The sequence below is a fragment of the Enterococcus sp. B2E4 genome (genome assembly GCF_030499455.1).
GTDB classification, from domain to species: Bacteria; Bacillota; Bacilli; order Lactobacillales; family Enterococcaceae; genus Enterococcus_D; species Enterococcus_D casseliflavus.
Map to the genome: position 1 here is coordinate 1 of NZ_JAUKPK010000021.1, position 57,671 is coordinate 57,671.

Below are 57,671 nucleotides of genomic sequence, written 5' to 3' on the forward strand. Positions count from 1 at the left end.
AATCAATTCTGATTCATCAGTCCCATAAATTATAGAGCCAAAAAGATAAGCCGCTATCGTCTATGCGCAAAAGACGATAACGGCTTATTTTTTTACGTATGCTGTTTGACTTCAGTTAACGGTTTGACGCGACCACCAATTTTATCTGCAAATGCTTCGGACTGCTTCCGATCTTCAAAGACCCATAACTTGTCTGGAATTTTTTCACGAGTGCGACGACCATCTTTGCCAATGTAACCATGCAAAACTTTAATCACGTACATCGCCATCATCCTTCCCTGAAATTACTTTTGATTATACGAAAGCCGTTTCAAAAAGCAAGGATTTTGACTTAAATGAGTGATCAGAATTGATTATTCCCCTGACAGGGCAGCATAATCAGCAAATCGTTGATGGATTTCAGGAAAACTACGCTTCAGCTGCACGATGCGCTTGGTCTCTTTTGCTAAAAAACAATGCTTTGAAGTCCCCGTCGTTGCCAACTGACCATCGCTCGTTTTGTAGATCTCATAGCGAAAATCCAAACGCGTGCCCGTATATTTATCGACCAAAACATCGATTCGCACCTCATCTTCGTAACGAATCATCGTTTTGTATTGCGCACTGACTTCCAGCACGGGAACGATCAAGCCCGCTTCTTCGATGGTATGATACGGTAAATCCAAAAACGCGAGTAACTCCACGCGGGCCTCTTCAAACCAGCGGATATAATTGGCGTGATGGATGATCGCCATTTGATCGGTCTCATAGTAGTGTGGTTGACGGATATAGCCTGAATATAAAGACATAAAAACAGCTCCTTTCATAGAAACAAAACCTTCGTTATTCAGCATAACGCAAAAAGGAAGAAAAGCAAACAGAAGGAGAGCTTCTTTGTGTTGACCACTAGAGAAAATGCTACTAGAGAGCAGTGGAGTGAAAAAGACAGTGAAACACCTTGACTTTTTCATAGCTTTCTTGTAGTTTATAGATAATATCAAAAATCAGTGAAGGATCGAGTACTTTATTCTATTCCTTAAAAGAGAAAACTGCCCCGGCTGAAAGCAGTTTAGGACGTGTAAAGGAAAGACAATCTGGAGATGAACAGAAGAAAAGCTGTTCCGTGACCGAGCGTTAATCGAGCGAAGGAGAAGAACATTTCTCGAATTTAGGTGGTACCGCGTGTAATCAAAACTCGCCCTTGTATAAAAAACAAGGGCGAGTTTTTTGCTGTGAATCACTGCGACTGGTCCGCAAAGCGGAACAGAGCAGATGATGAACAGTACTAGGCGACCGTAGGGAGCGTAGTAACCAAACTAGGAATCACGTTGATTGACGCAGGAAGTGAGACATGAAAGCTGTACCTGGCATTTTTGCTTTGTTCAATTGCAGTCGAAGCCAACGAAACCATGACCAGCAACCAACGGCAAAGAGCGCAATAACCCAAAAGTCAAACACGAGAACAACCCACCCACATCAATGAGCAACAAGCAATAGGTGAATAAGCAAACAAGCAATGAAAGCAAAGAACATGGGCAACCATGAAACAAATAGGAGGATGCATACGATGAGTTACCAACGTCCAAAAGGAACCAACGATATTTTGCCAGGAGAATCCGAAAAATGGCAATTTGTGGAAGAAACAGCACGCTTAGTGTTTCGCGATTATCAATTCAACGAAATTCGGACACCGATTTTTGAGCACTTTGAAGTGATCGCCCGCAGTGTCGGGGACACAACGGATATCGTTTCAAAAGAAATGTATGATTTCTACGATAAAGGAGAGCGTCATGTGACGTTGCGTCCAGAAGGCACCGCACCGATCGCTCGTTCTTATGTCGAAAACAAACTATTCGGACCAGAACATACGAAGCCTTATAAAGTGTTTTACATGGGACCAATGTTCCGTTATGAACGTCCGCAAAAAGGCCGTTTGCGTCAATTCCACCAAATCGGTGTCGAAGTTTTCGGTTCAGCAAATCCAGCGACCGATGTTGAGACAATGGCGATGGCAATGGATTTTTATCGTCAATTAGGACTGAGTCAATTGCGCTTGGTCATCAATTCATTAGGCGATAAAGAAACACGCCAAAACTATCGGCAAGCGTTGATCGATTATCTAGCGCCCCATGAAGCGGAGCTTAGTGAGGATTCAAAACGCCGCTTGCATGAAAATCCTTTGCGGGTCCTTGACAGCAAGGACAAGCGAGACCAAAAATTCGTGGCGGATGCACCATCGATCCTAGACTACTTAACACCAGATGCCAAGGCACATTTTGAAACCGTAACGGGTATGCTGGATGCGTTGGAGATCCCTTATGAGATCGATTCAAATATGGTGCGCGGTCTGGATTATTATACCCACACGATTTTTGAGATCATGAGTGAGGCACCAAAAATGGGGGCGCAAGCCACCATCTGTGCCGGCGGTCGTTACAATCATTTAGTGGAAGAGCTAGGCGGACCAGAAACACCTGGTTTTGGTTTTGCTTTAGGGATCGAACGTTTATTGATCACTATGGAAGCCGAAGAAGTTGTGATTCCTGCTTTGAATGAGTTAGATGCGTATGTGGTTGGTTTGGGACAAGAAACCAATTTAGAAGCGTTGAAAGTCGTGCAAGCGATTCGTAATTTCGGTTTTTCTGCCGATCGTGATTTCATGGATCGTAAAGCCAAAGCCCAGTTTAAATCTGCTGATAAACAAGGAGCACGGTTGGTTCTGACTCTAGGCGAAACAGAATTAGCAGAACAAGTGATCAATATCAAATCCATGGCAAGCCGTGAAGAAAAACAATTTCCGTTAGCGGATCTTTATGCCCGCTTCGATGAGATCTACGATGAAATGACAACCAAAATGTTTGAGTGAGGAGAAAAAGAATGACAAAACGTACAGTATATTGCGGGTTAGTAAATGAGACCCATTTAAACCAGACAGTGACTCTAAAAGGCTGGGTGCAAAAGCGCCGTGACTTAGGGGGCGTGATCTTTATTGACTTGCGCGACCGAGAAGGGATCGTGCAAATCGTCTTCAATCCTGAGGTTTCGAAAGAAGCCTGGGAAATCGCGGACAAATGCCGCAGTGAATATGTGTTAGAAGTAACAGGTCAAGTCATCAATCGTGCACCAGAAGCCATCAATCCGAAAATGGTGACAGGTGCCTATGAAGTGATGATCAGCGAAATCACGATTTTAAACACTGCAAAAACACCAGCCTTCTTGATTGAAGATGATCAAACCGTTGGCGATGAGATTCGCATGAAATATCGTTATTTAGACTTGCGTCGTCCAAAAATGACGAACAACATCGTGATGCGGGCGAAAACGACGCAAGCGATCCGCAATTTCTTAGATACGAACGACTTCTTGGATATCGAAACACCTTATCTAGGAAAATCAACACCAGAGGGTGCGCGGGATTATTTGGTTCCTTCACGGATCTATCCAGGTCATTTCTATGCGTTGCCGCAATCACCACAAATTTTTAAACAGTTATTGATGGGTGCTGGCTTCGATCGCTACTATCAAATCGTACGTTGCTTCCGTGACGAAGATTTGCGGGGCGACCGTCAACCAGAATTTACCCAAGTCGATATCGAAACCTCTTTCTTGACGGCAGAAGAAATCCAAACCTATACAGAAGAGCTGTTGGCAAAAGTGATGCGAGAAGTCAAAGGCATCGAAGTTACCTTGCCATTCCCACGGATGACCTATGATGAGGCAATGGGACGCTACGGCAGTGACAAACCAGATACACGGTTTGACATGGAGCTTATCGACTTATCTGAAGTTGTGAAAGACGTTGATTTTAAAGTCTTCCAAATGGCTCTTGAAAAAGGCGGCGTTGTGAAAGTCTTGAACGCCAAAGGGGCTGCAGACAAATACTCCAGAAAAGATATGGACAATCTAGGCCATTACGCTGGTCAATTTGGTGCCAAAGGATTGGCATGGGTCAAAGTTGAAGAAGATGGATTGAAAGGGCCAATCGCTAAATTCTTGACAGAAGCGACCGACGCGATCATTGCAGCAGCCAATGCGGAAGTTGGCGATATTCTGATGTTTGGTGCCGATTCCTTTGCGATCGTTTCAGCAACATTGGGGGCGATCCGTAATAAATTAGGAAAAGAATTAGGCTTGATCGACGAGAGCAAATTCAACTTTCTATGGGTCACTGATTGGCCGCAATTTGAATACGATGAAGAAGCAGGCCGCTACGTTTCTGCTCACCATCCATTCACATTGCCAAAAGAAAGCGATCTGCCGATGTTAACGACAGACCCTTCAAAAGTCTATGCGCAAGCCTACGATATTGTGCTAAACGGTTATGAGCTAGGTGGCGGATCATTGCGTATCCATACACGGGAAGTGCAAGAGCAAATGTTTGAAGCGCTAGGCTTCTCACGTCGCGAGATGCAAAATCAATTTGGCTTCTTATTGGATGCTTTGGATTATGGGTTCCCACCACATGGCGGCATCGCCCTTGGGTTAGACCGGTTAGTGATGCTCTTGGCTGGTGAAGAAAACATTCGCGAAGTCATTGCTTTCCCTAAAAATGGGAAAGCAGCTGATCCAATGTCTCAAGCGCCAAGTACCGTTTCGCCAATGCAATTGTTTGACTTGAACATCGATGTAACAACGGTTGAAGAAAACGAATAAGCGTTAAACCATGATGAAATGAGTGATGAAATAGAAATTGGTGAATGAATGAAAAAAGTTCATGAGAATTCACCCATTTCTTTCATTGCTCGTTTCTTTTTTTATGAGCTGAAGTATAATAAAGGCAAATCAAAAAAGTGAGGCTATGAAATGCAATGACTCCTCTGTTTAAATGGCTCCCTCATCCAGAATACGCCAACAAACTTTCGTTTTCGATCGTATATGCGCTGCTGGCATCGATTGCGGTCAATTTCTTCTATCAACCAGGTAATATTTATTCCAGCGGCATTACGGGTGTCGCTCAGATCATCACCACGATCTCAAGAGAAGGGCTCGGATTTTATATCCCCTTATCCCTTGCGCTATTATTGTTGAATGTGCCATTATTTTTCCTAGGTTGGTTTAAGATCGGCCACAAGTTTACGATTTTTACTGGAATTACTGTTTTACTCACCTCCTTATTCGTGCAAATTTTACCCGAAGAAACCGTTACGACGGACCCGATGATCTGTGCGATTTTCGGTGGTGCCATCAATGGAGTGGGGATCGGCTATGCCTTGAAGAATGGTCTTTCTTCTGGAGGACTGGATTTTGTCAGCATTGCCATCCGCAAACGGACAGGGAAGACGATCGGCTCAATATCGATTTTATTTAACATTGTTATTTTGTTTGCCGCCGGGATCTTGTTTGGCTGGCAATATGCGTTGTATAGTGCGATCGCGATTTTTGTCAGTGGAAAAGTGACGGATGCGGTCTTTACGAAGCAAAAGAAAATGCAGGTGACGATCATCACCCGCAACCCAGAAGAAGTCATTCAAACGATCCAAAAACATATGCGGCGAGGGATTACCATCATCAATGAAGCCGAAGGGGCGTACAAGCATGACAAACAAACGGTTTTGCTGACGGTAGTGACACGCTTTGAACTGCCGATGCTGCGCAGTGCCATGAAAGAAGCCGATCCAAAAGCCTTTGTCAGTATTGCAGAAAATGTCCAGATTTTGGGTCGCTTTTATGAAGAAGAACTGTGAAAAAGGAGTTGAAAAAAGTATTTCTTTATAGAAGTACTTTTTTTTCGCCAAAAATTAATTTTTTTGAAATATAGCAGATGTTGCTAGCTTTATATGGGGGATTTCTGGTAAATTATGAGAGTATGGAATCAATAGCGTTCATGCTGAAATTGTTTTTTTATGAAACAATTGGATCAATTAGAGAAAAGTGGTTGAAAAATGAATAAACGTTTAAGCACAAGCCGCTATATTACCGGGTTTGACGGCATTCGAACCTTGGCAGTCATCGGCGTTATTTTATATCATTTACTACCTACTCATATGCGAGGCGGGTATTTAGGAGTTCCAGTATTCTTTGTCGTATCAGGTTATTTAATCACTGACTTGCTGAGGCAAGAGTGGGATCAAAACGGCAAAATCAAAGTCAAAGATTTTTATGTTCGGCGGATGAAACGGCTCTATCCAGGAATGGTGGTGATGCTGCTTATCTCAGCAGCGTATATCACTTTGTTCCAGCGAAACCTGCTGAATAATTTGCGCGGGGTTTTTGTTAGCTCGCTGCTGTATTATAACAACTGGTGGCAGATCAATCATGGGTTATCCTATTTTGATCGGTTTGGTAATGAATCTCCCTTTACCCATCTGTGGTCATTGGCTGTGGAGGGACAGAACTATCTGATTTGGCCTTTAGTGTTTATTTTGTTGATGAAAATCGGCAAGCAGAGGCATCGCGCCTTTAAATTTACTGCCGCAGTCACGATTTTGTCGGCAATTCTGTTAGCAGTCCTTTACACACCTGGCGCTGATCCGACACGGGTCTATTATGGAACGGATACGCGGCTCTTTTCGATCTGGATGGGGAGTGCCTTAGCATTCATTTGGCCAAGTACCCACTTGAAGAAAGAGATACCGCAAAAAGCCAAACGAGTCTTAAATATCTCTGGTTTTGCTTCCTTGGCTGGTCTGATTGCAGCGTTCTTTTTCTTAGATGATCATTTGACCTTTGTCTATTATGGCGGCATGTTCTTGATCAGTATCCTATGTACGATTCTTGTGGCAGTCACCGCTCATCCCGGAGCCAGTTTGAATCGTGTATTGAGTAATCCGATTTTCAGCTATATCGGCAAGCGCAGTTATGGGATCTATTTGTATCAATTTCCAGTGATGATATTTTACGAAGCAAAAGTGGGGAATATCGGGGAGAATGTGCTGATGCACACGTTAGTGGAACTATTCTTGATCTTGTTTATCAGTGAATTGTCCTATCGGTTTATCGAAAACCCAATGCGTAAATTCCAGTACAAAGATACATTCAGAACGGTCCGCGGTTGGTTCAGTAAACCAATTTTTAGTTGGAAAAAACCGTGGTTAGTGCCCAGCTTGCTCATTACCCTCGTTGCTTTGTTTGGCGTCGTGACCGCACCGACAAATTATGTCGATGCCCAGCAGCAGCAGTTGAAAGACAACATTGCGGCCAATAAAAAAGTGGCTGAGCAATCGCAGAAGAATGCGAACGCTGAAGGCAATGAAGCGGACGATGAGGCGAACACGAGTGAAGATGAAAAAAATATCATGGAAAAATATGATCTCACAGCAGCCCAAGTGAAAAAAGCAGAATCTCTTGAAATCACGGCTTTTGGTGATTCCGTGATGCTGGATGCAACGGCTGACTTGAAAGAAGTCTTTACCCAAGCGGTAGTTAATGGAGATGTTGGGCGCCAGCTGTATGCGAGCCCTGAATTGATCAAAGACTTGAAAGAAAAAAATCTTTTGCGGGATACCGTCCTTGTGGGGCTTGGAACGAATGGTTCCTTTACAGAAGCCCAATTTGATAGCTTTATGAATGAGATCGGTGATCGCAAAGTCTACTGGATCAATGTGCGGGTGCCGACACAGCGTTGGCAAAATGAAGTCAATCGGATGTTGGAGCGCATGGCGGAAAAATACGACAATATGACCTTGATCGATTGGTATGATTTGAGTAATGACCAAGAGTCATGGTTCTATGAAGATCGGGTCCATCCAAATCCAGATGGCATGGATCAATACGTGAAGCTAGTTGTCCAAACGATTTTACAAGAGGAATAAGCAAGAAAAAGACAAACCTTACGCAATCATAAGGTTTGTCTTTTGTCTTAAACGGTGCTTTGAAAGAGCATCGTTTTTTAATCTTTTTCTATCACCGTTAACAGTGAGTCAAACAAAATCGCACTAGAAGCTGATCCGGGATCGATATGACCGATGGCACGTTCACCAACATAAGAGGCACGGCCTTTTTTAGCAACAAGTTCTTTGGTATGTTCTTTCGCTGCTTCGATCGTGTCCTTGGTCAAATCCCCTTTTTTCAAGGCTTCTGCGACAGGTTGCCAGACATCGACCATCGTTTTGTCTTCAAACTCAGCTTTTCCCCGCATTTTGATGCCGGTCAAGCCTTCTTCAACGATCGTACCTAATTGTTCAAAGGAGTCGATTGTTTCTAGTTCCTTCGTTGCTTTGGTCATATTCATAAACGCCGAACCATAAAGGGGACCCGAAGCGCCGCCGACTTTTGAGATCATTGCCATCGAGAAGACTTTAAAGGTATCACTGATCGTCGTTGGCTGTTGTTTGGCATAGGCTTCTTGATAAGCAGCTACGCCGCGTGCCATATTGTTGCCATGGTCCCCGTCGCCGATCGGTGTATCTAAATCGCTTAAATAGGCCTTGTTTGCTTCGATTTCTTTCGTGAAGGTATCTAACCATGCTTGCACCGTTTCTGTTGTCAATTGCATCTCTATTCGCTCCTTTACCAGGCTATTGTTGTGACGTCTTCATTTAACGCATCGGTGTGATCCGTTTCGCTGAAATCGATCATGGTCAGTGAAAGTCCCTGCATATCGATGGAAGTCATGAAATTGCCGACTTTATGGAAGGAGACAGGGATGTCTTTTTCTGCGAGTAATTTCGCGACATCATTGGCAAAAACGAACAACTCCATTTGCGGCGTACCACCCATACCGTTGATCAAGACACCGACTTTTTCTGGGGTCTTTTCATAATCCGCTAAGATTTTTTCCACCAACTCTTGTGCTAGTTCACGTGAGGGTTTCAGTTTTTCTCGACGGTAACCAGGTTCGCCGTGGATGCCCACGCCATACTCGATCTCATCATCGGCTAAGTCAAAACCTGGTTTCCCAACTTCAGGAACTGTTGCCGCTTTTAATGCGACCCCAATGGTTTTGATCGATGCAACCAAGGCATCGCCCAATGTTTTTAATTCGCTTAAGCTGGCACCATTACGAGCAGCTGCGCCTAAAATCTTGTGGACTAAGACCGTACCGGCAACTCCTCGTTTGCCAGCAGTATAGGTGCTATTTTCAACAGCGATATCATCATCCACGACCACGATCTCCGTCGTGATCTCTTCCATTTCTGCCATATCTTTGGCCATCTCAAAGTTCAAGATATCGCCAGTATAGTTTTTGACGATCAGCAAGACGCCTTGTCCTTGATCAGAATCTTGGATAGCCGTCAAAATCTGGTCGGGGGTCGGGGAGGTGAAGACATCGCCTAAAACGGCGGCGCTAAGCATCCCATCACCGACAAAGCCAGCATGGGCCGGCTCATGTCCACTCCCACCGCCAGAAACAAGACCGACTTGTTCTTTTTGATTATTTTTAGCGATCACCCGTGAGTCGGCGACTTGATGGACCAGTTCAGGATAACTGCCTACGATACCGGCCAACATTTCTTCTACGATCATTGAGGGATCATTAATGATTTTTTTCATGCTTCATGCCATCCTTTCTCGGCTGCTTTTTTTGCTTCTGCAACGATTTGCGCCAAATCATCACTGAAACCAGCGGTGATCGCTGCAGCAAATGCACCTTCCACCAGCGGCGCGTCGATCAGGTGATAGCGTTCTTGTTGCTGAGGTTCCAGCATGTCGTATGCAAGTTCGGCATTCAAAACGGCACTGCCTAGATCGGCAAAGACTAAGATCAGTTCAGCGTCTGCGGATTCGTTGACGGCATCCACGATTTTCGTGGCGTCAGAACCCAGCTCTCCTTCTGCTGTCCCGCCTAAAGAATAGATCGTGACTGACTCGCCATCAGCCATTTCTTCGATCATCTGTTTTAATCCTTCGGTGAGTTGCTGACTGTGAGAAACGAGTAAAATACTTTTTTTCATCCAATTTCACCAACACTTTCTGATTAAATTTGGCTGTTTGACAAGGGGGTTGCCTTTTCCAAAGAAACACCGTCCTTGTTGAAACCGCCTACAGGTTCAGTATACCAAATTTCTTTCTTCTTGTATGGTTGCACCTATGGAGAGGACAAAAAAACAGCATCGTCTTTCTGGATAAAGAAAGACGATGCGGCAGAATTGGTTAGGATTGTTTAACAAGCATTTTGGCTGAAAAGCGCTTCGTTAGGAAAGAAAGCCCCACGTACAGGCAGATGTTCAATGCCATCATGCCAAGGAAGTAAGGCAATGTTACGGCGGTCAAGAAACCGACTTCCAGCAATCCGTGGAAAAGCATTGCTGCGACATAGATCCCCACGGTAGTGGTAATCGCTAAGAACAATCGCAATGGATTTAATGGCAAGCAAGCGCGAATCACAGCGATACAGCTGATCCCGATCAACAAATAGTACAACAAGGTCGTCGTATCAAATTGCGACCAACCGTAGTCGGTTTGTAAAAAGCGGATCGCAAAGTAATTGACTAACACCAACAAGGCATTTGGCAACGCATTGAGCAAGACTGTCGGCAAGTAACGACCTTTGATCGGTGCTTTGTTTTCTTCAAAGGAAAGGAAGAAAGATGGATAACCTTCAATTGCTAAGTCGATCAATGTAATTTGGATCGGCAAGAACGGAAAGGCGCTGGATGTCAGGATACAAACCAAAGAGAGCAAGAAGCTGTAAATCGTCTTGATAAAGAAGATTCCCGACGCTTTGGTCACGTTATTGACGACGCGGCGTCCTTCAAATAAAACATCTGGCAACGTAGTAAAGTCAGAATCCAATAAGACAAAGTTAGCGATTTGACGAGCCGCACTGTCGCCAGCAGCCATTGCAATGCTGACGTCGGCTTCCCGCAGTGCCAACACATCGTTGACGCCATCACCCGTCATGGCAACGGTCCGTTGATTGGCTTTTAATTCTTGAACGAGTAGTTTCTTTTGTTCAGGAGTCACACGACCAAAGACCGTATAGCGTGTCGCAGCTTCTCGGACTTCTGCTTCGGTCGTTAAGGTAGAAAGATCGATGGCTTGATCGGCATTCGCAAGACCTGCACGATGGGCGATCGCAGCGACAGCTATTGGATTATCGCCAGAGATCACCTTTAGATCGATGCCTTGATCGGCTAAGTAAGCCAAGGTTTCTTCAGCGTTTTGGCGGATGATATCAGATAAAATCAAGATAGCCACCGCTTGTGCATTGGTTGGGTCAAAGGATGCTGGCGCTTTTGGATCGGTCTCTACGGCTAAAATCAACACCCGCAGACCTGCTTCTTGCGCTTCTTTGACTTGCGGCAAGGCAGCAGAGCCAGCGACTTTTTCAGGTGCGCCAAGATAGACATTTCCTAGATGTTCAAAAGCTACAGCACCCCATTTGCGCTGTGAAGAAAAGGCAGCGACTTCGATCGGCTGATGATCCGTTAGCTCAGGGCAGCCTTGACGCAATGCTTGCATCGTCAAATTGTTATCTGTGCTGGCTGCCAAATAATTCCCTAAGAGCATGTTAGGGTCGCTGCCAGCTTGGAGAGGAACGATCGATTCGAGAACCATATGGCCTTCCGTCAACGTCCCCGTCTTATCCAGACAAAGGGTATCGACATGCGCCAAGGTTTCAACGGCATACATGTCTTGGACCAAAATCCGTTTTTTGGCCAATTTAATGACACCTGTCGTCAAGGCGATACTGATCAGCAGGACAAGTCCTTTTGGTAACATTCCTAATAAGGCAGCGGCAGAAACGACGACGGATTCCTTGATCCCAGCATCTCGCATCATAAAGGCTTGGAAGAACAAAATCACCCCTAAAGGAACGATCACATAGCTAGTGAATTTGGATACACTACGGATCGAAGCAAGCAGCTCAGAGCGGATCGGTTTGTGGACCTTCGCCTCATTGCTTAGTTTCGCTGCGTAGTTTTCTGCACCGACATGAATGACTTTTCCTGTCACTTCACCGCTGACGATGAAACTTCCTGAGAGTAAGGAAGCACCTGCTTCTTTGACAACCAGATCGGCTTCACCAGTCAGCATCGCTTCATTGACTTCGACTAGTCCAGAAAGCACCGTCATATCAGCGGGGATTTGGTCCCCAGCACCAAGAATGACTGAGTCTTCTAAGACCAATTCTTTGGCTGAAATCTCATGGGTTTGACCATCTCGAATCACTCGTACCGTTTGCGGTGAAACAAGTGAGAGTTTTTTTACTAAATTACGTGCGTGCAATTCTTGGCTGATCCCAATGGTGATATTCACAAAAATAATCGCTAAGTAGAACATGTTGGAATAGGCGCCTACGGCAAATAAAAAAACGCCAATCAATAGGTTGAGAAAATTGAATAACGTCAGTAAATTGTCCTTGATGATCGCAGCAGTTGATTTACTGGTTTTTGTTTCATAATCATTGTGCAGCCCCTCTTGGGTTTTCTTGGCGACTTCTGCTGCAGTCAAGCCGGTGGGTAATTGAGTCATAAGCATCTCCATTTCATTTGTTCATTTCTTTCTGATTCCTTTATCTAGTCTAGCATTCGAAAAAGGCAATGCAATCGTTGCGAGGAAAATAATGATAAAATTAATTAAAATCTTAAACAATCAACACGTGTTCTTTTAAAGAAAGAAAAAAACTGGGGGAACAAACCGCACCATCGACTTTTTTCTGGTGCTTACGTATAATAGGGGAAGAGAAAAAGCCGAGAAGCAGATGCTTAGCGGACAAAAGAGGGTAGCGAGCATGTCTTTAAAAGAAAAAATTATTGCAGAAAGCAAGCGGCTTGGCATCGACAAGATCGGATTTGCTTCAGCGGAGCCGTTTTTGGCATTGGAGCCTTCCTTGCGGGAACAAAAAGCCAAAGGCCATACCTCTGGTTTTGAGCATCCCGTGATCGAAGAGCGTATCTATCCTGAACGGACATTTGAAAATCCGCAAACGATCATTGCGATCGCTTTAGCTTATCCGACAAAAATCAAAGAGAAAGTCCCGCGGGATGAAAAACGTGGCATGTTTGCCCGTGCCTCGTGGGGCATCGATTACCATGATATTTTGCGAGAACGGTTGGATCGCTTGATCGCCTTTATCAAAGAACAAGCGCAAACGATGGAAGAACAAGTCGAATGGCGTTTCGCACCGCAAGTCGATACAGGGGAATTGGTGGATGTGGCGGCAGCGCAGCGGGCGGGTCTTGGCTTTATCGGTCGTAATGGCTTGCTGATCACAGAAGAATTTGGTTCGTTTGTTTATCTCGGGGAGATCGTCACCAATATCTCTCTTGAACCAGATGAAGAAGTCCCGTTTGGTTGTGGGGATTGCATGCGTTGTGTGACGGCTTGCCCCACTAAAGCGTTATTGGGCGATGGTCGGATGAATGCCCAGCGTTGTTTGTCCTATCAAACCCAGACGAAGGGCATGATGCCAGAAGAGTACCGCAAAAAGATGCATAACGTGATTTACGGTTGCGATATTTGTCAGTTGGTCTGCCCTTATAATCGGGGGAAGGACTTCCATTTTCATCAAGAGATGGAGCCTGAAGTCGATACCGTTTATCCAAAACTGCAACCGATGCTATCTTTATCAAACAAAGCCTTCAAAGAACAATTTGGCCATCTATCTGGCTCTTGGCGGGGGAAAAAACCGCTGCAGCGTAATGCCATCATCGCCTTAGCCAATGTGGGAGACCGCAGTGCCTTGCCAGCGATTTGGCGCTGTGCGACAGAAGACGTGCGGCCAGTGATTCGAGGAACGGCTTATTGGGCCATTGGACAGTTGGGCGTCAAAGAACCAGAGATGTGGTTAGAGCGACTGCAACGATGTGCAGAGTTAGAACCCGAAGAAGAAGCACAGCAAGAATTGCAACCTGCTATCGAACGATTGCAAGCGGTCATTACCAAAAAGCAGGAAAAAGAGCTATAAAAAAAGCAAAACGTGCCTGTGGCCGTTTTGCTTTTTTGTTTAATCTAGTACGTCATCACTTTCAACGATTTCTTCTGAATCCAGTTCAAAATCAGGTGCTGGATGCACACGCTCAGGCAGCTCCATTTCTAACTCGCCTTCTTCGGTGTATTGGTTGTCGGTATCGGCAACGTCAACTAAAATTTCTTCAGGAAGCTCTTGTTCCAACCGATAGCCTTCTGCATGACGTGCATCGAGTAATTCCAAAAGATGTTGCCACTCGTCTTTCGAGATCACTACAACGTCAATGCCATCTTTGTTTTGTACCTCTACAACAGAGGATAGATCGGTGCCGACCGTTTTAATGATCGATTCCAACGACCATTTACTCGTTTCTAAGTCAATTTTTTGTGCCATAAGAATTACCCCTTTTTTGAGAAAAATATTGTCCTACCTTAATTGTAACGGGAAAGTTGCAGAAAACAAAATAGCTTGATTGGGAATCGTCCCTGATATGCGCAAGAACATTTGCACAGCGGCTTTAACCAAGGTAAGATAAGAGCAAGAAGGGAAGGAATAAAAATGACAGAAAAACAGACATTTCATGTGAATGGGTATTTAGCACTGGTTGTGCTGATCGGGTTATTAGTTGGCGGCGGTTATTTGTTTTATCATGGGTTCGTAAATGAGAGCGTTCTCGAAATCGTTCTCAGCATTCTTTTATGGATCGTTTCGTTTCTTTTCCTTAGTTCGTTAACGATCGTACAGCCCAACCAAGCCAAAGCGATCCTCTTTTTTGGGCAGTACTTAGGAACCATTAAAGACAACGGCTTGTTCGTGACAACCCCATTAACCCAAAAAATCAATGTTTCATTGAAAGTCCGCAACTTTAACAGTTCGCTGTTGAAGGTCAATGATTCAGATGGAAACCCGATCGAGATCTCGGCGGTGGTGGTTTTTAAAGTCGTAGATACGGCGAAAGCATTGTTTGATGTCGATTATTACCAAGATTTCATTGAGATCCAAAGTGAAACAGCGATTCGTCATATTGCGACGCAATACCCGTATGACACGTTCAATGACGATGATCTGACGTTGCGAGGCAATACCAATGAAGTTTCGGAAGAACTGGCAAAAGAATTGCAAGAACGATTGGCTGTTGCCGGGGTCGAAGTCTTGGAGACCCGCTTAAATCACCTCGCGTATGCGACTGAGATCGCTAGTGCGATGTTGCAGCGCCAACAAGCTAAAGCAATTTTATCAGCACGGCAAATCATTGTTGAAGGGGCCGTCTCCATGACACAAATGGCGTTAGAACAAATCGAAGACGGACAGGACATCAATTTCACAGATGACCGCAAAGTCCAACTGATCAATAATTTATTGGTGTCGATCATTACCGATAAAGGCACGCAGCCGGTGATCAATACGGGCGATGTCAAAGAGAAAGGAGTGTAGCATTTGAAGAAACTTTACATCAAACAGAAGGTTTTCAGCATCGGCGAAAAATTTACCGTGACCGATGACTTACAAAACCCTCGCTATTATGTCGAAGGCAGTTTTTTTAAGATCCCGAAAAGTTTTACGATCTTCAATGAGCAGCAGCGACCGATCGCGGAGATCACCAAAAAAGTGTTCAGTTTATTACCAAAATTTTTTGTGGAAGTCCACGGCCAAGAAGCGATCGTTTTAGAAAAACATTTCACATTTTTTAAAGCCCGCTATTCCATCAGTGCAGAAGGCATCGATGTGGACGGCAATTGGTGGGATATGGATTTTGTGGTCAACCGCAACGGTAAGCGAATCGCAGAGATCCACAAAAAATGGATCTCTTGGGGCGATACCTATGAAGTTGTGATCTATGAAGAAGATCTAGATGACCTGATCATTGCATTAGTGGTAGCCATCGATCGCGTCAAAGCAGATGATGCCGCAGCGTCAAGTTCAACAAGTAGTTAGAAAAAAAGGAGCGATGTGCATGTTATACGGTTCGATTGAAGCAGGCGGCACAAAATTTGTGTGCGCCATTGGCGATGAAGAAATGACAATCAAGGAAAGAGTGAGCTTTCCGACAACGACACCTGAAGAAACAATGCCTTTAGTCATTGGTTTCTTCAAACAATACCAAGCAGATTTAGCAGGGATTGGGATTGGCTCATTTGGGCCTATCGATATCCATCGCGATTCTGCCACTTATGGGTACATTACCTCGACCCCGAAATTGGCATGGCAAAATTTTGATTTCATCGGTACCATGAAAAAAGAATTTCCGATCCCGATTTCTTGGACAACAGATGTCAATGCGGCTGCCTATGGTGAGTATGTCTTCGGCAGTGGCAAAGGATTGAGTAGTGTCGTTTATTACACGATCGGTACAGGTGTTGGCGGCGGTGCCTTACAAGAAGGGCGCTTTATCGAAGGCTTTAGTCATCCAGAAATGGGGCATATGCTGGTCGTCCCTCATCCAAAAGATGACTTTGCAGGCAGCTGTCCATTTCATGGCAACTGTTTAGAAGGGATGGCTGCTGGACCCGCCATCGAAAAACGCTTAGGGAAAAAAGGGCAAGAGGTTGCAGAAGATGATCCTTATTGGGAAATCGAAGCCTCCTATATTGCTCAATGCGCCTACAATACAACCTTGATGTTTTCTCCAGATGTGATCATTTTTGGTGGTGGTGTGATGAAACAACGCCATATGCTGCAAAACGTCCACGACGCATTTGCAAAATTGGTCAATGGGTATGTCGAAACACCTGAGTTAAGCAAATATATCGTGACCCCAGCATTAGAAGACAACGCTGGAACCCTCGGTTGTTTGGCGTTGGCTCGAGAAGCGGTCTTACATTCATAAATAAAAAAAGATCATACTCTTCGGGTATGATCTTTTTTTACAGCGTATCAGTGGCGCTTTTGGCGACTTTTTGTATACTTAAGCTGAGGTGGAAAAGAATGAAATTAGCTGTTCGAAAAAGAAAAATCGGAAATATTCCGGTCTTAGAAGTTGTACCAGAAGAAATGATTTATGAGCCGCTGCCATTGATTATTTACTACCATGGCTGGCAGACGAGTAAAGAATTAGTGTTGACACAAGGCAGAAAGTTGGCTAGAGAAGGTTTTCGGGTGGTATTGCCAGATGCAGCCAATCATGGGGAGCGCAAGACCCAGCTATCTGAGATTCCTTCTTTAACTTTTTGGCAAAGTATCCAAACCAATCTATTTGAGTTTTCTTACTTAGTCGATTTTTTTGAAAATCTTGGTTTGGTCAACGGTCAGATCGCAGTTGGCGGTGTCTCTATGGGAGGAATGACCACGTGCGGTTTATTGTGCCAGCATCCAGAAATTACAGCGGCAGCTTGTATCATGGGTTCTCCTTCCATGTTGAAATACCGTGACCGCATCCAAATGCACGCTGGCGCTGCTGGGTTCTTTGTACCCGAGGATTATGGTCAGCTTTTAAGCTGGATGGATGCTTACGACCTGTCTTCTCAACCAGAGAAATTAGGACAGCGTCCTCTTTTGTTTTGGCATGGTACCCAAGACGAGAAAATTCCTTATGGTGATGTGGAAGCCTTTGTGGCAGAAAATCCAGAAGCAAATTTGCAGTTTATCTCGCGAGAAGAACGCCATCTGGTACGTGGAGAAACGATGGATCAAGTCACAGCTTTTTTCGTGGCAGAGCTCAATCAAACCAATCCATGACACTGTTTGCGCAAGGAAAAAGATTGTGTGAAAAGGTACAAGCATAAAACTCGTTTTTTGTCACGTGATAACCTATACTGTAGGGTGCAAAAAAAGGAGGAATTGGTTTGACATACCGCGTTTTATTATTTTATAAATACACAACAATTGAAGATCCGGAAAGCTTCGCCAAGGAGCATTTAGCATTTGGAAAAGAAATTGGCATCAAGGGCCGTATTTTAGTAGCCAATGAAGGGATCAATGGCACACTTTCTGGAACGGTTGAAGCAACGGATCGCTATATGGAAAAAATGGAAGCTGATCCCCGTTTTAAAGGGATTTTTTATAAGATTGACGAAGTAGAAGAACATGCCTTTAAAAAGCTATTCGTTCGTCCGCGTAAAGAATTGGTTTCATTGAACCTTGAAGACGACATCGATCCATTAGAAATGACTGGAAAATATTTAGATCCTAAAGCGTTCAAAGAAGCGTTGTTAGATGAAGATACCGTGGTGATCGATGCCCGTAACGATTATGAATATGATTTAGGCCATTTCCGAGGAGCCGTTCGTCCCGATATCCGCAGCTTCCGTGAGTTGCCGCAATGGATCATCGATAATAAAGAAAAATTCATGGATAAAAAAGTCGTTACTTATTGTACTGGTGGTATCCGTTGTGAAAAATTCTCAGGCTGGCTGCTGCGAGAAGGCTTTGAAGATGTGGCCCAACTCCATGGCGGTATCTTTGCTTATGGGAATGACCCAGAAGTTCAAGGTGAGCTTTGGGATGGGAAAATGTACGTCTTTGATGAACGCATCAGTGTGGAAATCAATCACGTAGATAAAAAAGTCATCGGCCGCGACTGGTTTGATGGGACACCTTGCGAGCGCTATGTAAACTGTGCCAACCCAGAATGCAATCGCCAATTCTTAACTTCTGAGGAAAATCAGGCTGCCCATTTAGGTGCCTGCAGCTATGATTGTGCTATCCACGAACACAACCGTTACGTGGAGCAACATGGGATCACAGAAACAGAAAAAGCTGAACGGTTAAAAAACTTTGCAACAAAAAATGAAACAGTCACTGCATAAACCGACAACTGTTTCACAGGAAATGAAGGATTAAAAGAGTCGCACGTGAGTCCGAAAACTGGCTTAGCTCAGTCAGTTTTTCCACCTTCCGTGCGGCTTTTTTGAATGGACAGAGTTGGAAACGATTGTTTTTTAATTATCTGAAAAATCTAACTATTCCAATTGTTCTTTTTTCTTTCCTATCGAGAAAAAACGCAAGGCTCTCGCATATTTCACGATTTTAGAGTAAACTATACCTAATTGTGGAAGAGGAAAGAGGAATTCAGATGAAAATTGTTATTGCTGGTGCAGGTGCTATGGGCAGCCGTTTTGCTATTATGCTAAAAAGAGGCGGAAATGACGTCACGTTAATCGACGGCTGGCCTGCGCATATCGAAGCGATCCGTGAACACGGATTACGAGCGAACTTAAACGGTGAAGAGATCGCAGTCCCTTTTTCGATCTATTCGCAAAATGAGATCCCAACGACTGTACAAGCAGACTTGATCCTGGTCTTTACTAAAGCGATGCAACTGGATCAAATGATGCAAACGATCAAACCGATGATCGGAGAGCAAACGAAAGTCTTATGCTTATTAAACGGGATCGGTCATGAGGACACGATTGAAAAATATGTCAGCACGGATAAAATCTTTTTAGGAAATACCATTTGGACGGCGGACTTGATTGGTCCTGGTAATGTTCGCTTGTTTGGGGATGGTTCTGTAGAACTGCAAAACATCGAACCGGGGAAAGAAGAAGATGCCCGTCAATTGGCGGCAGTCTTGGCTGATGCTGGGTTGAATGCGTCTTATTCTGAGAACATCCGTTACTCCATCTATCGCAAAGCCTGTGTCAACGGCACCCTAAATGGCTTGTGTTCGATTTTAAATGTGAATATTGCCCAATTCGGACAAACCTCAACGGCGCGTGCGATGGTCCAAACGATCGTGGAAGAATTTGCGGCAGTTGCTGCCCATGAATCTGTTGAACTGGATGTATCCGAAGTAGTCCACCATATTGAAGAAACCTATGATCCAGAAGGCATCGGAATGCACTATCCATCCATGTATCAAGATTTGATCAATAATCATCGCAAAACCGAGATCGATTATATCAATGGCGCAATCTCGCGAAAAGGCCGCAAGTACCAAGTGCCAACGCCTTATTGCGACTTTTTGACTCAAATGATCCATGCTAAGGAAGATATTTTAGCAGCGGAGTAACCTAAGTAAATCTATTCTAAACATGCAAAAACGGCGTATCCTTTTAGGGTTCGCCGTTTTTTTTGTCCATTTATTGAAAATGTGTTGCTGTAGAGTGCATTCAAAGGTGACGCTATTGAGCAGGCAGATCCGCCATAAACCGTTCGCTACCTTGAAAGACCGCTAATTGATTGACACCAAAGGAACGCAATAGATCGCTCATCGCTGCAAAATCTAACCGATAGTCACTGGCTTTATGGGCATCAGAGCCGAGGGTGAACAATTTACCACCGACACTTTGATACAGCGGGATTGCATATTGATAAAGGTGGGCATTTTGATAGGGGCCAAAGCTCTTCGCGTTGATTTCCATCGCTAAGTCACGGGCAACGATTTTTTTGAAGATCGTCGTTAACTCTGTTTCAAAATGGGCGGCCAATTCCTCAGCTGTAAATTGGAAACGACGCAAGCCATAATCAAAGTGGGTCACGATGTGCCCGTCAGAAAACGAGTCCAACACGTGGGCCATTTGGTCAAAGTATTGTTTGGCGACTGTAAATTTGTCCTTGTTCAACACGGCATCGTCCATATAATCAAAGGTACCGTTTTGATGGATACTGATCAATTTCAAGTCATAGGGATGGCTTTCAAGATAGCGCAAGATTTCTTGTTCTTGACCAGGCACGACACCAATCTCGATGCCTTTTAAGAGTTTCGTCGCTGTGGTCTCTTGCAGCTTCTGGTGGGTATTTACTAGTAATTCATAGTCAGGAATATCATCACGGAATCCCGAATAGGGGTTCTTCAAATCGAAATGATCTGTCGCAACGAAGTAGGCAGGCTGGTAAGCAAGATAATTCTCAAACTGTTCATCTGAATCAAAAGACAAAAATGTATGCAGATGTTGATCATAATAATTCATAAACAAGACTCCTTTTCTTGAATACGATACCACAAAAAAGCAGAAGAAACTATAATTGGCTGAGAAAAGGTTTTCTCTTGGACAATTTTTCGCTTATAATAAATAAGAATAGAGCGAAGGAGTCGGTCAGCCATGAGTATGTACCTTGAAATTCCTGAATTTGAAAGTGAATTTCGTTTTCGAACGTTTCTAAATGATGGTTTGACCATCGTTTACCCCCATGTCCATAAAGAAATCGAGATCATTTACGCTAAGCGCGGCACGGTCAATATTGGTGTTGACGATACGATCATTGAGTTGGAGGAAGGGGATCTGTATCTTTTTTCCAGCGGGCAACCTCACTATTTTCTAGCATCGCCTGAGAGTGAACGCTATGTCTATCAATTTGATATGAAGCTTTTTGAAGAGCCGCTTTTGCGAGAAAATGAAGTATCCTTGATGACACTCTTTGAAGAAGGGGAGCCCCACAGCAAAAATTGGCCAACGAGTTTTACGGAAAAAATAACAGGTCTCTTGATCGAGTTGTATCAGTTGGAAGAGGAAAATGTCGTTGGGAAGCGTTATTTGACTCTCGGGCTGCTTTACCAGTTGATTGGGGAGTGCTATCAAGGTTTGCCAAAGCGCAAACAAGCCGTCAATCCGCTAAAACGAACGGCCGCACAATACAAAGAAACCTTGCAGCGTCTGAATGATGTCTTTGAGTACATCGAATCTCATTACCAAGAAGTCTTGACGATGGAGGACACCGCAAGACATGTAGGGTTTAGTCCACATTATTTCACGCGTTTCTTTAAAACCAATACTGGCAAGACCTTCATGCAGTTTTTGACGGAATATCGCATCAATCAAGCCAAATTTATCTTGGCCAATGAAAAGATCCCCATGGCAGAAGTCGCTGAAAAAGCAGGTTTTGCCAGTGTCAAAACATTTCACCATGTCTTTAAGGAAGCCGTTGGTCAATCACCGTTGCAGTACCAGAAACAACTGAATCAAAATTGATAGAAACAGCCGATGAGCCTGTGCTTGTCGACTGTTTTTTTGTCAATTTGGCACTATTTTTTTCTCGATAGTGTTTTTTTAAGCGCTTTGCATAAATTGTGGAGTGGTTCTTTTTGTTAAAGTTTCATAAGATAATTTTCGGGAATTTTTTCAATGGAAACTGGGAAGAACTGCTTTCGATGTTTCGCTATAATGAGGGGGTAGAAAATAATAAGCGTTTTCAGGAGGAAAGATATGACAGTTAAAGTTGGAATCATTGGGTGCGGTGGGATCGCAAACGGCAAACACATGCCTGCCTTGTCTCAAGTAGAAGAAGTAGAAATGGTTGCCTTTTGTGATCTGCTGGTTGAACGTGCAGTTGAAGCGAAATCAGCATTTGGGACCGAAGATGCCCAAGTATTCAGCGATTATCAAGAAATGTTGGCACAAGCTGATCTAGATGTGATCCATGTGTGTACACCAAACGCCTCACATGCTGAGTTGACGATTGCCGCACTAGAAGCGGATTGTCATGTCATGTGTGAAAAACCAATGGCAAAAACAGCGGCAGAAGCCAAAGCAATGATCGAAGCAGCTAACCGAACAGGGAAAAAACTCACGATCGGCTACCAAAACCGTTTTAGAAAAGATTCTCGATATCTTCATGAAGTGTGCGCCGAAGGACAATTAGGAAACATTTATTTTGGGAAAGCTCATGCGATCCGTCGTCGGGCTGTGCCAACTTGGGGTGTTTTCCTTGATGAAGAAGCGCAAGGCGGCGGTCCGTTGATCGATATTGGTACCCACGCATTGGATCTGACCTTATGGATGATGAACAATTACAAACCAAAATTTGTTGTCGGAAAAGCGTATCATGAGTTGTCGCAAACCAAAAATGCCGCAAATGCTTGGGGTCCTTGGGATCCAGAGAAATTCTCAGTAGAAGATTCGGCCTTTGGTTTCGTGGTCATGGAAGATGGCGCAACGATTTTCTTAGAAGCTAGCTGGGCGCTCAACAGCTTGGATGTGAAAGAAGCCAAAACGACACTGATGGGCAGCAAAGCGGGTGCGGATATGAACAACGGTTTGACCATCAACGGAGAAGACCACAGCTTGCTGTATGAAAAAAATATCGAACTTGAAACAGGCGGCGTTGATTTTTATGAAGGAAACGGCGAAACGCCAGAAATTTTAGAAGCACAATCGTGGATCCATGCGATCATCAACGATACCGAACCAGTGGTCAAACCTGAAGAAGCAATGGTCGTGACGGAGATTTTAGAAGCAATCTACAAATCATCGCAAACCGGTGAGCCAGTCTACCTATAAGAACCGCTGGAAGAAAAGGAGCGAGCATAAATGACAAAACCGAAAATCGCTTTACAGCTTTGGAGTATTCAAGAGGACTGCAAGACAGACCTTTTTGAAGCGTTGAAAACAGTAAAACAAAACGGCTATGACGGTGTTGAATTTGCCGGTTATCATGGACACAGTGCTGCTCAGATCAAAGAAATGCTGGAGCAGTTGGATTTGGCGGTCGCGGCTTCCCATATCCCGTTTGAAGCATTGCGAGATCGTTTTGAAGAAACCGTCGCTTTTGAAAAAACGATTGGCAATCAACGGATCGTCATTCCGTATGCCAGTTTTGATTCTTTGGAAAAATGGCAAGCCTTTGCTGCGGAGCTGACCCAGATCACCCAAAAGTTGCAAGCAGAAGGGCTGACTTGCTACTACCACAACCATGCCCATGAATTTACTGAAGTTGCTGGAGAATCCATGATCGATGAACTGATCAAAGACAATCCGCAACTGCGTTTGGAAGCCGACCTTTACTGGTTAGCCTTTGCAAACGTGGCTGTTTTACCTTGGCTAAAGGAACGCGAAACGAAGGTCGGCTTGGTTCATATCAAAGATATGCAAGAGCAGCCGCAGGAAAGCACCGAGATCGGCAATGGGATTTTACCAATCAAGTCGTATGTAGAAACAGCTAAAGCATTAGAACTACCATGGTTGATCGTCGAGCAGGAAGCGTTTCAAAAATTCGCTCCTTTAGAAGCCAGCGGGATTGATTATCTGCAATTAAAAAACATCGTAGAGGAGGTCTACCAATGATCCATGTTACGGTGTGGAACGAGTTTCGTCATGAAAAAACGAATGAGACCGTCCAAAAAATGTATCCAGAAGGAATCCATGGTCAAATTGCCAAGTTTTTAGAAGAGGATGATTTCCAAGTGCGAACGGCGACCCTTGATGAACCAGAACACGGGTTGACGGAGCAAGTATTGGCTGACACGGATGTGTTGGTTTGGTGGGGCCATATGGCGCACGAAGAAGTCGATGATGCTATCGTTGCTCGTGTGCAGCAGCGTGTATGGGAAGGAATGGGACTGATCGTCTTGCATTCTGGTCATTTTTCGAAAATCTTTAAAACCTTGATGGGAACGTCGTGCGATTTGAAATGGCGAGTAGACGATCAGCATGCGCGGATCTGGAATGTCAATCCAAGCCACCCAATTGTTGAAGGAGTCGGCGAATGGATCGAACTAGAGCAAGAGGAAATGTATGGCGAGCACTTTGATATTCCAGCGCCGGATGAATTGATCTTTGTCAGCTGGTTCCCTGGTGGTGAAGTTTTCCGTAGCGGCTGTACATTCCGCCGTGGGAATGGCAAGATCTTCTATTTCCAGCCTGGTCATGAGACATTCCCAAGCTATTACAATCCCAAAGTGCAAAAAGTGATCCAAAATGCGGCTCGCTGGTGTGCACCAACAGAAAATCGTTACCCAACATATGGGCATTTTCAAGCAATTGAGGAGGAAAGAAAATGAAATTAGGTGTTTTTACCCCGTTATTCAATCAACTTAGCTTTGAAGAAATGATCGATGAAGTAGCGAAAAAAGGGCTGCAAACCGTCGAGATCGGTACCGGTGGTTCTCCAGGCAATGCCCACTTAGACATTGACCGTTTACTAGCAAGTGAAGCAGAGCGAAAAGAATACTTAGCGAAATTAGCTGATAAAGGATTGGAAATCTCAGCTTTGAGCTGTCACAACAACCCAATCTCTCCATTAAAAGCAGAAGCGCAAGAAGCCGATGAACTTTTGCGCAAAACCATCAAATTAGCCAGCTTAATGAATGTACCTGTTGTGAATGGATTTTCAGGCGTTTCAGGCGGAAATGCAACAGATACACAAGTCAACTGGCCAGTATTGCCATGGCCAACGGAATACGATGACAATTATAATTATCAATGGGAACAAAAACTGATTCCTTATTGGAAAGGCATCAACACGGAAGCGGAAGCGGCTGGTGTTAAAATTGGGATCGAACTTCATGGTGGCTTTTTGGCACATACCCCTTATACGATGTTGAAACTGCGGGATGCTGCGGGTAAAGCCATCGGCTGTAACTTGGATCCAAGTCATTTATGGTGGCAAGGGATCGACCCAGTGGCAGCGGTCAAAATCTTAGGGGAAGCCGATGCGATCCATCACTTCCATGCCAAAGATACGTATTTGGACCAAGACAATATCAACATGCATGGCTTGACGGACATGCAGCCATATAGCAATGTCAAAACCCGAGCTTGGACCTTCCGTTCAGTCGGTTGCGGCCACAGCTTACAAGTCTGGTCAGATATTATTTCTGCGCTTAGAATTTATGGGTATGATTATGTCTTGAGTATTGAACATGAAGATCCAATCATGTCCATTGATGAAGGACTGACTCGTGCCATCAGTAACTTGAAGACGATTATGATCCGTGAAGAAGCTTCATCCATGTGGTGGGCATAAGAAGAAAACCGAGGAGTGTCAGACATGAGTGCAATCAATTTTGCAGTAATCGGATATGGCGGCATGGGTGCGTACCATGTCCACAATATCTTACCAAATGAAAACGAACGAATCCACATCGTAGGAACTTACGATGTCAATGAAGAACGTCAAGCGATCTCCCAAGAAAAAGGCCATAAGATCTTTAAAAGCTATGATGAAGTCTTAGCCGATGAGACGATCGAAGCAGTATTGATCGCCACACCTAATGACTTGCACAAAGAGTTATCGATCGCTGCGTTGAAAGCCGGCAAACATGTTGTTTGCGAGAAGCCTGTTGCGCTGAATACTGCGGAACTAGATGAGATCGTGGCGGTTGCCCAAGAAACTGGCAATACCTTTATGGTTCACCAAAACCGCCGTTGGGATCCTGATTTTCTACTTGTACGCGAACTGTACCGTAATGGACAGATCGGTGATTTGTTCCAATTAGAGTCACGGGTCCAAGGGGCAAACGGCATCCCAGGAGACTGGCGCCATGTGAAAAAACAAGGTGGGGGAATGCTTTTAGACTGGGGCGTTCACTTGCTGGATCAAATGCTATGGCTGATCGACAGTCCAGTGAAAGATGTTAAAGCGGATCTTAGCTTTGTGTTGGGAGAAGAAGTCGATGATGGGTTCTTCGCTTTGATTACCTTTGAAAATGGGGTCAAAGCAATCGTGGAAGTTGGAACCTCCAATTACACGCAATTGCCTCGCTGGTACATCAAAGGAACAGAAGGAACAGCCACCATCACCGATTGGGATTTAAATGGGGAAATGGTGCAAGCAACAGGTCGCGAAGATGTGGCAGCACCAAAACCAGTCCAAGCAGGCGTCGGCTTGACGAAAACGATGGCACCCCCATCGGAATTGGCAGCCAAAGAAATTCCTTTCCCGAAAGCCGAAGCGGATTTTGAACCTTTCTACAAGAATTTTTACAACGTTGTACGCAACGGTGCCGAACCTATCGTTAAAAACGAAGAAGTCCGAGCAGTGATGCAGTTGATCGAACGCATTTTTGCCACAGCGTAAGAGATAGAGGAAGCAGCTCTTTATCCATGTAACCGAACGAGTGCGAGAAGCAAAAACTGGGAGAGAATGATGTTCATTCTGTCCCAGTTTTTTTATTTCTTGACATCATAAGTGACCCATAATCATGTGAAGGGGAAACAATTTTCAAAAGAAGCTTTGGTTAAGGTACTTGATGTTCAGTTAAAGAATACTGTTTTGAATGGTTTGGGTTAGTAGGATCACTCGAGGTACCTCGATCTATACGCTTATTGGTTAGATAAGCGAGGCGATAGCTAGGCAAGTTGTCGCTAACCCACACGCTTGGAAGTTGCAACAAGCGCACAATAGTCACTCTTACCGCAAATAGGGGTGGCTATTGTGCTACATATGTTTGAACTTCTCACGTTTTGCGTGGTTTTTTATCCTTGAAAATTCCCAACTCCTACCGCCATAGCCTAAAATTCCATGTATAATAAAGAAAACGACCGTTTTATTTGGCGAAGGGAAATGAAAAAGCAAAAGAGGTGCGAACTATGAGGATGAATCAAGAAAAGCTGACTTCATCAAATGGGAAGGATCAGCTTTTTGTCAAAACGTGGCTGCCAGAAGAACAGCCGAAAGCAGTCGTGCAAATCGTTCACGGAATGATCGAACACATTGAACGTTACCACGAGTTTGCGGAATGTTTGACTGCGCAAGGCTATGCGGTGGTCGGCCATGATCACTTAGGGCATGGGCAATCCGTGAAAGAAACACAGGCCTATGGGCATTTTGGTGAAAAAGAGGGCGCCAACTATTTAGTGGCAGATGTGGGAGTGGTCCATCAGTACGCAGCTGCTTGCTACCCAGACCGACCATACTTTATCTTAGGGCACAGTATGGGGTCGCTGGTGTTGCGGAATTATTTGTTTAGTCAGCCACATCCATTGTCAGGAGCGATCATCATGGGCACCACGATGGAAAAAGCCGTGCTGATGCAAGGAGGCAAACTTGTCACGAACTTGTTGCGCCCGTTTGCCGCTCAGCAATGGCCTTATCACGTAATGGAACAGCTGGTTTTTGGCCAGCACAACCGGCGTTTTCGTCCCAATCGGACCGCTAAGGATTGGTTGACCAGTGATCCGCAACAAGTGGATCGCTACTTGAAGGACCCTTACACACAATTTCATTTTTCCTTAGCGGCTTACAAGGATCTCTTTACATTGACGCAAGCTGCCAGTGATCCGGATCAACTGCGCAGGATTGACCCAGAATTGCCGCTGCTCTTGATTTCAGGTGCAGACGATCCTGTGGGGCACTATGGCAAAAGCGTCCGCCAATTGGCTCAGCAGCTGAAGCAAAATGCTGACGTGACGATGTATTTGCTTGAACAGGGCCGGCATGAGATTTTGAATGAGCGCAACCGCGAGATCGTTTACAATGAAATTTCTCGCTGGCTGTTTGAAAAAATGCCGAAATGACGAACGTTAAGAAATTGGTAGTCTTTTCTGAAAATTCAAAATTATTTTCTCTTTTAAGGCTTTTTTCATTTTCGGCTATCTGTTATAATGATTTTCACATCTAACATAAAGGAGAGATTTTTTGTATGACAGTTTATAACTTTTCAGCTGGTCCTGCCGTATTGCCCCGTCCCGTATTGGAGAAAGCACAATCCGAACTTTTGAATTACCGCGGAAGTGGGATGTCCGTTATGGAGCTGAGTCATCGGTCCTCCTTGTTTGAAGCGATCATTAAAGATGCAGAAGCACTTTTACGAAAATTGATGGGAATTCCTGAAAACTATCAGGTACTGTTTTTACAAGGCGGCGCGAGTCTCCAATTCAGTATGATCCCTTTAAATCTTGCACAAAACAAAAAAGCCTTATACGTAAATACCGGTTCTTGGTCGAAGAAAGCTATTGAAGCAGCAAAAGCGCTTGGAAACGTGACGGTGGAAGTTGTTGCCTCTAGTGAGGATCAAAACTTTACCTATATTCCAGAAATTTCAGAAGATGCGATCGATCAAGAAGCGGCTTATTTGCATATCACCACGAACAATACCATTGAAGGGACGGCCTTTCAAACGATTCCGCAGGCTGGCAATGTGCCGATCGTAGCAGACATGTCCTCAAATATTTTAGCCAATGACTATCGCGTAGAAGACTTCGGTGTGATTTATGCTGGGGCCCAAAAGAATATTGGTCCTGCAGGGTTGACGGTAGTGATTATCCGAGAAGATTTACTCAATGATGATGCTGTCTTCGCTCCAATGCTGGATTATCGTCTACAGGCTAAAAATGACTCATTGTACAATACACCACCAACGTATGCTATCTATATTGCTAAATTGGTGTTTGAATGGTTGGAAGAATTAGGCGGCATTCCTGCCATTTTAGAACAAGACCGCCAAAAAGCGGCGCTTTTATACGAAACGATCGAAGCCTCGGCTCTTTACAGTAGTCCTGTGGCTGTTGATAGCCGTTCACTAACGAATATTCCTTTTGTGACAGGGGATAAAGCATTAGATCAGCGCTTCAATGAAGAAGCTGTCAAAGCTGGCTTTGAGAACTTGAAAGGGCATCGTTCCGTTGGAGGAATGCGAGCAAGCTTGTACAATGCCTTTCCATTAGCTGGCGTTCAAGCGTTAGTCGACTTTATGAAATCATTTGAAGCGGAGGTCAAATAAATGTTCCAAATTAAAACATTCAATGCGATCGCACCAGAAGGATTACAGCGTTTAGAAAAAGAAAAGTATGCCATCAACGAAAGCGACCAACCGCAAGGGATTTTGCTGCGCAGCCAGAAATTGCACGATTACGCTTTTCCTGAAAGTGTCTTAGGTATTGCCCGTGCAGGGGCTGGGACCAACAACATTCCCGTCAAAGCATGTACTGAAAAAGGGATCGTCGTCTTTAATACGCCAGGCGCCAATGCCAATGCGGTCAAAGAATTAGTGATCGCTAGTCTGCTCTTAAGTGTCCGTCCGATTTTACGAGGTGCCCAATGGGTCCAAACCTTGAGCGGTGATAATGTGGAAGAACAAGCAGAAGCGCAAAAAAGTCAATTTGCTGGAACAGAGTTAGAAGGCAAAAAGTTAGGAATCATCGGCCTTGGTTCTATTGGAGCGATGGTCGCTAACGATGCTTATCGTCTAGGGATGGAAGTAGTCGGTTATGATCCTTACGTGTCAGTGGATACTGCTTGGACGATCTCTCGTCGGGTCAAGCGTGCCAATGATATTGCGGAAGTCTTTTCAACCTGTGATTTTATTACGGTTCATGTGCCGCTAATGGAAAACACGCATCATCTCGTCGGGGAAGCCGAACTTGCGAAAATGAAACCTACAACGAAGCTATTCAACTTTTCTCGTAAAGAAATCGTCGATACAGATGCCGTTTTACGTGCGTTAAAAGCCGACCGTTTAGCGGGCTATACGACTGATTTTGCGGATGAACAATTGCTGCACAATGAAAAAGTCCTCGTCTTGCCGCATTTAGGTGCATCAACAGAAGAAGCTGAAGTCAACTGTGCCAAGATGGCAGCCCGAACATTGAAAAAATTCTTGGAATTTGGGACCATCAAGCGCTCAGTGAATTTTCCAACTGTTGAGATGGCTTTTCATTCGCCTTATCGTCTGACGATCATCAATCGCAATGTACCGAATATGTTAGGTCAGATTTCATCGATCATTGCGGAATCTGGAATCAATATCGACAATATGCTGAATCGTGGACGGGAAGACTTTGCTTACACCCTAGCCGATGTCGCTTCTGAAGATGAAGCCTTATTGAATCAATTAGCCGATAAACTGCGGGAGAACGTAAATATCGTTCGTGTACGGGTCATCAAGAATCAGGAGGTTGGGTATTAATGGTTCAAGTATTTCCGTTTAAAGCCATTCGTCCAGAAGCCTCATTGGCAGAAAAAGTGGCCGAGCTACCGTATGACGTGGTCAATTCACAAGAAGCCGCAGCGTTTGCGCAAGGCAATCCTTACAGCTATTTCCACATCGACCGTTCGGAGATCGACTTGCCAGGAATCGATCCTTATGATCCACAGGTGTATCAAAAAGCGGCGGAAAATCTTGCATCTTTTCAAGAAGAAGGCTGGTTGATTCAAGAAACGGCGCCCGCATATTATTTGTATGAATTGACGATGGCTGGTAGAAGCCAAACTGGGCTTGTCGCCTGTACCTCGATCGATGATTACGTCACTGGGAAAATCAAGAAACACGAGTTTACCCGTCCAGAAAAAGAAATCGATCGGATCAATCATATTCTGGCATGTGATGCCAATACAAGTCCGATTTTCTTGAGCTATCGCCAACCAGCAGCAGTCAAAGAAGCGATCGATGCGTGGCAAGCAGAGCATGCGCCAATCTATGATTTTGTCAGCTATCATGAAGTGCAACATCGTGTTTGGCTGATCGATGATCCAGCGCTAGTCGCCTCTTTTGCCCAGCAGTTTCAAGTTGTAGATGCCCTTTATATTGCGGATGGACATCACCGCACAGAGTCAGCAGTCAAAGTCGGCTTGCAAAAGCGAGCCGATGGCCAAAGCAGTCAAGAAAGCGACCGCTTTTTAGCGATTTTATTCCCAGAAAATGAATTAGCGATTTGGGAATACAATCGGGTTTTGCGGGTACCAGTGCCAGATACCTTTTTTGAGCAGGCAGCCCAGCATTTTACGATTCGAGAAACTACAAGGAAGAGACCAGCGCAACGTGGTTCGATTCATCTGTACCTAAACCATGCGTGGTGGGAGTTGACCATCAAACCGGAAGCTGTGCCGCAAGATGCGGTAGGACAGCTGGATGTGTCGCTTTTACAACAATACGTGCTGGCTGATATTTTCGCGATCCAAGATGTGCGGACAGACAAACGCATTGATTTTGTCGGCGGAATTCGTGGTCCAGAAGAATTGGAACGTTTGGTGGATAGCGGAGAATGGACATTGGCCTTTTCCATGTATCCAACGCAAATGACCGATCTTTTGGCAGTCGCCGATGCGGGAGAAATTATGCCGCCAAAATCAACTTGGTTTGAACCAAAACTGTTGAGCGGTCTGTTTTTACATGATTTAGAAACGAATTAACCAAAAAAAGCTTACGAGGCTACCTCGTAAGCTTTTTTTCTATTAGAAGTTACCGAGTGTTTCGATGATCAAGCGGACATTCAAGACCGTCAGTGCAATGGCACAGATCCAGCCTAAGGTAGAGACCCATAGCGGATTCTTGAAGCGTTCCCCCATGATTTTTTTTGAGCTGGTAAAAAGAACCAACGGAATCATCGAAACGGGTAAGGCGATGCTTAAAAAGACTTGCGAATAAATCAGCAGATCGTCCAAGGCTTGTTCGTTGCCGCCAAAGTAAATCGTACAAAGCAAGACGGGGATCACCGATAAGCCACGGGTGATCAGACGTCGCGCCCAAGTAGGGATCTTCATATGGATAAATCCTTCCATCACGACTTGCCCTGTCAGTGTCCCAGTGATCGTTGAATTTTGACCAGATGCCAAGAGCGCCACGGCAAACAGAACGCTCAAAACTGGACTGGCGACAGCACCAGCGATGGAGGAATCTTGCAAAGCATCAAACAGCGCGGAGAAGGTGCCGACTTCTTCACTATGACCAAAGAACAAGGCGCTTCCTAAGATCAAAAGCAGGCAATTGACCAAAAACGCAGCGGATAATTGGATGTTGGAATCCCAAGTAGCGAACCGCACGGCCGTTGCCACTTCTTGGGTATCGCTGCGATCGATTTTTCGTGACTGGGAGATCGAAGAATGCAGATAGAGATTATGCGGCATCACAGTCGCACCAACGATCCCCAACGCCATTGTCAGCTGCCCATGGTTCAAGACTTGCTTTTGGGGAATAAAGCCTTGCAAGACAGCAGGCAAATTTGGTTGAGCAATAATGACTTCGTAACAAAAGACCAGCATAATGACCAAAATCAGTGTCATGACGATCGCTTCGATTTTTCGGAAACCCAATTTCATTAAAAAGAGCAGAAGCAGTACATCGAAAATCGTTAAGATGACCCCAACTAATAAAGGTAAGCCGAATAGTAGATTGAGAGCGATCGCTCCTCCGATCACTTCCGCGATATCCGTTGCCATGATAGCCAATTCGGTGACGATCCACAAGACAAAGCCTAAGCCTTTGCTGGTGTGTTTACGAGTTGCTTGCGCAAGGTCCATCTGGGTCACGATCCCTAGCTTGGCTGCCATGTATTGCAGCAGCATAGCGATCAAACTGGAAATCAAGATCACAGAAAGTAAGAGATAGCCATATTCAGCACCGCCTCCGATCGAGGTGATCCAGTTTCCTGGGTCCATATAGCCCACGGCTACCAATGCCCCAGGACCAGAGAACGCTAAGAGATTGCGCCAAAAGCTGCCGTTTTTTGGAATGGCAACTGTATTATTTATTTCTTCCAAGCTAGGACCGTTGGCCGCTTGGATCAATTTTTTTTCGTCATTCATCGTTTCACGTCCTATCTTTTTAGGTATACCTAAAAACAAATCTATTGTATTCCTCATTTATGAATTTTTCAAGAGAAACCTTTTGAACGTCAGAAGGAAAGAGCAAAAAAACAGCAGCCAAAGGAATGGCTACTGTCTGTTGGGTTTTCTTATAAAATTAGTCGGCGCGTAAAGCGATCGCTGCATCTTTTTTCGCTGCCATTCGAGCTGGAATGTGGCCGCCGATCATCGTTAGGACGGTGCTGACAGCAATCAAGATCAGGCCGTGGACCGGATTTAATTGAGCAACATTTTCGAGATCAGTCATACTATATAAGATTGCGTTGATCGGGAATGTGGCTAACCAAGCAATCAGGACACCTAAAGCTCCTGAAGCGATCCCTAAAATACAGGTTTCGGCATCAAAGACGCGGGTGATGTCTTTTTTACGAGCACCTAATGCTTTTAAGACCCCAATTTCTTTCGTACGTTCAAGTACAGAGGTATAAGTGATGATACCGATCATGATCATGCTAGTTACCAAGGAGATCCCTGCAAAAGCGATCAAGACGTAGGTGATGGCATCCATCAAGCCACCAGTCAATTGAGTCATCGTACCCGCTAAATCGGAATAAACGATTTGGTCTTCTTTGTCTTTGCCTTTGTTGAAGTCATCCAAGTAATCAAGGATTTTTTCTTTGGCACTGAAATCATTCGGATAGATCATAATGCTGTTTGGTAAATCACTGCCGCCAAGATAAGCGATCAATGATTCTTTAGCACTTTCGTCAACGGGTTCATTCGTCATCACGTTGGTGTCGCTGTCTTTTTGGGCTTGGACGATCGCTGAGTCTTGGTTTTCTTTGATGACTTCTTGCGCGAGGGCATCACTGTAGGCAATGCCAGTTGACAGCAAGTTCATCGTAGAGTTTTGCTTGATACGTAAGATTCCGCTGATCGTTAATTCTTTGTTGTTACTGTTATCGAAAACGTCATTTAAATCTTGATTTGGAATGAAGTTTCCAGTTGGTAATTCGGTGTAAAAGGCATCATTAGACGCCAATGTGATTTTTGTTCCCACGATATCGTCGAAGGACACCGTGTCGCCATCTTCAATGTCAAAACCGAGATTGATCAATGCATTGACATTCGTTACGTTGTTTTCATCGACGATCAAAACGACATCTGTGCTAGCACTTGGGTAGCTGCCTTCTAAAAGGTCGTAGTTGTCTTTTAAGAAATTGCCGTTATCCTCTGATAACTGCTCGGGGAAAGTCGAAACCCCAATCCCGGTGGAGGCACTCATGGCAGACATCATGGCATTGGTCTGTTCATTGTCAGGTGATGCATTGGAGAAGCTGACTTGTTCCACAGTATCATCGATCTTACGGAAAAGGTTCAAGGAAGTGGAACGAGTGTAGCCGATATTGTTGCTTAATTCAGGATCAATGTCGTTGATGTAATCGAGAAACTCTTGATCGATTTTATTGATATGGGTTGCACGATCCGCATCACTTAATTTAGCAGTGACCTCTTTATCTGAAGGGAAATCTTCCGATTTATCCCGCGTCCCCATCGCTGATGGATCTTGTTCAGTGGCTACTTGCGAGATCGTGATCGGAAAACGAGCTAATGTTTCTGACTGGGTATTGTCGATTTGTTTTTGGAATCCCGTTGACAGTGACAAAACAATGGCGATTCCGATGATCCCGATACTAGAAGCAAAGGCTGTCAAGAAGGTGCGCCCTTTTTTGGTGCGGATATTGTTAAACGACAAACGTAAGGCAGTCATGAAACTCATTTTTGTGTGCTTTAATTCGAATTGGTCTTTCTTTTGTCCTTCGACATGAGGGTTCGAATCTTTAATGATTCGTCCGTCTTTGAACTCAATGATCCGTCCAGCGTATTTGTGCGCCAACTCAGGATTATGAGTAACCATGATGACCAATTTTTCTTTTGATAGTTCTTGGATCAGTTCCATGATTTGGACACTGGTCTCTGAATCCAAGGCACCTGTTGGTTCATCACAAAGAAGGATATCAGGATCATTTGCTAAGGCACGAGCGATCGCTACCCGCTGCATTTGACCACCAGAAAGCTGATTTGGTTTTTTGTGCATATGCTCAGCTAAGCCCACACGCGTCAAAGCATCGGTTGCTTTTGCGCGTTTTTCTTCTTTTGACACACCGCTCAAGGTCATCCCAAGCTCGACGTTGTCGATGATGCCTAAATGACTGATCAAATTGTAGCTTTGGAAGACAAAGCCGATCGAATTGTTCCGATACGCATCCCAGTCACGATCTTTAAAGGATTTCGTTGATTTGCCGTTGATGATCATATCACCAGAATCGTAATTATCTAAGCCGCCGATCACGTTCAACATGGTTGTTTTCCCAGAGCCGCTTGGCCCTAAAATGGCAACAAACTCTTGTTTACGAAAGGCGACGGAGACACCATCGAGGGCTTTTGTAGTACTGGCGCCAACCGTATAATACTTCTTGATATCTTTTAATTCTAACATGCTGTCACTCTTTTCTTGCCGTTTTCACGATTATTTTCATTATGTAACCACGCTATCATAATGGTTAACAAAAATCAACGATTATCATTGTTTAAACAAATAATTTATACTAAACTAAAGACAGAAAAGAGGGAGAGTATGGAAAAAGCGTTAGGAACATTCAATATGGCGGTATTTGCGGAGATCTTTTCGCTGATGGGAAACATATTGTTTGAAGAAATCGGTTTGGAAGATTTAAAATTGACCAAAATGGAAATCTTGGAACTCGTGGTGATCTCTAGTAATGAAGGAATCACGATGTCCGAGTTGGCCCAGCAAATCGGTACGTCAAAAGTCCAAATCAGTCGTTCGATCTCGGGGTTAGAAAAGGCTGGCTTTGTGGTCCGCAAAACCAACGGCGTCAATCGCCGCAACGTCAATGTTTATTTGGAAGAAGCTGGGAAGCAGTTGTTTGTCCAAAAGAAAAAACAAGTGGAAGACCGCTTGAATGCCAAAACCGCTCAAATGGCTGCAGAAGATATCCAGCAGTTGAGTCAGTCGTTGACGGAGGCAGTGGGGATCTTGCGGAAATATGACATTTTACGGACTGGCAATCAATGTGAGAAAAGTACGCCGTTTGATTAAAAAAGGGCGAAGCAATCGTTTGCTTTTTAATTACTGAATTAATTTCATATTAACTTATATTATCGATTTTTTAGATAAAGCAACCGATTGCGTTTTTTCTCTTGTTTTGACTTCTAATTTGTGCGACAATGAGTATATCAAACAAGTCAAAGGAGTCTGCTATGAATACTACTGCCATTTATCATCGTCCCGAAAGTGAATTTGCGTATTTGTACGAGAAGGATAAAATGCATATCCGTTTGCGTACCGCCCGTCAAGACGTCCGCCATGTCCAGCTGCTTTGCGGTGATCCTTACACACTGTATAAAGAAGCTTGGTACCAGCAAAGAATTGAAATGAAAAAAATTCTTTCCACGGACTTGCATGATTATTGGCAAGTATCGGTCGGAGCAGAATTCCGCCGTTTGTCTTACGGCTTTTCCATCGAAAGTTACGATGGGTTGCATGTCTTTTATGGAGACCACGGGGTCTATCCTTTTGAGCAGCAATATTTAGAAATGAACAACAATTATTTTCGGATGCCTTACTTCCAAGAAGCCGATCGTTTCAAAATTCCCGAGTGGGCAAAAGAAACCGTTTGGTATCAAATCTTCCCTGAACGCTTTGCAAATGGGGACCCATCAAATGATCCAGAAGGTGTATTGCCTTGGGGTTCAAAAAATCCCGATCGCCAAGACTTTTTCGGCGGGGATCTGCAGGGGGTCATCGATCATTTGGATTACCTCGTCGATCTAGGCATCAATGGGATCTACTTCTGTCCGATTTTTGAGGCCTATTCGAATCACAAGTATGATACCATCGATTATTTAGCCATCGATCCAGCGTTTGGGGATAACGACACCTTTAAACGCTTAGTGGAGGAATGCCACAAACGCGGTATCAAAGTCATGCTAGATGCTGTGTTCAATCATATGGGGGATACTTCGCATCAATGGTTAGATGTCATCAAAAACGGCAAAGATTCGCCCTTTGCTGATTGGTTCCACATCAATGAGTTTCCTGTCAACTACAAAGAAGGGGAAAACTTTGAAGATGCTTATGACATCACCTATGATGTGTTTGCCTTTACGCCGCATATGCCAAAACTCAATACAGAAAATCCCGACGTGCAAGATTATTTGTTGAAGATCGCTCGTTATTGGATCGAAGAGTTTGATATCGATGCTTGGCGCTTGGACGTTGCCAATGAAGTCAGTCACCACTTCTGGAAAAAATTCCGCCAAGTGTGTGATGATGCCAAAGATGATTTTTATATCCTTGGGGAAATTTGGCACTCTTCTCAACGGTGGTTACAAGGCGACGAGTTTCATGCAGTAATGAACTACGCCTTTACGGATGCAATCATTGAATATTTTGTCAAAGACGAGATCTCCATGACGAAAATGGTCTCGGAATTAAATAACCAGCTGATGTTGTATCGGGAGCAAACCAACCAGGTACAGTTCAATATCTTGGATTCTCATGATACCCCGCGCTTGTTAACTTTGGCTCGAGGAGACAAAGACTTGATGCGCCAAGTGATGGCCTTTACGTATCTGCAACAAGGCGTTCCTTGCCTGTATTACGGTGATGAGATCGGTTTGACCGGCGATATGGACCCGGATTGCCGCAAATGTATGATTTGGGAAGAAGAAAAGCAAGATCGTGATCTCCTGCATTTCACTCGCTCATTGATCAGCATTCGCAAAGACAACCAGAAAGTCTTATCAGAAGGTTCCTTGAGTTGGAACTGGGTTTCGGAAGAGGATGGACTGATCATTTTCGAACGAGAGTTAGGGGCACAGCGGATCATCGGTATTTTCAATACGGGCGATGACCAAATCACCCTTTCTCGTCCTGATTCGATCCTGATGGAACAGTTTGTCCAACTGGAAGATGAAACGATGATTATTGATAACAAAGGCTTTGCTATCGTGAAAGTAAACAACGAAGAATCGAATGAAGCATAAAAATGAGGCAAGAATTGCATATGCAATTCTTGCCTCATTCAATGTTTTGGGTATTTTTAATTTCCCCATGCACGTTGGAAAGAATCTTCCCCAAAATTCCTTCTGTCGGTATTATATCCTATAACACCTGAATGTGACAAATGATAACCCTTAAATATAGGTAGATTTTTTCTGCAAAGGGGGAAAAGATTGAAAATTTAGACAGTATTGCCTTCTTTTTGCGCTTCTTTCCACGAAAGGTCTTTTCTTTTTTACAAGATATGATAAACTAGTAAAAATGTATTTTTATTCGAGGAGTGATTTGATGAGTACAGGGTATCACGTAGCAGTTGTCGGAGCTACCGGCGCAGTAGGAACAAAAATGATTGAGATGTTGGAGAAGACCACGTTGCCGATCAAAAAAATAACGTTGTTGGCATCCAAACGTTCTGCTGGGAAGACCCTTGTGTTCAAAAATGAACCGCTCGTTATTCAAGAGCTGACCGCAGATTCCTTTGCAGGCGTCGATATTGCATTGTTTAGTGCCGGTGGCGGCATTTCAAAACAATTTGCTCCAGAAGCAGTCAAACACGGTGCAGTCGTGATCGACAATACCAGTCATTTTCGGATGGACCCGAATGTTCCTCTAGTCGTTCCTGAGGTGAATCCTCATGCGTTAGCGCAACATAAAGGAATCATTGCCAATCCGAATTGTTCAACGATTCAAATGATGGTGGCGTTAGAACCGATTCGTCAAAAAGTCGGTTTATCGAGGGTCTTGGTTTCAACGTATCAAGCAGTTTCAGGTGCTGGCGCCCAAGCCTTGGCTGAATTGACTCGTGAATCTCAAGAATTATTAGCTGGCAAAGCCGCTGATGAACTAAACCCTGAGATTTTACCAGCAGGCAGCGACAAGAAGCACTACCCGATCGCGTTTAATGCCTTGCCGCAAATCGATGTTTTCGCCGAAGAGGATTATACTTACGAAGAGTGGAAAATGATCAATGAAACGAAGAAGATCATGGAAGATACGCAGATCAAAGTAGCAGCTACGTGTGTGCGGATCCCTGTGTTTAGCGGTCATTCAGAGTCGATTTATATCGAGACCAAAGACCATGCTAGTGTTGAGGAAGTCAGACAGTGGATCAGCGAAGCGCCAGGAGCTGTCTTGCAAGATGATCCGAGTCAACAAGTGTACCCGCAAGCTATGACCAGTGTGGACAAAACAGAAACCTTTGTTGGTCGGATTCGCAAAGATTTGGATGTCGAAAACGGCTTGCATTTATGGGTCGTTTCTGATAATTTGCTGAAAGGTGCGGCATGGAACTCCGTTCAAATCGCCGAAAGCCTGCATCAGCAAGGATTAGTTCATGTGTAAACCATAAGTTTTTCAGAAAAGTGTGGTGAATGCCACGCTTTTCTTTTTTTTGTTGTATAATAATAGGGACGGCTTATGCTTGGGAAATAACACAGTAGAAAAAAATTAAGAGGTGAATAAAAGTGGAAACGATAAAAATCATTCCTCTTGGCGGTGTACGCGAAAACGGAAAGAACATGTACATTGCTGAAGTTGGCGAGGATATATTTGTGCTGGATTGCGGTGTCCGTTATCCAGAAAATGAATTATTAGGGATCGATACAGTGATTCCAGACTTCACATATTTAGAAGAAAATGCCGACCGTGTGGCGGGTGTCTTCTTGACCCATGGGCATGCAGATGCGATTGGTGCATTGCCTTATTTCTTGGAGAATATCCAAGTACCGGTCTTTGGGACCGAGTTAACGATCGAACTAGCAAAATTGACCGTGAATAAAAATGAAGCTACCAAGCGCTTCAAAGATTTTCATGTGATCGATGAACATTCGGAGATCGACTTTGGTCATGCGACCATCAGCTTTTTCCGTACGACCCATTCTATCCCTGATTCTGTTGGGATCAGCGTCAAAACAGAAGCTGGCAATATCGTTTATACAGGAGATTTCAAATTTGACCAAACAGCGATCCCTATGTATCAAACCGATTTTGGCCGCTTAGCGGAAATTGGAAAAGAAGGCGTCTTAGCATTGCTAAGCACGTCTTCAAATGCCGAAAATCCAACGCCGATCGCTTCTGAATTGACGATCCAAGATGAAGTTTACGACAATATCCGTTATTGGGAAGGTCGAATCATCGTCGCTAGTGTTGCCAGCAATTTGCAACGGGTGCAACAAGTATTAGATGCTGCGTTTCGTTCTGATCGCAAAGTCGTTTTGACCGGGCAAGATTTTGGTCGGATCATCAAAACGGCCATGAAGTTAGGGAAATTAAAATTACCTGCCGAAGACTTGCTGATCACCCAAAAAGAAATGAAAAAATACTCAGACGAACAGTTGCTGATTTTAGAAACAGGTCGTATGGGTGAACCAATCAAAGCGTTGCAAAAAATGGCCAACGGCTCTCACCGGACGCTGCGCATCAAAGAAGGAGATCTTGTTTACATCACAACAACGCCGACAACGGCAATGGAAACTGTGGTTGCGAAAACGGAAGATATCATCTATCGCGCTGGCGGTACCGTGAAACAGATCTCGGATAATTTCCGTGTTTCTGGTCATGCCAACCCGAATGATCTGCAGCTGATGTTGAATATGATGAAACCGAAGTACTTTATCCCTATTCAAGGCGAGTACCGCCAATTAGCCGCCCATGTGGACTTGGCGCAAGAAGTCGGGATTCCGATGAAAAATATCTTCATTACTGCACGTGGAGATGTGTTAGAGTACAAAAAAGGCGAAATGATCGCCGCAGGTGCGGTCCCAGCTGAAAACGTCATGATCGATGGGATCGGTGTCGGTGACATTGGGAATATCGTCCTGCGAGACCGCAAAGTCTTATCTGAAGACGGAATCTTCGTTGCGGTAGTGACGATCAATCGTCGTGAAAAGAAAATTATTTCTGCACCACAAATCACTTCTCGCGGATTCGTCTACGTGAAAGCTAGTCGCGATCTGATTCGTGAAAGTGGCGAGATCGTGGAAGAAATCGTAGAAAAACACCTTCATGATGAAGAGTTTGAATGGAGCAAATTGAAACAAGATATCCGTGATCGTTTGAGTCGTTTCTTGTTTGAACAAACCAAACGCCGTCCCGTCATCTTGCCGGTCATCATGGAATCAAGCCAAAGAAATCGCAACCGTAAATAATTCGTTTTGACCTACTGACAAAAGCAGGTGAAAGAATAGCCGTTTGACGGCCGATTTCTTTTCACCGAAGCTTTTGTCTTTTTTTATGAAAGAAACAGGTGGCGGTTTTTTTACAAAATGCCCCTTATTTTGGTCGTGAAGGGCAGATAAGGATTGACGGCGAATGGATTTCGATCAATAATACAAAGTTGTCCCCCTAAGACTAGAGGAACTAAACAAGCAAAGAGAGGATGGTCGATTTGTGAATAGTTATCAAGAAAATCCCGTAGTACAACAGAGAAAGTGGTGGATTCTCATTGCTGTTTCGATGTTTACCTTTATGTCAACACTGGATGGGAGTATCGTAAATATCGCTTTGCCGACGATCTCGGCAGATATGGGTGTCCCTATGAATCAAGCGGAATGGGTCGTATCCGTCTACTTGATGATCGTTTGTGCCTGCCTTTTGTTATTCGGTAAAGTAGGTGATAGTTGGGGCAAGATCAAAGTATTCCGCTTGGGAATGTTGATCTTTATTATCGGTTCGCTGTTATGCGGGTTTAATCATTCCTTAGCATTTCTGCTATTTGCCCGAGTCGTGCAAGCGATCGGAGCCAGCATGACGATGGCGACGAATACCGGAATCATTACTGAAGTCTTTCCTATGAGTGAACGAGGGCGCGCCTTAGGGATGATCGGTGCCTTTGTTTCGTTAGGCTCCATCGCCGGTCCTGGATTAGGCGGAGTGATTTTGGCGCATTTTTCTTGGCCGTTTATTTTTTGGATCAATGTTCCAGTCGGTATTCTGACAATGATTGCTGGAGAAAAGGTGTTGCCAAAAGATATCACCATGAGTCATGATTCCATCGATAAAACCGGGTTTGTGCTGTTTTCAATTGCAATTATCAGCTTCTTCGGCGGCATTTTTCTTGGACAAGAGCGTGGCTTTCTAACATGGCTGCCGCTGCTGTTGGTGGGGATCGCCTTAGTGGTATTCATCGTCTTTTTGCGAGTAGAAGCGCGTGTGAGCAAACCGCTGATTACCTTTGGGATCTTTCGTAATAAAATTTTCACCATGAGCCTGATCACGGCGTTGCTGATCTTTTCTGCAAACTTTTTTGTCAATGTCGTGATTCCCTTTTACTTGCAAAGTGCCCGAGGCTTAACGCCGAGTGTGGCAGGAATGCTGATGATGGTCTTTCCTTTGATGATGGTCATCGGGTCACCACTTAGCGGCTATTTGACGGACCGTGTAGGACCGGAGATCTTGGTCTTAGCTGGCTTAGCGTTGCTGTCCATCACTCAGCTGATGTATATGTTTATGAATCAGCATACGCCGATTTGGTACTATGTCGTCGCTACTGCCATCATGGGGTTAGGCAATTCGTTGTTCCAATCCCCCAACAATACGATGGTGATGAGCAGCGTCACCAAAGAAAATCTTGGGGTGGCAGGTAGTCTAAATTCCTTTGCCCGTAACTTGGGCATGGTCTTAGGGATATCCTTAGCAACGACGATTCTTTATGCCGCAATGAGTCAAGCCTATGGGAAGCATGTGACGACCTATATCGCAGGTCGGGCAGATATTTTTGCCTATGGCATGAAAATCACCTTCTTTGGGGCGTTCCTTCTTTGTATCACGGCGTTATTCTTAACAGTCTGGCGCATCTATAAACAAGGCGGACGTAAGAAAACGCTATGATCGCTTGAAGTCATCAGGTCGAACTGTTCTATTCCTTATTCAGAAAGGGTAGAACAGTTTTTTTATTTTTCTTGACAAGAACCAGAAAAAGGACGGATGTAATAAAGCTGCCAGAATTTGTGCTTTTGGATTTCTGGCGTTATCTGTTATAATGAAAAATATTAGACTGTATTACTTAGATGGAAAGGGGAATGTTGTATGAAACTTACGTATCACGGACACTCGGTGCTTGCTATCCAATTAGCGGATGGCCAAAAATTGTTGTTTGACCCTTTTATTACTGGAAATGCTCTGACTGATTTGGATGCAGACACAGTGGAAACCGATTGGCTTTTGATCACGCATGGTCATAGCGATCATATTGGGGACATGGTGCCGATCGCCAAAAGAAATGAAGCACCAGTGATCAGTGTCGTTGAAATTTGCCGCTATGCAGCCCGCAAAGGCGTTGCTGAGACGCATGGCATGAATATGGGAGGCTCTTTTGAGTTCCCGTTTGGCAAAATCTCAATGGTGGAAGCGAAACACAGCTCTGGTCTTGAAGAAGACGGAACGATGATCTATATGGGCAATCCAGTGGGGATCATTTTAGAAGCAGAAGGCAAAACCATCTACCACGCTGGCGATACTGCCCTCTTTAGCGATATGGCGATGATCGGTGAACGTTTCGACATCGATGTGGCGTTTTTACCGATCGGGGATAATTTTACGATGGGCGTTCAAGATGCTGCAACAGCAGCGGCGCTGTTAAACGCGAGCAAAGTAGTACCGATCCATTACAATACGTTTCCAATGATCAAGCAAGATCCGCAAACCTTCGTGAATTTATTGCCGGCAGGTGTGGGCCAGATCCTTGCAGTCGGTGAGACATTAGAAGTTTAAGCAACAGGAAGATTCGTAGTAGGAATAGGGGATAATTATGGCGACAAAACACGACTTGATTTTAGCGCATATCGAGAATCTGCCTGTAGGCGATCGCATCTCGGTGCGGGGAATCGCAAAAGACTTGAATGTCAGTGAAGGAACAGCCTATCGGGCGATCAAAGATGCGGAAAATATCGGCTTGGTTTCAACGATCCAACGTGTGGGAACCATTCGGATTGAACGGAAACTAAAGAAACACATTGAAAAACTAACTTTCGGCGAAGTCGTCCAAATCATTGAAGGCGATGTTTTGGGTGGCGCAGCCGGTTTAGACAAAGACTTGAACAAATTTGTTATCGGCGCCATGAAGGAATCGGCAATGGAACGCTACATCACGCCTGGTTCCTTAGTGATCGTCGGAAACCGTAACGAAGTCCACAAGTTGGCACTGGAAGATGGCGCAGCCGTCTTGATCACGGGGGGCTTTGAAACCTCAGAGGAAATCTGTCGCTTAGCAGACGAATTGGAGCTGCCGATTTTACAAACGACCTATGACACCTTTACCGTGGCAACGATGATCAACCGTGCCTTGAGCGACCAGCTGATCAAAAAGGACATCATGCTGGTGAGTGACATTTATATGCCATTGGAAAAAACCAAGTATCTACACACCTTTGATACGGTCAAGGATTACAAACTGCTTTCGGAGTCTACCAACCACTCCCGCTATCCAGTCGTCAACAAGAATATGCGGGTCGTTGGGATCATCACAGCCAAAGATGTCCTAGAAAAGCCTGACACGCAGATCATCGAACGAATCATGACCCGGGAACCACGGGTCGTAAAAAAAGAGATGAGTGTGGCCTCTGCCAGCCATCAGATGATTTGGGATGGCTTAGAAGTGATGCCCGTCGTAGCAGATGACCTTTCTTTGATTGGGATCGTTACACGCCAAGACATCATGAAAGCGATGCAGATGGTCCAACGACAAACGCAAATTTCAGATACGATTTCAGACCAAATCTCGGGACAGATGCAAGTCATCGAACAAGATTTTGAAGGGAACAAATTGCCGCAGCCACATTTCAGCTTTGCGGTGACGCCTCAAATGGTCAATGAAGTCGGAACGATCTCTTTTGGTGTCTTGAGTGAAGTGATTGCTAATACGGCGAAACGTACCATGCAGTTGAATCAACGGCGCAATAGTTGGATCGAGCAAGTCAATCTGCATTACTTCCGTTTGATCCAATTAGAAAGCGAGATCATCATTCAACCGAAGATTCTAGAACTGGGGCGACGTTCGGCGAAAATCGATATCGAAGTATCGATCGAAAATTCCTTAGTGGCAAAAGCGATCGTGGTATGCCAAGTAATGGAACGCCCATAAATCATCGAAAACGGCACTTATGGAAAAATTTTAGAGAGAAAGTTGAGACCATTCATGAAGGTACAAGAAGAAATACTTGCAACAATCAAAGCATTCGACCGAATCATTATCCATCGGCACCAGCGCCCTGATCCAGATGCATTAGGATCACAAGTGGGATTGGCAGAAATTTTACGAGCTAGTTTTCCTAAAAAAGAAATCTATCAAGTCGGCGGACCCGTTGAAGGATTGGATTACTTGGCGCTGATGCAGACGATCCCTGATGATTTGTATAAAGGGGCACTAGTGATCGTTACAGATACGGCCAATGCTCCACGGGTCAGTGACCAACGCTATGATCAAGGGGCGAAATTGATCAAAATCGATCATCACCCTAATGATGAACCTTACGGAGAGCTGGTCTGGGTCAATACGAAAGCCAGCAGCTGTAGTGAGATGATCGTTTCATTTTGGCAAATGTTTCAAAACGAGCTGACGATGACGCAAGAAGCGGCTCGTCTGCTGTATGCGGGCATCGTTGGTGATACTGGACGGTTTTTATATCCGGCAACGACAGCGACAACGCTGCGCTTAGCGGCTGAACTATTGGATTACGGTTTTGATGCACCGAAGATCAATCGGCAATTGGATCAAGTCTCTCGCAGTGTTGCTCGCCTTTCAGGGTATGTCTACGAAAACATCGAGATCGATGAGATTGGTGCTGGCAAAGTGATCCTATCACAAGAATTGCAGCAGCGTTTTGGCGTAGTGGATTCGGAAACCTCAGCAGTCGTTTCCTTACCAGGGAAAATCGACGAAGTGGTGGCTTGGGCGATCTTTGTCGAACAACCAGAAGGCTATTATCGGGTGCGGATGCGTTCGAAAGGTCCAGTGATCAATGAGATCGCCAAACGCCATCATGGCGGCGGACATCCCCTTGCCAGTGGAGCAAACGCAAAAGACCTTGAAGAAGTTGCCGTGATCTATCAAGAGATCCAAGCAGCGATCAAAGAATTTCAAGCAGAATAAACACTTTTACAAGAACATTTGCCAATAGAAAAAGGGCGTGCCAAAAGCTTTCGGCACGCCCTTTTTTAGACAAAACGCAGCGCAGGCTCATCACTGAACCCGCACTGCGTTTTTTTGTTTATTTTTGAGAAAAGCGCGGTTTAGCCCCGTAGATCGTCTAAAAATTCGGTTTTGCTTTTCGTTTTCTCGTCTTTCATTTTGATGACTTTGGCTGGTGAGCCAGCAACGACTGCTCCAGCAGGGACATCTTCCGTTACCACAGAACCGGCAGCGACGACTGCACCTTCGCCGACACGGACGCCTTCAAGGACGACGGCATTTGCACCGATCAAAACATTGTCTTCAATGATGACTGGGCTTGCTGAAGGTGGCTCAAGAACGCCAGCCAAGACAGCACCAGCGCCAATATGGGCTTTTTTCCCAACGGTTGCTCGGGCGCCTAAAATCGCACCCATGTCGATCATGGTTTCTTCACCAACGACGGCACCAATGTTGATCACGGCCCCCATCATGATAACGGCATTTTTTTCAATGATGGCTTGGTCACGGATAAAGGCACCTGGTTCGATACGGGCATCGACTTTCGTCAAGTCCAATAAAGGGATCGCTGAGTTGCGGCGATCATTTTCCAGATAGTGATCGGTGATTTTGTCTTGGTGCGCGGTTAAAAACTCAGCCACTTTTTGACTGTCACCAACCACGAAATAGAAAGTGCCGTTACCAAACAATTGGATGCCATCTGCTTGGACGTTACTAAGATCTCCATTGATATAGACTTTTACAGGTGTTTGTTTATTTGCTTCTTTGATGTATTTTGCTAATTGATAAGGATCGGAAAATTGTAATTCTGTCATGAGAGACCACCTTTACTTGTCGATTAGATTTTGCATGGAATAAAAACCAGCTGGTTGGTTGGCTAAAAATTCCGCTGCTTTTAGCGCACCATTGGCGAAGATTTCGCGGGAGAGCGCTGTGTGTTTTAATTCAATGATTTCATCCTGCCCAGCGTAGATGACAATGTGTTCTCCAGGAATCGTTCCGCCGCGAACGGCATGGATGCCCATCTGCTTGCGGTCATTTACTAGATCACTGCCTTCACGCCCGTAGAGATACTCTTTTTTCGTTTCGCAGCTGTCATTGATACTATCTGCCAACAGCAAAGCTGTACCACTTGGTGCATCGAGTTTTTGATTATGATGCTTTTCGATGATCTCAATGTCAAAGTCAGCTTCTAATGCGGGGGTGATACTTTGTAGTGCTTTGATCAGTACATTGATCCCCAACGACATATTGGCAGAATAGAAAACTGGGATCACTTTAGCAGCCAACGGCAGCATCATCTGCGTGTCTTCCGTCAAACCAGTTGTAGCAACCACGATAGGCAGCTGCTGTTCGACACAATAGTTCAATAAGGCAGGGACATTGCTATAATGAGAAAAATCAATCACCAAATCGATCGGCTGCGTGATTTTTTCTGGACGATCATAGATCGGAAAGGGACCATCTAATTGCTCGGTACGATCCAAGCCGGCGGCCACTTCTAACTGAGGGTGCTTTGCGATTAGGCTTTGCAACACTTTGCCCATACGACCGTTTGCACCGCTTAATAAAATCTGTTTCACCAAAAACTCCTCCTTACAGCAATCCGTAATTGGTCATTTCTTCTTCTAAATGAACGAGGGTCGCATCTTCTGGGACACCCAAAGGCAAACGATAATGCAATTCGCATTTGCCTAGCAAGGAGACCGCTGCTTTGATCGGCACAGGATTTACTTCACTGAAAATCGCATCGATCAACGGTTTTTGTCGCAATTGCTCTTTGATGGCGGCTTTTACATCACCATTTAAGAAATCAGCAACGAGTTGTGCCGTTTGTTTCGGAGCGATATTGCCGATCGTTGAAATCACGCCAGAGCCACCTAAAGCTAGAATTGGGGTTACTTGATCGTCATTTCCTGAGTAGATCGCAAAGTCATCATCCGCAAGACGAGCGATTTCTGCGATTTGCGAAATGTCGCCGCTGGCTTCTTTGATGCCTTTGATATTAGGGATTTTTTTCAGTTCTGCCACAGCTTCAGGTGTTAAATTTAAGCCGGTTCTTGAGCTGACGGAGTATAAGATCACTGGCAGCTCGACGCTTTGACAGATTGCTTCATAGTGAGCGACTAAACTTTTCTTGGTCGCTTTGTTGTAGTAGGGTGTTACAACCAATAATGCGTCAGCACCAACGCGCTGTGCTTCTTTTGAAAGATGGATCCCATGTTGGGTGTTGTTGGAGCCTGTTCCGCCGATGACGGGGATTCGACCAGCAACTTGTTTTACCACCGCTTCGATCACCGCGATATGTTCTTCATCGTCTAACGTGGATGCTTCACCGGTCGTACCGCATGCAATGATTGCATTCGTTCCTTGCTGCACATGCCACTCCGCTAACTCCTTCAGCTTATCGAAATCCACCGAACCATCTTGAAGCATAGGGGTGATCAACGCAACGCCAGAACCTTTGAATATTGTCAAACTACGACACATCCTTTCAACCAATTTATTTTTCGTAACTCTACGTATAAGTGTACCAAAACGAGGGGTAAATTTTTCAATAAAAATCGAAACATTTCGACAATTTATACTATAGATTATTCGAATTATATACTATAATATTAAACAATATCAATGAAAAACTGAATATTCGTTGGTTTTTATGGATATTTTTAAAAGGAATGAATAGAAAGGTGTTTTAACATGCAAGTATCGCAAGCAGTCAAAGAATTAACCGAAGACGTGGTTCGTTTTCGTCGTGAATTACATACAATCCCTGAATTAGGGTTAACTGAGTTCAAAACAAAGGAATACTTGCTGCGTCAGTTGCAATCCTTTGGGATCAAAGAAATCTATCCAGTGATTGAAACCGGCTTGATTGCGGTCTTTCGCAGCGATCGCCCAGGAAAGACGCTGGCCTTTCGAACGGATATCGATGCACTACCGATCAAAGAAGAGACAGGTGTTTCCTTTGTTTCCAAACATGAAGGGAAAATGCATGCCTGCGGTCATGACGGCCATATGGCAACGATGCTAGGGTTTGCTAAATATTTGGCAACACATCCTGAAGTGATTCGTGGAACGATCGTTTTGATTTTCCAACCAGCCGAGGAAAGCCCTGGTGGCGCTCAATTGATGATCGATGAAGGCATCTTACGAGATTTTGGTGTGGAAAAAATCGTGGGGCTGCATGTCTTCCCAGACTTTCCCGAAGGAGTCATTGCGAGCCGGAAAGGTCCGATGATGGCCCGTAACGGCGAGATCAATCTAACGATCAACGGCACGAGTGCCCATGGTGCCCAGCCTCATCAAGGACATGATGCCATTTTAGCCGCGGCTGCGATTATTCAAGGATTGCATTCGATCATTTCACGCAATATCAGCCCGCTTTCTGCTGGGGTCATCACTTTTGGGAAGATCCATGGGGGAGATGCGGAAAATATCATTCCCGGTAAGGTCGTTTTAAAAGGAACGATGCGGGCGTTTGAAGATGAAGTCTATGAAACGATGACGCGCAGAATCACCACTGTCGCACAAGAAATCGCCAAAGGATATGATTGCACGGCGGATGTCGAATTCGAACATCTTTATCGTGTCGTGGACAATGATCCTGAGATGGTGGAAGTGTTGGAAAAAGTGGTCGGGGAGAGCTACCGAGAAACACCACCATATATGTTGGCAGAGGATTTTTCGATGTACCAAAAGGAGATCCCAGGTGTCTTTTTCTTTGTGGGTACCCGAAATGAAGAAAAAGGCTATGTCCACCCTTTACACAGCAGCAAAATGAATTTTGACGAAAAAAATCTATTGCAAGGCATCGAATGCTACGTTCGTTTGATCGAGGCGTTGAACGAGCCAACAGACAAGGAGTAAAGCGATGGCAAAAGAAATCAAGAACAATCACTTATACATTGACGGTTGTGATACCGTTGAGCTGGCAAAAACCTTCGGAACCCCCCTTTACGTGTATTCCGTTTCGGAGATTCGCGAAGAATGCCAAAAGATTCAGGCGCAGTTTTTGACGCGCTACAGCAAGACACGGGCAGCCTATGCCGCTAAAGCTTTCTGCACCACAGCAATGCTGCAAGTGATCAAGTCAGAAGGACTCTCATTAGACGTGGTTAGCGGTGGAGAGCTGTATACAGCAATCCAAGCTGATTTTCCAGCAGAACACATCGAGTTTAACGGGAATAATAAATCGATTGAAGAATTAGCAGCTGCCCTTGATTATGGCGTAGGACGGATCATCGTTGATGGCATTCAAGAAGTCGGCTTGATCCGCGCGTTATGTCAAGAAAAGCAAGTCGTTGCTAAAATTTTGTTGCGCATCACACCCGAGGTTTCGGTCAGCACCCATCAATTTATCTCGACCGGACAAAAAGATTCGAAATTCGGGATTCCTTTAGATGAAGAAATCTTATTTCCGTTAGTGGAAGAAGTGATTCAAGCACCTGAATTGGATTTCTATGGCCTGCATTTTCATGTCGGCAGTCAATTGTCGGACAATCGCTCACATCTAGCGGCAGTTGATGCGGCTTTGGCCCTTGTCCAAACCATTCATGAACGCTTTGATTATTGGATCAAAGAACTAAATGTTGGCGGCGGCTTTGGCGTTCGATACACAGATGCAGATATTCGCCAACCCTACAGCTACTTTTTAGATCCTGTGATGGAAAAAATCGACGCCTTTTATGCGCAGCACCAGAGCGAACGCCCGACCATCGTTATTGAACCTGGGCGCAGTATCGTCGCAGAAGCAGGTATCAGTTTGCACACCATCGGCAGTATCAAGACATTGCCGGGAATCAGAACATACGCCAGCATTGACGGTGGCATGACAGACAATATTCGTCCTGGTCTTTATCAGGCAACTTACACTGGGATCTTAGCCAACCGCGCTTCCGAAGCTGCGACACAAAAGGTCACCATTTCTGGTAAAGCTTGTGAGAGCACGGACATCTTAGTAAAAGACCTTGCATTACCGCCCGTTGAAACTGGGGATCTGTTTGCTACGTTCGCAACAGGAGCTTATGGCTATTCGATGGCCAGCAGCTACAATAATTTACAGATTCCTGCAGTCGTCTTTGTGGAAAACGGCCAAGCGGAATTAGCCGTTAAACGCCAGTCCTACGAGCAAATGCTGCAAAATGAAGTGGTTCCTTCGTTTCTAAAAGAGGGAGCTTCCAGCAAGTAAAATTTTGAAAAGCAGGTGACAACATGACGATTCCTTATACAAAAATGCAAGGTGCAGGAAATGATTTTATCGTAATCGATAACCGCACATTGAAATTCTCCCATGAACAACTGTCGCAATTTGCTGCTCAGGTTTGCCATCGGAAATTTTCTGTTGGCGCGGATGCAGTCATGGCAGTGGATTTTCCCACAGGAACCGCTGATTTTCGGATGCGGTTTTACAATGCTGATGGGACCGAAGCAGAAATGTGCGGCAACGGCGCTCGCTGTATTGCCCGTTATGCCTTTGAGAAGGGAATTGCTGGCGAGCAGATGACCATCGAAACAGTTGCTGGCGATGTCCCCGCATGGCGCTTGTCGGCAAAACACTACAAAGTAACCTTGAATCCACCCACCGTGACTACATTTGATCAAGCGTACCCGAATCCAATGGTTTCTTTCGTGGACTATGTGGAATTGGGTGATCCAGGAATCCCTCATGCGGTGGTTCACTATCCTGGTCTGGCAGAAACTGAGTTGGAACAGCTGGCTGAACTTGCCAAAGAGATACGCTATTGGGAGGTTTTCCCCAAAGGGGCGAATGTCAATTTCTATGAAGAAGATGACAAGGGTGATCTGATCGTTCGCACGTATGAACGAGGGGTGGAAGGTTTTACCTATGCGTGCGGCACAGGTTCTGGTGCCACTGCGTATGTCGTGACCAAACGTCACCAGCAAGCGGCAGCGAATGTCTTGCTGCACGTGTTAGGTGGCGAGTTAACGGTAGAAGTTGATGTTGATCAGGGCGCATTAGAATTGATCGGCGATGCGGTTATGGTATCTGAAGGCTTGATTTTAGATGAGAATTTGACTGTGTAAACGCTGTGAAAATCATTGTAAAAAGATGGTGTTTTCGTGAAAAAAAGAATTGACATTCATTTGAGGCTATCGTATAGTTAAACACAACTTAAAAACACGCGATGATAAGAAGAGTAAGTCAGTTTCGATTGGATCAGAGAGCTCGGATTGGTGAGAAAGAGCACAGCCGTTTGACTGAAGATGGCCTTGGAGCGTTTGGACGTGAGCAAAAGCAAGCGTGCAGCGGGATTGCCCGTTACAGCAAAGCAGTTGATAAACTGATAAGGTTGGCAGCTTGTGCCAATGAATTAAAGGTGGTACCACGAACATGGTTGTTTCGTCCTTTCTCTATGATGGAGAAAGGACGTTTTTTATTATAAAAAGGGGGGACTAAAAAATGAAACAGTTGAAAAAGGGAATCGTTGGGTTAGTTGCTGCTGCTGTCTCAATTACATTGGCAGCTTGTGGCAATACTAGCAGCACAGAGGATACACAGTCTGGTGAAAACAGTGTAGATGCAGTGGAAGAAAAAGTCGTTGGAGTGGCACCTGGACCATATGGGGATATGGTGACAGAGGTGATCTCTCCATTACTGGAAGAAAAAGGGTATCAACTAACGACCAAAGTGTTTAATGATTATATTCAGCCGAACAATGCCTTGGCGAATGGCCAAATCGATGCCAATTTGTTTCAGCATACGGCCTATCTAGAAAAATTTTCGTCAGATAACCAGTTATCTCTTACGGCATTACAAAAAGTGCCAACATTGGGAATGGGCATCTATTCGAAGCAACTGTCCAGCTTGGATGAGTTAGCAGACGGGGCGACTGTTTCGATTGCCAATGATGCCTCAAATTTAGCTCGGACCTTGCAACTGTTAGCTGCCAATAAGTTGATCACCATCGCAGACAATATCGACGAAACGAAGGCAACGGTGAATGATATCGAAGAAAATCCGAAGAATCTGACATTTAAAGAATTAGACGCAGCCCAATTGGCTCGTTCGTTAGATACAGTTGATTTAGCTTTAGTACCAGGAAACTTCGCTTGGGCGGCTTCTCTTGATCCTGCAGATGCTTTGGCGTTGGAGTCGTTGAAAGAAGAATATAAAAATGTCTTTGTGGTGTCCACCGAAGAAGAAGACAGTGATTTTGCTAAGGCAGTTACGGAAGTATTAGAAAGTGATGCATTTAAAGAAGCGATTGCCGAATCACCGTTCAGCAACTTTGATCAACCGAAATTTTGGACTGAGTAAGAAGGGCATATCTTATGGCAAAAATAGAAGTAAAACAAGTATCAGTGACATTCACTCATAAAAAACAAATCAAAAAAGCAGTGGATTCCGTTGATTTTTCCGTTCAAGCTGGAGAAGTATACGGGATCGTCGGATTGAGCGGGGCTGGGAAAAGTACCTTGGTTCGTACGTTGAATCTACTGCAGGTGCCCTCTAGCGGTCAAATTCTGATTGATAGTCAAGACATCACGCAAGCCAAAGGCAAACACTTGCGTGAAGTACGACAAAAAATCGGGATGATCTTTCAGCATTTCAATCTGATCCATAATCGAACCATCAAGGAAAATTTAGCCTTTGCTTTGCGCGCTGGTGATTATCCGAAAGATCAGCAAGAAGCGAGGATCAAGGAACTGTTGGAAATGGTGGATCTGCCTCACAAAATTCACGAGTATCCGAATAATTTGTCTGGGGGAGAAAAGCAACGGATCGGCATTGCACGAGCGATTGCCAACGAACCTGAGATTTTGTTGTGTGACGAAGCTACCAGTGCGTTAGATGTTGAAACGACCGAAGAAATTTTGAAATTGTTGATCCGAATCAAGGAACAGACAGGCATCACCATCGTCTTTATCACTCATGAATTGGATGTTGCCCGTAAGTTTTTTGATCGGGTGGCAGTGATGGAAAAGGGGCGCATCGTTGAAGAACAAACGACCTATGGCTTGTTCAGTCAGCCTAAACAGCCTATTGCGAAAAAACTGGTAGGCCGCTACTTGGATCTGACGCTTCCTGAAGAGATTCTAGCATCTTTCACGCAAGGCGACTTGCTGGAATTGCGCTACCAAGGTGAGTATACGTTAGAACCGCTGATTTCGACTGTAGCGAAAGCCTACGATGTGTCGATCAATATCATCCATGGGAAAATTGAGTATATCAAAAAAGATGTGATCGGTATTTTGTATATCTATTTGACGGGACCCGACGAAGAAGCAGCAAAAGCCCGAGAACACTTAGCTGCGAACGTCTTTTCTCTAAGAAAGATAGGTGAGAAAAATGGCTGAAACGATTGAGATTTTAAAAACAAACCTGCCTCAAGCACTATGGGAAACATTCTTTATGGTGGGGACCTCAGCAATTATAGGAGTAGTTTTCGGCTTATTGATTGGATTAGTCCTGTTTTTAGTCGGCAGTAACCTTTTTCATAAAAATATTTTCTTGCATCATCTGGCCGATTTTATCGTCAATGCAATCCGTTCGCTGCCATTTTTGATCTTATTGATTACGCTGATTCCGTTATCAGCGATGCTGATCGGTGATCCTTATACCCCAGCGGGTGGTGCGATTGCTTTATCGATTGCCGCGATTCCTTTTTACGCCCGAATCGCTGAATCCGCATTTGCCGAAATCGACTATGGCGTCCTTGAAGCCAGCGTCGCTTCTGGAGCATCGACGAGACAGATCGTTCGCGAAGTGATTTTACCAGAAAGTCTGCCAGCTTTGATTCGCGGATTTGTGCTAACTTTGATCAGTCTTTTAGGCTACTCAGCGATGGTGGGAACAATTGGCGCAGGCGGCATTGGCGATTTAGCAATTCAGTATGGTTATTATCGCTATGAAACGGCGATTTTGATTGTGGTGATTCTCCTGCTGATTCTTCTGGTACAAATCATCCAGTGGGTCGGCGATGCTTGTGCGAATCATTTCTCAAAATAATACCCAACGCTTTGTAGTTCCTTTTCGAATACACTTGAGTTATCGCTTCTGTTATTACTCTACAGAAGCGATTTTTTTTACTTACAGGTCACGGATTTTTGGTTGCACCGCTAATGGTTTTTCGGTATGCTGATGGTGAGTTGTTTTTTTACAGCGAAAATTATATTTTAAAGGAGCAACACTATGACTCAAATTCCTAACTGTCCAAATTGCCAATCTGAATACGCTTATGAAGACCGCGGGCTGTTTGTTTGTCCTGAATGCGGAAACGAATGGCAAGAGCAACAAGCGGCGGAAGAAGCACCCGTATATAAAGATGCCAACGGCAATATTTTAGTCGATGGTGATACAGTAACGGTCATCAAAGACTTGAAAGTCAAAGGCGCATCTGGCGCCATCAAACAAGGAACAAAAGTGAAAAACATCAAATTAGTCGAAGGCGACCACAACATTGATTGCAAGATCGATGGCTTCGGCGCAATGAAACTAAAATCAGAATTTGTAAAAAAAGGTTAAAAACAAAATCTTCCAGTCATCTTCATAATTTTTTCACCACTTTAATGGTAAAATAAGGTCAAAGATTAAAAGGGGGAATTTTATCGTGTATGGTATGGGCGGATACGGGTTCGGCTTTTTTTATGACCCGACTTTCATTCTTGTAATTATCGGTATGGTGATTTCACTAGCAGCGTCAGCGTACGTCAAAAGTACCTTTAACAAATATGACAAAGTCAGAAGTAAAAATAATATTACCGGCACAAAAGCGGCGCAGTACATCTTGCAAAGCCAAGGAATCAATAATGTGGGTGTGCAAGCGATCGCTGGTGATTTGACGGATAATTACAATTCTGGCAACAAAATGCTGAGTTTATCGCAATCCACTGCACAATCAACTTCGGTAGCAGCAATCGGTGTTGCGGCACATGAGTGTGGACACGCAGTCCAAGATGCCAAAGGTTATTTTCCTTTGCGTTTGCGTCATGCGATCGTACCGATCGCTAATATCGGAACCAGCATCTCGATCCCATTGATTTTGATTGGGGTCCTATTACGAGGATCGTTTCTGATCAACTTAGGCTTGTTGGCTTTCTCATTGGCGTTTATTTTCCAATTAGTGACCTTGCCAGTCGAGTTCGATGCCTCAAAACGGGCGATCCGTATTTTGGCAGATGGTGGCTTGTTAACAGAAGATGAAGTACCACAAGCAAGAAGAGTGCTCTTTGCCGCAGCGTTGACGTATGTCGCAGCTGCCGTAGCAACCTTATTGCAGCTCTTACGTTTGATTATTTTATTCGGTAATAACAACCGTCGGAATTAATCGACAGTATGACAGAAAAAAGACCAGCTCAGGCATCCTGAACTGGTCTTTTTTCGTTATTCTACTATTAAGTAAATGTAATAGACGTTTTCAATGCTTTTTAAATTTTCTTCGGACAAGTTATTTTCCATCACATCATATAATTTTAGGTCGCCACCTTGTGCAATATAAATCAAAGGAATCTCAACATTTTTTTTGATTTCTAGGGGATCTTCTTCAATGTGGTAGATTGCTCCCCCGGGAAGATCTTTGTCTTCTCCAAGAGAAATATACTGAAATGCCGTAAGATCTGTCGTTGTTTCTGATGCTCCGCCATTGGAAGATAAGTTTACGAGCAGCTTTTTTTCCCCTTTAGAAATACCAATCGTTAAATAACCGTTATAATTGCTTTTGGTATCTGTCATTAAGGAAGCAATCAACTTGTGGGTTGTTTTCTCACCTTTGTGATAGTGATCAAAGTAAACCGTCATCGCTTGAGCTTGGGTATTAAATTTTAGCTGCGAGCCAAAATCAAATAACAGTCTGGAAAGATCCATTTGATTTTCGACTTGAACTAGATGATTATCTGGAACACCCGCTATTTTTTCTCCTCGAAAAGGACCATAATTGTAATAGTTTAAATAAAGCCCCCCTGGTAGACCAATCAATACGAACAAAGACAGTACAGCAATAACAATTGTCCTACGTGTGTTTTTTAGTCGAGCTTTTTTCACGATTTTTTTAAATTCTTGATCTTTAATAGTCATGATTCTTTTCCTCCATTCTTTTTTTCAGTTGTTTTCTTCCTCGGTATAATGCTGTTTTGATGCTATCTTCCGAGCGATTCAGTAAGAAGCTTATTTCTTTTAAGCTCAAATTTTCTGCGTACTTCATGATCAAAAGGGTGGAGGTAGAAACGGGTAATTTTTGAAGTGCTTCATAAAGATCATCATCTGTTTCTTGCCAGTTGATACTAGAAGCAGTCACTGGCAAATACTGCCTGACGATTTCTCGCCGTCGCTTTGTTTGTTTATATAAAGTAAAGTAACCATTGATCCCCACACGAAACAGCCACGGACGAATCGCTTCTGCGGATAAGACCGAATCGATTTCAAGGATTTTCACAACTGCTTCTTGAGCAATATCTTCGGCATCCTGTTGAGAAGCGCCGAGGGACTGCAGGTAATGAACCAAGTCATTCGTTAACTGCAGTAAATAATGTTCGTAAGCATCCAAACGCATTTTTCTCCCTCCTTAACAATACAACAACTGAAAATAAAAAAAGTGAACATC

Annotated in this window: 53 protein-coding genes and 2 other annotated features; of the genes, 37 read left to right on the forward strand and 16 right to left on the reverse strand. The window is 44.4% G+C overall.

The annotated features are described in order from the left end of the window. Positions 1 to 92: 92 nt before the first annotated feature. The 3 genes from Q1X33_RS13990 to Q1X33_RS14000 form a co-directional block, all read right to left on the reverse strand. On the reverse strand, positions 93 to 263 hold the full coding sequence (locus Q1X33_RS13990) for a hypothetical protein (protein ID WP_008379536.1): 171 nt from the start codon (positions 261 to 263) through the stop codon (positions 93 to 95). Between the two features lie 90 nt (positions 264 to 353). Beyond that, the gene (locus Q1X33_RS13995) at positions 354 to 788 is read right to left on the reverse strand and encodes a thioesterase family protein (RefSeq protein WP_005228147.1); all 435 of its coding nucleotides are present in this window, start codon (positions 786 to 788) and stop codon (positions 354 to 356) included. 189 nt (positions 789 to 977) lie between these two features. Next, positions 978 to 1,185 (forward strand) — a binding site (T-box leader). Positions 1,186 to 1,302: 117 nt separating this feature from the next. Continuing rightward, entirely contained in the window at positions 1,303 to 1,437 is a 135-nt protein-coding gene (locus tag Q1X33_RS14000; RefSeq protein ID WP_301969731.1) for a hypothetical protein, read from the reverse strand. Between the two features lie 109 nt (positions 1,438 to 1,546). Between Q1X33_RS14000 and hisS the strand changes: the two genes are divergently transcribed. The 4 genes from hisS (at position 1,547) to Q1X33_RS14020 (ending at position 7,730) form a co-directional block, all read left to right on the forward strand. Beyond that, complete coding sequence (gene hisS / locus Q1X33_RS14005; protein WP_005228149.1) at positions 1,547 to 2,845, forward strand: histidine--tRNA ligase; 1,299 nt, start codon at positions 1,547 to 1,549, stop codon at positions 2,843 to 2,845. Between the two features lie 11 nt (positions 2,846 to 2,856). Then, the gene (gene aspS, locus Q1X33_RS14010; RefSeq protein WP_005228151.1) at positions 2,857 to 4,632 is read left to right on the forward strand and encodes an aspartate--tRNA ligase; all 1,776 of its coding nucleotides are present in this window, start codon (positions 2,857 to 2,859) and stop codon (positions 4,630 to 4,632) included. A gap of 155 nt (positions 4,633 to 4,787) precedes the next feature. Next, positions 4,788 to 5,663: a YitT family protein gene (locus tag Q1X33_RS14015; RefSeq protein ID WP_005228153.1), complete on the forward strand. Its 876-nt coding sequence runs from the start codon at positions 4,788 to 4,790 to the stop codon at positions 5,661 to 5,663. A 198-nt stretch (positions 5,664 to 5,861) separates the two neighbouring features. Then, positions 5,862 to 7,730, forward strand: coding sequence for an acyltransferase family protein (locus tag Q1X33_RS14020; RefSeq protein WP_005228155.1), 1,869 nt, complete (start codon positions 5,862 to 5,864; stop codon positions 7,728 to 7,730). Between the two features lie 77 nt (positions 7,731 to 7,807). Here the strand turns inward: Q1X33_RS14020 and dhaL are convergent, their stop codons facing one another. From dhaL to Q1X33_RS14040, 4 genes are all read right to left on the reverse strand, one after another. Next, a complete protein-coding gene (gene dhaL, locus Q1X33_RS14025; RefSeq protein ID WP_005228156.1) occupies positions 7,808 to 8,413 on the reverse strand; it encodes a dihydroxyacetone kinase subunit DhaL in 606 nt (201 codons plus the stop codon). A 14-nt stretch (positions 8,414 to 8,427) separates the two neighbouring features. After that, a complete protein-coding gene (dhaK, locus tag Q1X33_RS14030) occupies positions 8,428 to 9,411 on the reverse strand; it encodes a dihydroxyacetone kinase subunit DhaK (protein WP_005228158.1) in 984 nt (327 codons plus the stop codon). After that, positions 9,408 to 9,812 carry a dihydroxyacetone kinase phosphoryl donor subunit DhaM gene (dhaM, locus tag Q1X33_RS14035; RefSeq protein ID WP_005228160.1) on the reverse strand — a complete coding sequence of 135 codons (405 nt, stop codon included), beginning with the start codon at positions 9,810 to 9,812 and terminating at the stop codon, positions 9,408 to 9,410. Before dhaM ends, dhaK begins: the two co-directional genes overlap by 4 nt. A gap of 199 nt (positions 9,813 to 10,011) precedes the next feature. Next, positions 10,012 to 12,336 (reverse strand): HAD-IC family P-type ATPase, encoded by a 2,325-nt coding sequence (locus Q1X33_RS14040; protein ID WP_005228162.1) that lies wholly within the window; start codon positions 12,334 to 12,336, stop codon positions 10,012 to 10,014. A 259-nt stretch (positions 12,337 to 12,595) separates the two neighbouring features. Between Q1X33_RS14040 and queG the strand changes: the two genes are divergently transcribed. After that, positions 12,596 to 13,771, forward strand: coding sequence for a tRNA epoxyqueuosine(34) reductase QueG (gene queG, locus Q1X33_RS14045; protein WP_005228165.1), 1,176 nt, complete (start codon positions 12,596 to 12,598; stop codon positions 13,769 to 13,771). Positions 13,772 to 13,810: 39 nt separating this feature from the next. Here the strand turns inward: queG and Q1X33_RS14050 are convergent, their stop codons facing one another. Then, a complete protein-coding gene (locus Q1X33_RS14050; protein ID WP_005228172.1) occupies positions 13,811 to 14,167 on the reverse strand; it encodes a hypothetical protein in 357 nt (118 codons plus the stop codon). Between the two features lie 165 nt (positions 14,168 to 14,332). On the opposite strand from Q1X33_RS14050, the gene Q1X33_RS14055 reads away from it, so the two are divergent. The 6 genes from Q1X33_RS14055 (at position 14,333) to Q1X33_RS14080 (ending at position 19,724) form a co-directional block, all read left to right on the forward strand. Next, a complete protein-coding gene (locus tag Q1X33_RS14055; RefSeq protein ID WP_005228179.1) occupies positions 14,333 to 15,208 on the forward strand; it encodes an SPFH domain-containing protein in 876 nt (291 codons plus the stop codon). 3 nt (positions 15,209 to 15,211) lie between these two features. Beyond that, positions 15,212 to 15,709 carry an LURP-one-related/scramblase family protein gene (locus tag Q1X33_RS14060; protein WP_005228181.1) on the forward strand — a complete coding sequence of 166 codons (498 nt, stop codon included), beginning with the start codon at positions 15,212 to 15,214 and terminating at the stop codon, positions 15,707 to 15,709. 19 nt (positions 15,710 to 15,728) lie between these two features. Continuing rightward, entirely contained in the window at positions 15,729 to 16,601 is an 873-nt protein-coding gene (scrK, locus tag Q1X33_RS14065) for a fructokinase ScrK (protein WP_010749999.1), read from the forward strand. Between the two features lie 98 nt (positions 16,602 to 16,699). After that, complete coding sequence (locus Q1X33_RS14070) at positions 16,700 to 17,449, forward strand: alpha/beta fold hydrolase (RefSeq protein ID WP_010749998.1); 750 nt, start codon at positions 16,700 to 16,702, stop codon at positions 17,447 to 17,449. Positions 17,450 to 17,556: 107 nt separating this feature from the next. After that, a complete protein-coding gene (locus tag Q1X33_RS14075; RefSeq protein ID WP_005228186.1) occupies positions 17,557 to 18,519 on the forward strand; it encodes a rhodanese-related sulfurtransferase in 963 nt (320 codons plus the stop codon). Between the two features lie 266 nt (positions 18,520 to 18,785). Further along, positions 18,786 to 19,724 carry a 2-dehydropantoate 2-reductase gene (locus Q1X33_RS14080; RefSeq protein ID WP_005228196.1) on the forward strand — a complete coding sequence of 313 codons (939 nt, stop codon included), beginning with the start codon at positions 18,786 to 18,788 and terminating at the stop codon, positions 19,722 to 19,724. A gap of 112 nt (positions 19,725 to 19,836) precedes the next feature. Here Q1X33_RS14080 and Q1X33_RS14085 read toward each other — a convergent pair whose 3' ends face one another. Then, positions 19,837 to 20,625: a PHP domain-containing protein gene (locus Q1X33_RS14085; protein WP_005228199.1), complete on the reverse strand. Its 789-nt coding sequence runs from the start codon at positions 20,623 to 20,625 to the stop codon at positions 19,837 to 19,839. A 132-nt stretch (positions 20,626 to 20,757) separates the two neighbouring features. Here Q1X33_RS14085 and Q1X33_RS14090 point away from each other — a divergent pair, with 132 nt between their 5' ends. The 10 genes from Q1X33_RS14090 (at position 20,758) to Q1X33_RS14135 (ending at position 31,501) form a co-directional block, all read left to right on the forward strand. Continuing rightward, positions 20,758 to 21,624, forward strand: coding sequence for an AraC family transcriptional regulator (locus Q1X33_RS14090; protein ID WP_005228201.1), 867 nt, complete (start codon positions 20,758 to 20,760; stop codon positions 21,622 to 21,624). 234 nt (positions 21,625 to 21,858) lie between these two features. After that, a complete protein-coding gene (locus Q1X33_RS14095; RefSeq protein ID WP_005228203.1) occupies positions 21,859 to 22,932 on the forward strand; it encodes a Gfo/Idh/MocA family protein in 1,074 nt (357 codons plus the stop codon). Between the two features lie 30 nt (positions 22,933 to 22,962). After that, a complete protein-coding gene (locus Q1X33_RS14100) occupies positions 22,963 to 23,715 on the forward strand; it encodes a sugar phosphate isomerase/epimerase (RefSeq protein WP_005228205.1) in 753 nt (250 codons plus the stop codon). Then, a complete protein-coding gene (locus Q1X33_RS14105; RefSeq protein ID WP_005228207.1) occupies positions 23,712 to 24,431 on the forward strand; it encodes a trehalose utilization protein ThuA in 720 nt (239 codons plus the stop codon). The genes Q1X33_RS14100 and Q1X33_RS14105 overlap by 4 nt, the downstream gene beginning before the upstream one ends. Further along, a complete protein-coding gene (locus Q1X33_RS14110; RefSeq protein WP_005228209.1) occupies positions 24,428 to 25,396 on the forward strand; it encodes a sugar phosphate isomerase/epimerase in 969 nt (322 codons plus the stop codon). Before Q1X33_RS14105 ends, Q1X33_RS14110 begins: the two co-directional genes overlap by 4 nt. Positions 25,397 to 25,420: 24 nt before the next feature. Continuing rightward, complete coding sequence (locus Q1X33_RS14115) at positions 25,421 to 26,449, forward strand: Gfo/Idh/MocA family protein (RefSeq protein ID WP_034869082.1); 1,029 nt, start codon at positions 25,421 to 25,423, stop codon at positions 26,447 to 26,449. Between the two features lie 512 nt (positions 26,450 to 26,961). Further along, complete coding sequence (locus tag Q1X33_RS14120) at positions 26,962 to 27,888, forward strand: alpha/beta fold hydrolase (protein WP_015510334.1); 927 nt, start codon at positions 26,962 to 26,964, stop codon at positions 27,886 to 27,888. Positions 27,889 to 28,013: 125 nt separating this feature from the next. Continuing rightward, positions 28,014 to 29,093, forward strand: a complete 1,080-nt coding sequence (gene serC / locus Q1X33_RS14125) for a 3-phosphoserine/phosphohydroxythreonine transaminase (protein ID WP_005228215.1) — start codon at positions 28,014 to 28,016, stop codon at positions 29,091 to 29,093. Further along, positions 29,094 to 30,278 carry a phosphoglycerate dehydrogenase gene (locus Q1X33_RS14130; protein WP_005228230.1) on the forward strand — a complete coding sequence of 395 codons (1,185 nt, stop codon included), beginning with the start codon at positions 29,094 to 29,096 and terminating at the stop codon, positions 30,276 to 30,278. Further along, on the forward strand, positions 30,278 to 31,501 hold the full coding sequence (locus tag Q1X33_RS14135) for a DUF1015 domain-containing protein (RefSeq protein WP_301969732.1): 1,224 nt from the start codon (positions 30,278 to 30,280) through the stop codon (positions 31,499 to 31,501). Before Q1X33_RS14130 ends, Q1X33_RS14135 begins: the two co-directional genes overlap by 1 nt. A gap of 42 nt (positions 31,502 to 31,543) precedes the next feature. On the opposite strand, the gene Q1X33_RS14140 is transcribed toward Q1X33_RS14135, so the two are convergent. Together Q1X33_RS14140 and Q1X33_RS14145 are read right to left on the reverse strand one after the other, a co-directional pair. Continuing rightward, the gene (locus tag Q1X33_RS14140) at positions 31,544 to 32,893 is read right to left on the reverse strand and encodes an Nramp family divalent metal transporter (RefSeq protein ID WP_005231816.1); all 1,350 of its coding nucleotides are present in this window, start codon (positions 32,891 to 32,893) and stop codon (positions 31,544 to 31,546) included. 157 nt (positions 32,894 to 33,050) lie between these two features. After that, positions 33,051 to 35,393 (reverse strand): ABC transporter ATP-binding protein/permease, encoded by a 2,343-nt coding sequence (locus Q1X33_RS14145; protein WP_005228235.1) that lies wholly within the window; start codon positions 35,391 to 35,393, stop codon positions 33,051 to 33,053. Between the two features lie 138 nt (positions 35,394 to 35,531). Here Q1X33_RS14145 and Q1X33_RS14150 point away from each other — a divergent pair, with 138 nt between their 5' ends. From Q1X33_RS14150 to Q1X33_RS14185, 8 genes are all read left to right on the forward strand, one after another. Beyond that, on the forward strand, positions 35,532 to 36,017 hold the full coding sequence (locus Q1X33_RS14150) for a MarR family winged helix-turn-helix transcriptional regulator (protein ID WP_005228236.1): 486 nt from the start codon (positions 35,532 to 35,534) through the stop codon (positions 36,015 to 36,017). 161 nt (positions 36,018 to 36,178) lie between these two features. Next, the gene (locus Q1X33_RS14155; protein WP_005228237.1) at positions 36,179 to 37,966 is read left to right on the forward strand and encodes a glycoside hydrolase family 13 protein; all 1,788 of its coding nucleotides are present in this window, start codon (positions 36,179 to 36,181) and stop codon (positions 37,964 to 37,966) included. A gap of 304 nt (positions 37,967 to 38,270) precedes the next feature. Beyond that, complete coding sequence (locus tag Q1X33_RS14160) at positions 38,271 to 39,323, forward strand: aspartate-semialdehyde dehydrogenase (protein WP_034869085.1); 1,053 nt, start codon at positions 38,271 to 38,273, stop codon at positions 39,321 to 39,323. A gap of 122 nt (positions 39,324 to 39,445) precedes the next feature. Further along, entirely contained in the window at positions 39,446 to 41,128 is a 1,683-nt protein-coding gene (locus tag Q1X33_RS14165; RefSeq protein WP_005228243.1) for a ribonuclease J, read from the forward strand. Positions 41,129 to 41,369: 241 nt separating this feature from the next. Then, on the forward strand, positions 41,370 to 42,809 hold the full coding sequence (locus tag Q1X33_RS14170) for an MFS transporter (RefSeq protein ID WP_034869087.1): 1,440 nt from the start codon (positions 41,370 to 41,372) through the stop codon (positions 42,807 to 42,809). Positions 42,810 to 43,007: 198 nt separating this feature from the next. Further along, a complete protein-coding gene (locus tag Q1X33_RS14175) occupies positions 43,008 to 43,691 on the forward strand; it encodes a metal-dependent hydrolase (RefSeq protein WP_005228247.1) in 684 nt (227 codons plus the stop codon). Positions 43,692 to 43,728: 37 nt separating this feature from the next. Then, positions 43,729 to 45,060: a DRTGG domain-containing protein gene (locus Q1X33_RS14180; RefSeq protein ID WP_005228249.1), complete on the forward strand. Its 1,332-nt coding sequence runs from the start codon at positions 43,729 to 43,731 to the stop codon at positions 45,058 to 45,060. A 54-nt stretch (positions 45,061 to 45,114) separates the two neighbouring features. Beyond that, on the forward strand, positions 45,115 to 46,068 hold the full coding sequence (locus tag Q1X33_RS14185) for a bifunctional oligoribonuclease/PAP phosphatase NrnA (RefSeq protein ID WP_005228251.1): 954 nt from the start codon (positions 45,115 to 45,117) through the stop codon (positions 46,066 to 46,068). Between the two features lie 140 nt (positions 46,069 to 46,208). On the opposite strand, the gene dapD is transcribed toward Q1X33_RS14185, so the two are convergent. Genes dapD through dapA form a run of 3 tightly spaced genes read right to left on the reverse strand, consistent with a single transcriptional unit; the run spans position 46,209 to position 48,585 of the window. Next, the gene (gene dapD, locus Q1X33_RS14190) at positions 46,209 to 46,922 is read right to left on the reverse strand and encodes a 2,3,4,5-tetrahydropyridine-2,6-dicarboxylate N-acetyltransferase (protein ID WP_005228253.1); all 714 of its coding nucleotides are present in this window, start codon (positions 46,920 to 46,922) and stop codon (positions 46,209 to 46,211) included. A 12-nt stretch (positions 46,923 to 46,934) separates the two neighbouring features. Further along, positions 46,935 to 47,690 carry a 4-hydroxy-tetrahydrodipicolinate reductase gene (dapB, locus tag Q1X33_RS14195; protein ID WP_015510324.1) on the reverse strand — a complete coding sequence of 252 codons (756 nt, stop codon included), beginning with the start codon at positions 47,688 to 47,690 and terminating at the stop codon, positions 46,935 to 46,937. Positions 47,691 to 47,703: 13 nt separating this feature from the next. After that, positions 47,704 to 48,585: a 4-hydroxy-tetrahydrodipicolinate synthase gene (gene dapA, locus Q1X33_RS14200; protein WP_008380503.1), complete on the reverse strand. Its 882-nt coding sequence runs from the start codon at positions 48,583 to 48,585 to the stop codon at positions 47,704 to 47,706. Positions 48,586 to 48,807: 222 nt separating this feature from the next. Here dapA and Q1X33_RS14205 point away from each other — a divergent pair, with 222 nt between their 5' ends. From Q1X33_RS14205 to Q1X33_RS14240, 8 genes are all read left to right on the forward strand, one after another. Then, positions 48,808 to 49,977 (forward strand): M20 family metallopeptidase, encoded by a 1,170-nt coding sequence (locus Q1X33_RS14205; RefSeq protein ID WP_005228259.1) that lies wholly within the window; start codon positions 48,808 to 48,810, stop codon positions 49,975 to 49,977. A 4-nt stretch (positions 49,978 to 49,981) separates the two neighbouring features. Then, a complete protein-coding gene (gene lysA / locus Q1X33_RS14210; protein ID WP_005228260.1) occupies positions 49,982 to 51,298 on the forward strand; it encodes a diaminopimelate decarboxylase in 1,317 nt (438 codons plus the stop codon). A 23-nt stretch (positions 51,299 to 51,321) separates the two neighbouring features. Further along, positions 51,322 to 52,155 carry a diaminopimelate epimerase gene (gene dapF / locus Q1X33_RS14215; RefSeq protein WP_005228261.1) on the forward strand — a complete coding sequence of 278 codons (834 nt, stop codon included), beginning with the start codon at positions 51,322 to 51,324 and terminating at the stop codon, positions 52,153 to 52,155. 92 nt (positions 52,156 to 52,247) lie between these two features. Beyond that, positions 52,248 to 52,482 (forward strand) — a binding site (T-box leader). A 49-nt stretch (positions 52,483 to 52,531) separates the two neighbouring features. Beyond that, positions 52,532 to 53,389, forward strand: coding sequence for a MetQ/NlpA family ABC transporter substrate-binding protein (locus tag Q1X33_RS14220; protein WP_301969733.1), 858 nt, complete (start codon positions 52,532 to 52,534; stop codon positions 53,387 to 53,389). Between the two features lie 14 nt (positions 53,390 to 53,403). Continuing rightward, entirely contained in the window at positions 53,404 to 54,429 is a 1,026-nt protein-coding gene (locus Q1X33_RS14225) for a methionine ABC transporter ATP-binding protein (RefSeq protein WP_005228264.1), read from the forward strand. Continuing rightward, on the forward strand, positions 54,422 to 55,081 hold the full coding sequence (locus Q1X33_RS14230) for a methionine ABC transporter permease (protein WP_005228265.1): 660 nt from the start codon (positions 54,422 to 54,424) through the stop codon (positions 55,079 to 55,081). Before Q1X33_RS14225 ends, Q1X33_RS14230 begins: the two co-directional genes overlap by 8 nt. A 183-nt stretch (positions 55,082 to 55,264) precedes the next feature. Next, entirely contained in the window at positions 55,265 to 55,597 is a 333-nt protein-coding gene (locus tag Q1X33_RS14235) for a zinc ribbon domain-containing protein YjdM (RefSeq protein ID WP_005228268.1), read from the forward strand. An 85-nt stretch (positions 55,598 to 55,682) separates the two neighbouring features. Then, positions 55,683 to 56,399, forward strand: coding sequence for a zinc metallopeptidase (locus Q1X33_RS14240; protein ID WP_010749971.1), 717 nt, complete (start codon positions 55,683 to 55,685; stop codon positions 56,397 to 56,399). A gap of 56 nt (positions 56,400 to 56,455) precedes the next feature. Here the strand turns inward: Q1X33_RS14240 and Q1X33_RS14245 are convergent, their stop codons facing one another. Beyond that, positions 56,456 to 57,145 (reverse strand): hypothetical protein, encoded by a 690-nt coding sequence (locus Q1X33_RS14245; RefSeq protein ID WP_005228272.1) that lies wholly within the window; start codon positions 57,143 to 57,145, stop codon positions 56,456 to 56,458. Beyond that, entirely contained in the window at positions 57,135 to 57,620 is a 486-nt protein-coding gene (locus Q1X33_RS14250) for an RNA polymerase sigma factor (protein ID WP_005228274.1), read from the reverse strand. The genes Q1X33_RS14245 and Q1X33_RS14250 overlap by 11 nt, the downstream gene beginning before the upstream one ends. Positions 57,621 to 57,671: the final 51 nt, after the last annotated feature.

Coding starts and splice junctions, on each gene's coding strand:
- Q1X33_RS14225 (WP_005228264.1), top strand. CDS start 53,404: ATGGCAAAAATAGAAGTAAAACAAGTATCAGTGACATTCACTCATAAA.
- dapD (WP_005228253.1), bottom strand. CDS start 46,922: ATGACAGAATTACAATTTTCCGATCCTTATCAATTAGCAAAATACATC.
- Q1X33_RS14020 (WP_005228155.1), top strand. CDS start 5,862: ATGAATAAACGTTTAAGCACAAGCCGCTATATTACCGGGTTTGACGGC.
- hisS (WP_005228149.1), top strand. CDS start 1,547: ATGAGTTACCAACGTCCAAAAGGAACCAACGATATTTTGCCAGGAGAA.
- Q1X33_RS14245 (WP_005228272.1), bottom strand. CDS start 57,145: ATGACTATTAAAGATCAAGAATTTAAAAAAATCGTGAAAAAAGCTCGA.
- Q1X33_RS14050 (WP_005228172.1), bottom strand. CDS start 14,167: ATGGCACAAAAAATTGACTTAGAAACGAGTAAATGGTCGTTGGAATCG.
- Q1X33_RS14120 (WP_015510334.1), top strand. CDS start 26,962: ATGAGGATGAATCAAGAAAAGCTGACTTCATCAAATGGGAAGGATCAG.
- queG (WP_005228165.1), top strand. CDS start 12,596: ATGTCTTTAAAAGAAAAAATTATTGCAGAAAGCAAGCGGCTTGGCATC.
- Q1X33_RS13990 (WP_008379536.1), bottom strand. CDS start 263: ATGTACGTGATTAAAGTTTTGCATGGTTACATTGGCAAAGATGGTCGT.
- aspS (WP_005228151.1), top strand. CDS start 2,857: ATGACAAAACGTACAGTATATTGCGGGTTAGTAAATGAGACCCATTTA.
- Q1X33_RS14095 (WP_005228203.1), top strand. CDS start 21,859: ATGACAGTTAAAGTTGGAATCATTGGGTGCGGTGGGATCGCAAACGGC.
- Q1X33_RS14040 (WP_005228162.1), bottom strand. CDS start 12,336: ATGACTCAATTACCCACCGGCTTGACTGCAGCAGAAGTCGCCAAGAAA.
- serC (WP_005228215.1), top strand. CDS start 28,014: ATGACAGTTTATAACTTTTCAGCTGGTCCTGCCGTATTGCCCCGTCCC.
- Q1X33_RS14100 (WP_005228205.1), top strand. CDS start 22,963: ATGACAAAACCGAAAATCGCTTTACAGCTTTGGAGTATTCAAGAGGAC.
- dhaM (WP_005228160.1), bottom strand. CDS start 9,812: ATGAAAAAAAGTATTTTACTCGTTTCTCACAGTCAGCAACTCACCGAA.
- Q1X33_RS14220 (WP_301969733.1), top strand. CDS start 52,532: ATGAAACAGTTGAAAAAGGGAATCGTTGGGTTAGTTGCTGCTGCTGTC.
- Q1X33_RS14135 (WP_301969732.1), top strand. CDS start 30,278: ATGGTTCAAGTATTTCCGTTTAAAGCCATTCGTCCAGAAGCCTCATTG.
- scrK (WP_010749999.1), top strand. CDS start 15,729: ATGTTATACGGTTCGATTGAAGCAGGCGGCACAAAATTTGTGTGCGCC.
- Q1X33_RS14150 (WP_005228236.1), top strand. CDS start 35,532: ATGGAAAAAGCGTTAGGAACATTCAATATGGCGGTATTTGCGGAGATC.
- Q1X33_RS14175 (WP_005228247.1), top strand. CDS start 43,008: ATGAAACTTACGTATCACGGACACTCGGTGCTTGCTATCCAATTAGCG.
- Q1X33_RS14105 (WP_005228207.1), top strand. CDS start 23,712: ATGATCCATGTTACGGTGTGGAACGAGTTTCGTCATGAAAAAACGAAT.
- Q1X33_RS14230 (WP_005228265.1), top strand. CDS start 54,422: ATGGCTGAAACGATTGAGATTTTAAAAACAAACCTGCCTCAAGCACTA.
- Q1X33_RS14130 (WP_005228230.1), top strand. CDS start 29,094: ATGTTCCAAATTAAAACATTCAATGCGATCGCACCAGAAGGATTACAG.
- dapF (WP_005228261.1), top strand. CDS start 51,322: ATGACGATTCCTTATACAAAAATGCAAGGTGCAGGAAATGATTTTATC.
- Q1X33_RS14090 (WP_005228201.1), top strand. CDS start 20,758: ATGAGTATGTACCTTGAAATTCCTGAATTTGAAAGTGAATTTCGTTTT.
- Q1X33_RS14085 (WP_005228199.1), bottom strand. CDS start 20,625: ATGAATTATTATGATCAACATCTGCATACATTTTTGTCTTTTGATTCA.
- dhaL (WP_005228156.1), bottom strand. CDS start 8,413: ATGCAATTGACAACAGAAACGGTGCAAGCATGGTTAGATACCTTCACG.
- Q1X33_RS14110 (WP_005228209.1), top strand. CDS start 24,428: ATGAAATTAGGTGTTTTTACCCCGTTATTCAATCAACTTAGCTTTGAA.
- Q1X33_RS14080 (WP_005228196.1), top strand. CDS start 18,786: ATGAAAATTGTTATTGCTGGTGCAGGTGCTATGGGCAGCCGTTTTGCT.
- Q1X33_RS13995 (WP_005228147.1), bottom strand. CDS start 788: ATGTCTTTATATTCAGGCTATATCCGTCAACCACACTACTATGAGACC.
- Q1X33_RS14015 (WP_005228153.1), top strand. CDS start 4,788: ATGACTCCTCTGTTTAAATGGCTCCCTCATCCAGAATACGCCAACAAA.
- Q1X33_RS14145 (WP_005228235.1), bottom strand. CDS start 35,393: ATGTTAGAATTAAAAGATATCAAGAAGTATTATACGGTTGGCGCCAGT.
- Q1X33_RS14140 (WP_005231816.1), bottom strand. CDS start 32,893: ATGAATGACGAAAAAAAATTGATCCAAGCGGCCAACGGTCCTAGCTTG.
- Q1X33_RS14180 (WP_005228249.1), top strand. CDS start 43,729: ATGGCGACAAAACACGACTTGATTTTAGCGCATATCGAGAATCTGCCT.
- Q1X33_RS14205 (WP_005228259.1), top strand. CDS start 48,808: ATGCAAGTATCGCAAGCAGTCAAAGAATTAACCGAAGACGTGGTTCGT.
- Q1X33_RS14160 (WP_034869085.1), top strand. CDS start 38,271: ATGAGTACAGGGTATCACGTAGCAGTTGTCGGAGCTACCGGCGCAGTA.
- lysA (WP_005228260.1), top strand. CDS start 49,982: ATGGCAAAAGAAATCAAGAACAATCACTTATACATTGACGGTTGTGAT.
- Q1X33_RS14185 (WP_005228251.1), top strand. CDS start 45,115: ATGAAGGTACAAGAAGAAATACTTGCAACAATCAAAGCATTCGACCGA.
- Q1X33_RS14115 (WP_034869082.1), top strand. CDS start 25,421: ATGAGTGCAATCAATTTTGCAGTAATCGGATATGGCGGCATGGGTGCG.
- Q1X33_RS14235 (WP_005228268.1), top strand. CDS start 55,265: ATGACTCAAATTCCTAACTGTCCAAATTGCCAATCTGAATACGCTTAT.
- Q1X33_RS14250 (WP_005228274.1), bottom strand. CDS start 57,620: ATGCGTTTGGATGCTTACGAACATTATTTACTGCAGTTAACGAATGAC.
- Q1X33_RS14155 (WP_005228237.1), top strand. CDS start 36,179: ATGAATACTACTGCCATTTATCATCGTCCCGAAAGTGAATTTGCGTAT.
- Q1X33_RS14055 (WP_005228179.1), top strand. CDS start 14,333: ATGACAGAAAAACAGACATTTCATGTGAATGGGTATTTAGCACTGGTT.
- dhaK (WP_005228158.1), bottom strand. CDS start 9,411: ATGAAAAAAATCATTAATGATCCCTCAATGATCGTAGAAGAAATGTTG.
- Q1X33_RS14070 (WP_010749998.1), top strand. CDS start 16,700: ATGAAATTAGCTGTTCGAAAAAGAAAAATCGGAAATATTCCGGTCTTA.